At 63.5% G+C, this 56,179-nt stretch carries 54 protein-coding genes (2 of these 54 running past the window's edge); 28 read left to right on the forward strand and 26 right to left on the reverse strand.

Annotated elements, in window-relative coordinates:
* The 5 genes from recJ to PQR08_RS19690 form a co-directional block, all read left to right on the forward strand.
* Window positions 1-357 carry the end of a single-stranded-DNA-specific exonuclease RecJ gene (gene recJ / locus PQR08_RS19670; protein WP_250483807.1) on the forward strand. It extends 1,344 nt beyond the left edge of the window, so only the last 357 of its 1,701 coding nucleotides appear in the window; the start codon falls outside the window, past its left edge; its stop codon occupies window positions 355-357.
* Window positions 358-484: 127 nt separating this feature from the next.
* Window positions 485-1,357, forward strand: a complete 873-nt coding sequence (locus PQR08_RS19675) for a DUF5672 family protein (protein ID WP_250483808.1) — start codon at window positions 485-487, stop codon at window positions 1,355-1,357.
* An 80-nt stretch (window positions 1,358-1,437) separates the two neighbouring features.
* Window positions 1,438-2,542 (forward strand): peptide chain release factor 2 gene (prfB, locus tag PQR08_RS19680; protein ID WP_187608802.1). Its coding sequence is split into 2 segments (ribosomal slippage): window positions 1,438-1,518 and window positions 1,520-2,542, totalling 1,104 coding nucleotides; the frame shifts between segments, so codons are not numbered across the junction.
* 85 nt (window positions 2,543-2,627) lie between these two features.
* A complete protein-coding gene (gene lysS, locus PQR08_RS19685; protein WP_408162156.1) occupies window positions 2,628-4,154 on the forward strand; it encodes a lysine--tRNA ligase in 1,527 nt (508 codons plus the stop codon).
* A gap of 287 nt (window positions 4,155-4,441) precedes the next feature.
* On the forward strand, window positions 4,442-5,224 hold the full coding sequence (locus PQR08_RS19690) for a glycine zipper 2TM domain-containing protein (protein WP_250483810.1): 783 nt from the start codon (window positions 4,442-4,444) through the stop codon (window positions 5,222-5,224).
* 82 nt (window positions 5,225-5,306) lie between these two features.
* Here PQR08_RS19690 and pssA read toward each other — a convergent pair whose 3' ends face one another.
* The 5 genes from pssA to PQR08_RS19715 form a co-directional block, all read right to left on the reverse strand.
* Window positions 5,307-6,173, reverse strand: coding sequence for a CDP-diacylglycerol--serine O-phosphatidyltransferase (gene pssA, locus PQR08_RS19695; RefSeq protein WP_187608799.1), 867 nt, complete (start codon window positions 6,171-6,173; stop codon window positions 5,307-5,309).
* Window positions 6,174-6,186: 13 nt separating this feature from the next.
* Window positions 6,187-6,831, reverse strand: coding sequence for a phosphatidylserine decarboxylase (locus PQR08_RS19700; protein ID WP_035510022.1), 645 nt, complete (start codon window positions 6,829-6,831; stop codon window positions 6,187-6,189).
* A 97-nt stretch (window positions 6,832-6,928) separates the two neighbouring features.
* Complete coding sequence (gene ilvC, locus PQR08_RS19705) at window positions 6,929-7,945, reverse strand: ketol-acid reductoisomerase (RefSeq protein ID WP_086973543.1); 1,017 nt, start codon at window positions 7,943-7,945, stop codon at window positions 6,929-6,931.
* Between the two features lie 70 nt (window positions 7,946-8,015).
* A complete protein-coding gene (gene ilvN / locus PQR08_RS19710) occupies window positions 8,016-8,507 on the reverse strand; it encodes an acetolactate synthase small subunit (RefSeq protein WP_008341906.1) in 492 nt (163 codons plus the stop codon).
* 110 nt (window positions 8,508-8,617) lie between these two features.
* The gene (locus tag PQR08_RS19715; RefSeq protein ID WP_035510017.1) at window positions 8,618-10,381 is read right to left on the reverse strand and encodes an acetolactate synthase 3 catalytic subunit; all 1,764 of its coding nucleotides are present in this window, start codon (window positions 10,379-10,381) and stop codon (window positions 8,618-8,620) included.
* A gap of 408 nt (window positions 10,382-10,789) precedes the next feature.
* On the opposite strand from PQR08_RS19715, the gene PQR08_RS19720 reads away from it, so the two are divergent.
* From PQR08_RS19720 to PQR08_RS19765, 10 genes are all read left to right on the forward strand, one after another.
* Window positions 10,790-11,353 (forward strand): RNA polymerase sigma factor, encoded by a 564-nt coding sequence (locus PQR08_RS19720; protein ID WP_035510010.1) that lies wholly within the window; start codon window positions 10,790-10,792, stop codon window positions 11,351-11,353.
* Window positions 11,350-11,802: a DUF3619 family protein gene (locus PQR08_RS19725; RefSeq protein WP_238293948.1), complete on the forward strand. Its 453-nt coding sequence runs from the start codon at window positions 11,350-11,352 to the stop codon at window positions 11,800-11,802. The genes PQR08_RS19720 and PQR08_RS19725 overlap by 4 nt, the downstream gene beginning before the upstream one ends.
* Before the next feature lie 28 nt (window positions 11,803-11,830).
* Window positions 11,831-12,601: a DUF3106 domain-containing protein gene (locus PQR08_RS19730; RefSeq protein ID WP_250483811.1), complete on the forward strand. Its 771-nt coding sequence runs from the start codon at window positions 11,831-11,833 to the stop codon at window positions 12,599-12,601.
* A 32-nt stretch (window positions 12,602-12,633) separates the two neighbouring features.
* A complete protein-coding gene (locus tag PQR08_RS19735) occupies window positions 12,634-13,119 on the forward strand; it encodes an RDD family protein (RefSeq protein WP_238215080.1) in 486 nt (161 codons plus the stop codon).
* A 67-nt stretch (window positions 13,120-13,186) separates the two neighbouring features.
* Entirely contained in the window at window positions 13,187-14,182 is a 996-nt protein-coding gene (locus tag PQR08_RS19740) for a UDP-2,3-diacylglucosamine diphosphatase (RefSeq protein ID WP_250483812.1), read from the forward strand.
* Between the two features lie 47 nt (window positions 14,183-14,229).
* Complete coding sequence (locus PQR08_RS19745) at window positions 14,230-15,261, forward strand: glycosyltransferase family 4 protein (protein WP_250483813.1); 1,032 nt, start codon at window positions 14,230-14,232, stop codon at window positions 15,259-15,261.
* Window positions 15,258-15,812 carry a diacylglycerol kinase gene (locus PQR08_RS19750; RefSeq protein ID WP_250483814.1) on the forward strand — a complete coding sequence of 185 codons (555 nt, stop codon included), beginning with the start codon at window positions 15,258-15,260 and terminating at the stop codon, window positions 15,810-15,812. The genes PQR08_RS19745 and PQR08_RS19750 overlap by 4 nt, the downstream gene beginning before the upstream one ends.
* Window positions 15,813-15,956: 144 nt before the next feature.
* A complete protein-coding gene (locus PQR08_RS19755) occupies window positions 15,957-16,679 on the forward strand; it encodes a TetR/AcrR family transcriptional regulator (RefSeq protein ID WP_035509992.1) in 723 nt (240 codons plus the stop codon).
* Complete coding sequence (locus PQR08_RS19760) at window positions 16,680-17,264, forward strand: LOG family protein (RefSeq protein WP_238215029.1); 585 nt, start codon at window positions 16,680-16,682, stop codon at window positions 17,262-17,264.
* Between the two features lie 10 nt (window positions 17,265-17,274).
* Complete coding sequence (locus tag PQR08_RS19765; protein ID WP_250483815.1) at window positions 17,275-18,021, forward strand: SDR family oxidoreductase; 747 nt, start codon at window positions 17,275-17,277, stop codon at window positions 18,019-18,021.
* 13 nt (window positions 18,022-18,034) lie between these two features.
* On the opposite strand, the gene PQR08_RS19770 is transcribed toward PQR08_RS19765, so the two are convergent.
* The 7 genes from PQR08_RS19770 to sugE form a co-directional block, all read right to left on the reverse strand.
* Window positions 18,035-18,817, reverse strand: coding sequence for a DUF5672 family protein (locus tag PQR08_RS19770; RefSeq protein ID WP_250483816.1), 783 nt, complete (start codon window positions 18,815-18,817; stop codon window positions 18,035-18,037).
* Window positions 18,818-19,009: 192 nt separating this feature from the next.
* Window positions 19,010-19,588, reverse strand: coding sequence for a DUF924 family protein (locus tag PQR08_RS19775; protein WP_250483840.1), 579 nt, complete (start codon window positions 19,586-19,588; stop codon window positions 19,010-19,012).
* A 2-nt stretch (window positions 19,589-19,590) separates the two neighbouring features.
* A complete protein-coding gene (locus PQR08_RS19780) occupies window positions 19,591-20,322 on the reverse strand; it encodes an alanyl-tRNA editing protein (RefSeq protein ID WP_238293954.1) in 732 nt (243 codons plus the stop codon).
* 95 nt (window positions 20,323-20,417) lie between these two features.
* The gene (locus PQR08_RS19785; RefSeq protein ID WP_035509974.1) at window positions 20,418-20,831 is read right to left on the reverse strand and encodes a group II truncated hemoglobin; all 414 of its coding nucleotides are present in this window, start codon (window positions 20,829-20,831) and stop codon (window positions 20,418-20,420) included.
* A gap of 17 nt (window positions 20,832-20,848) precedes the next feature.
* The gene (locus PQR08_RS19790; RefSeq protein WP_284508965.1) at window positions 20,849-23,338 is read right to left on the reverse strand and encodes an ABC transporter permease; all 2,490 of its coding nucleotides are present in this window, start codon (window positions 23,336-23,338) and stop codon (window positions 20,849-20,851) included.
* A gap of 98 nt (window positions 23,339-23,436) precedes the next feature.
* On the reverse strand, window positions 23,437-24,063 hold the full coding sequence (locus PQR08_RS19795; RefSeq protein WP_187608788.1) for a DUF4126 domain-containing protein: 627 nt from the start codon (window positions 24,061-24,063) through the stop codon (window positions 23,437-23,439).
* A gap of 271 nt (window positions 24,064-24,334) precedes the next feature.
* The gene (gene sugE, locus PQR08_RS19800) at window positions 24,335-24,655 is read right to left on the reverse strand and encodes a quaternary ammonium compound efflux SMR transporter SugE (RefSeq protein WP_250483817.1); all 321 of its coding nucleotides are present in this window, start codon (window positions 24,653-24,655) and stop codon (window positions 24,335-24,337) included.
* A 239-nt stretch (window positions 24,656-24,894) separates the two neighbouring features.
* Here sugE and PQR08_RS19805 point away from each other — a divergent pair, with 239 nt between their 5' ends.
* On the forward strand, window positions 24,895-26,361 hold the full coding sequence (locus tag PQR08_RS19805) for a cytochrome ubiquinol oxidase subunit I (RefSeq protein ID WP_250483818.1): 1,467 nt from the start codon (window positions 24,895-24,897) through the stop codon (window positions 26,359-26,361).
* Between the two features lie 11 nt (window positions 26,362-26,372).
* Window positions 26,373-27,377, forward strand: a complete 1,005-nt coding sequence (gene cydB, locus PQR08_RS19810) for a cytochrome d ubiquinol oxidase subunit II (protein ID WP_035509959.1) — start codon at window positions 26,373-26,375, stop codon at window positions 27,375-27,377.
* Window positions 27,378-28,001: 624 nt separating this feature from the next.
* Here the strand turns inward: cydB and PQR08_RS19815 are convergent.
* Genes PQR08_RS19815 through PQR08_RS19825 form a run of 3 tightly spaced genes read right to left on the reverse strand, consistent with a single transcriptional unit; the run spans window position 28,002 to window position 30,411 of the window.
* Entirely contained in the window at window positions 28,002-28,484 is a 483-nt protein-coding gene (locus tag PQR08_RS19815; protein ID WP_250483819.1) for a hypothetical protein, read from the reverse strand.
* Between the two features lie 39 nt (window positions 28,485-28,523).
* The gene (locus PQR08_RS19820) at window positions 28,524-29,087 is read right to left on the reverse strand and encodes a peroxiredoxin (protein ID WP_035509179.1); all 564 of its coding nucleotides are present in this window, start codon (window positions 29,085-29,087) and stop codon (window positions 28,524-28,526) included.
* Between the two features lie 25 nt (window positions 29,088-29,112).
* Window positions 29,113-30,411, reverse strand: a complete 1,299-nt coding sequence (locus PQR08_RS19825; RefSeq protein ID WP_250483820.1) for an EAL and HDOD domain-containing protein — start codon at window positions 30,409-30,411, stop codon at window positions 29,113-29,115.
* A 460-nt stretch (window positions 30,412-30,871) separates the two neighbouring features.
* Here PQR08_RS19825 and PQR08_RS19830 point away from each other — a divergent pair, with 460 nt between their 5' ends.
* Both PQR08_RS19830 and PQR08_RS19835 read left to right on the forward strand, forming a co-directional pair.
* A complete protein-coding gene (locus PQR08_RS19830; protein WP_284508958.1) occupies window positions 30,872-32,758 on the forward strand; it encodes a putative bifunctional diguanylate cyclase/phosphodiesterase in 1,887 nt (628 codons plus the stop codon).
* Window positions 32,759-32,901: 143 nt separating this feature from the next.
* Window positions 32,902-34,374, forward strand: coding sequence for an HDOD domain-containing protein (locus tag PQR08_RS19835; RefSeq protein ID WP_187605644.1), 1,473 nt, complete (start codon window positions 32,902-32,904; stop codon window positions 34,372-34,374).
* Window positions 34,375-34,409: 35 nt separating this feature from the next.
* On the opposite strand, the gene PQR08_RS19840 is transcribed toward PQR08_RS19835, so the two are convergent.
* Complete coding sequence (locus PQR08_RS19840; RefSeq protein WP_250483821.1) at window positions 34,410-34,742, reverse strand: RNase H1/viroplasmin domain-containing protein; 333 nt, start codon at window positions 34,740-34,742, stop codon at window positions 34,410-34,412.
* Window positions 34,743-35,010: 268 nt separating this feature from the next.
* Window positions 35,011-36,675: a methyl-accepting chemotaxis protein gene (locus PQR08_RS19845; protein ID WP_250483822.1), complete on the reverse strand. Its 1,665-nt coding sequence runs from the start codon at window positions 36,673-36,675 to the stop codon at window positions 35,011-35,013.
* 344 nt (window positions 36,676-37,019) lie between these two features.
* On the opposite strand from PQR08_RS19845, the gene PQR08_RS19850 reads away from it, so the two are divergent.
* Window positions 37,020-38,276 (forward strand): MFS transporter, encoded by a 1,257-nt coding sequence (locus PQR08_RS19850; RefSeq protein WP_250483823.1) that lies wholly within the window; start codon window positions 37,020-37,022, stop codon window positions 38,274-38,276.
* Between the two features lie 76 nt (window positions 38,277-38,352).
* Here the strand turns inward: PQR08_RS19850 and PQR08_RS19855 are convergent, their stop codons facing one another.
* The 5 genes from PQR08_RS19855 to PQR08_RS19875 form a co-directional block, all read right to left on the reverse strand.
* Window positions 38,353-40,245 (reverse strand): propionate--CoA ligase, encoded by a 1,893-nt coding sequence (locus tag PQR08_RS19855; protein ID WP_250483824.1) that lies wholly within the window; start codon window positions 40,243-40,245, stop codon window positions 38,353-38,355.
* A gap of 95 nt (window positions 40,246-40,340) precedes the next feature.
* The gene (locus tag PQR08_RS19860) at window positions 40,341-40,790 is read right to left on the reverse strand and encodes a hypothetical protein (RefSeq protein ID WP_250483825.1); all 450 of its coding nucleotides are present in this window, start codon (window positions 40,788-40,790) and stop codon (window positions 40,341-40,343) included.
* 26 nt (window positions 40,791-40,816) lie between these two features.
* Window positions 40,817-41,065 (reverse strand): hypothetical protein, encoded by a 249-nt coding sequence (locus PQR08_RS19865; RefSeq protein ID WP_250483826.1) that lies wholly within the window; start codon window positions 41,063-41,065, stop codon window positions 40,817-40,819.
* A gap of 118 nt (window positions 41,066-41,183) precedes the next feature.
* Window positions 41,184-41,936, reverse strand: a complete 753-nt coding sequence (locus PQR08_RS19870; RefSeq protein ID WP_250483842.1) for a 5'-methylthioadenosine/adenosylhomocysteine nucleosidase — start codon at window positions 41,934-41,936, stop codon at window positions 41,184-41,186.
* Window positions 41,937-41,938: 2 nt separating this feature from the next.
* Window positions 41,939-44,302: a UvrD-helicase domain-containing protein gene (locus tag PQR08_RS19875; protein ID WP_250483827.1), complete on the reverse strand. Its 2,364-nt coding sequence runs from the start codon at window positions 44,300-44,302 to the stop codon at window positions 41,939-41,941.
* 195 nt (window positions 44,303-44,497) lie between these two features.
* Here PQR08_RS19875 and PQR08_RS19880 point away from each other — a divergent pair, with 195 nt between their 5' ends.
* Both PQR08_RS19880 and galU read left to right on the forward strand, forming a co-directional pair.
* Window positions 44,498-47,365 (forward strand): valine--tRNA ligase, encoded by a 2,868-nt coding sequence (locus PQR08_RS19880; protein ID WP_250483828.1) that lies wholly within the window; start codon window positions 44,498-44,500, stop codon window positions 47,363-47,365.
* A gap of 77 nt (window positions 47,366-47,442) precedes the next feature.
* Complete coding sequence (gene galU, locus PQR08_RS19885; protein ID WP_035509203.1) at window positions 47,443-48,324, forward strand: UTP--glucose-1-phosphate uridylyltransferase GalU; 882 nt, start codon at window positions 47,443-47,445, stop codon at window positions 48,322-48,324.
* Window positions 48,325-48,411: 87 nt separating this feature from the next.
* On the opposite strand, the gene PQR08_RS19890 is transcribed toward galU, so the two are convergent.
* Window positions 48,412-48,639, reverse strand: coding sequence for a sulfurtransferase TusA family protein (locus tag PQR08_RS19890; protein WP_035509205.1), 228 nt, complete (start codon window positions 48,637-48,639; stop codon window positions 48,412-48,414).
* Window positions 48,640-48,899: 260 nt separating this feature from the next.
* Here PQR08_RS19890 and PQR08_RS19895 point away from each other — a divergent pair, with 260 nt between their 5' ends.
* Both PQR08_RS19895 and PQR08_RS19900 read left to right on the forward strand, forming a co-directional pair.
* Window positions 48,900-49,244: a type II toxin-antitoxin system RelE/ParE family toxin gene (locus PQR08_RS19895; RefSeq protein WP_250483843.1), complete on the forward strand. Its 345-nt coding sequence runs from the start codon at window positions 48,900-48,902 to the stop codon at window positions 49,242-49,244.
* Window positions 49,241-49,576 (forward strand): helix-turn-helix domain-containing protein, encoded by a 336-nt coding sequence (locus tag PQR08_RS19900; RefSeq protein ID WP_035509212.1) that lies wholly within the window; start codon window positions 49,241-49,243, stop codon window positions 49,574-49,576. Before PQR08_RS19895 ends, PQR08_RS19900 begins: the two co-directional genes overlap by 4 nt.
* Before the next feature lie 34 nt (window positions 49,577-49,610).
* On the opposite strand, the gene PQR08_RS19905 is transcribed toward PQR08_RS19900, so the two are convergent.
* Genes PQR08_RS19905 through PQR08_RS19915 form a run of 3 tightly spaced genes read right to left on the reverse strand, consistent with a single transcriptional unit; the run spans window position 49,611 to window position 52,496 of the window.
* Window positions 49,611-50,627, reverse strand: coding sequence for a Gfo/Idh/MocA family oxidoreductase (locus PQR08_RS19905; protein ID WP_250483829.1), 1,017 nt, complete (start codon window positions 50,625-50,627; stop codon window positions 49,611-49,613).
* Complete coding sequence (gene iolG, locus PQR08_RS19910; protein ID WP_250483830.1) at window positions 50,624-51,628, reverse strand: inositol 2-dehydrogenase; 1,005 nt, start codon at window positions 51,626-51,628, stop codon at window positions 50,624-50,626. The genes PQR08_RS19905 and iolG overlap by 4 nt, the downstream gene beginning before the upstream one ends.
* The gene (locus tag PQR08_RS19915; protein WP_035509218.1) at window positions 51,618-52,496 is read right to left on the reverse strand and encodes a MurR/RpiR family transcriptional regulator; all 879 of its coding nucleotides are present in this window, start codon (window positions 52,494-52,496) and stop codon (window positions 51,618-51,620) included. The genes iolG and PQR08_RS19915 overlap by 11 nt, the downstream gene beginning before the upstream one ends.
* 202 nt (window positions 52,497-52,698) lie before the next feature.
* Here PQR08_RS19915 and PQR08_RS19920 point away from each other — a divergent pair, with 202 nt between their 5' ends.
* From PQR08_RS19920 to PQR08_RS19935, 4 genes are all read left to right on the forward strand, one after another.
* A complete protein-coding gene (locus tag PQR08_RS19920; protein WP_187605654.1) occupies window positions 52,699-53,751 on the forward strand; it encodes a sugar ABC transporter substrate-binding protein in 1,053 nt (350 codons plus the stop codon).
* 141 nt (window positions 53,752-53,892) lie between these two features.
* Window positions 53,893-55,059, forward strand: a complete 1,167-nt coding sequence (locus tag PQR08_RS19925) for an ABC transporter permease (protein WP_187605655.1) — start codon at window positions 53,893-53,895, stop codon at window positions 55,057-55,059.
* Between the two features lie 13 nt (window positions 55,060-55,072).
* Window positions 55,073-55,861: an ATP-binding cassette domain-containing protein gene (locus PQR08_RS19930; RefSeq protein ID WP_035509225.1), complete on the forward strand. Its 789-nt coding sequence runs from the start codon at window positions 55,073-55,075 to the stop codon at window positions 55,859-55,861.
* A gap of 13 nt (window positions 55,862-55,874) precedes the next feature.
* Window positions 55,875-56,179 carry the start of a bifunctional 5-dehydro-2-deoxygluconokinase/5-dehydro-2-deoxyphosphogluconate aldolase gene (locus PQR08_RS19935; RefSeq protein ID WP_250483831.1) on the forward strand. It continues 1,690 nt past the right edge of the window, so 305 of the gene's 1,995 nt are visible here — the first part of the coding sequence; the start codon lies at window positions 55,875-55,877; its stop codon lies beyond the right edge, outside the window.

Raw genomic sequence — 56,179 nt, forward strand, 5'->3', positions numbered from 1 at the left:
GAAGCGATCGGGCGCGAATGGCTGACGGCCGAAGCGCTTTCGCGCACCGTCGAAACCGATGGCGAACTGGAGGACGCGTACTTCACGCCGCAATTCGTCGACATGCTCGATGCCGCAGTCTGGGGACAGGGCTTTCCCGCGCCCACTTTTTCCGGCGAATTCGAAGTCGCGTCGCAGGCGCTCGTGAAGGAGAAGCATCTGAAGCTGTCGCTGTTGCGCGGGCGGCAGCGTTTCAACGCGATCTGGTTCAATCACGTCGATCCGCTGCCGCCGCGCGCGACCGTCGCGTACCGGCTCGTCAGCGATTCGTGGAACGGCGTCGCGCGGGTGCAACTGATCGTCGAGCACGCGGGCTGAGAAGGCGGGCGGGTTCGGATCGCACGAGGCTTCAAGCGCGAAATTCAGCTTCCTCCTATCGATCGACTTGCCCGATGGCGTTTAGGGTTTTGCCGCGAAAATAAAAGCAGCAGATACCCGGATAAACATGCCAAAAAGCAAAATAAACCTGCGCAATGTCACGCTTTGCGCGGTGGACTGCCTGAACCCCATTCTCGCGTCGAGAGCCCTGGAACACTCGAAAAAGCACTGTCTGTTCGGAGAAACGATATTGCTCACGGACCGGCACATCGACACCAACTCCAGACTCGTTCCAATATCCACGATCAGCACGAGGGAAGATTACAGCGCCTTCATCCTGAGAGAACTCGTCAAATATGTGAGCACGCCCTGGGTGCTGATCGTTCAATGGGACGGCTTTGTTCTGGATGGCGCAGCATGGACCGAAGACTTCTTCGACTATGACTACATTGGTGCGAGCTGGCCTCATCATCGGGATGGCATGACGGTTGGAAACGGCGGGTTTTCCTTGCGTTCAACCCGGCTTTTGCGCGTCCTGGCAACCGATCCACGATTCGAACCTGACCCGGCCTTTGGGGAAGACCACCTCATTTGCCGAACCTTTCGCCCGGTGCTCGAAGCGGAATACGGAATCCGCTTCGCTCCGGACAGCATCGCCGATCGATTTTCCTTCGAATGGGCCAAAACGATAGGCCCGACATTCGGCTTTCACGGAATATTCAACATGCATCGCGTCGCCAACGCCGGCGATATGGAGTTCATTGCAAAAAACGCTCATCCCCGCACAGCCGGTTCGATGGATTTTCTCGTTTTTTGGATCAGGTGCCTGGAGTCGGGCCAGGTCGCCGTGGCGCACGAGATCTACGCGCGCCTGCGGGCGACAGCCAATCCACAGGCAATCGAAGCGGTCCTTACATCCAGCGGCTTGACCCAGTCAAAGGCCGCGGAGCGCGTCGCTTTCTGCGAATCGATGTTTGCTCGCGGCTCGATACCTTCCTGAAGCAACGAACGGCCTCCGCGCGCGGACGCAATGAGGCGTTCGGCTATAATTTCATCTTTTTACGAAGCCGAAGATCGACAATGGAAGCGGAACGTCTCAACGCGATCGAAAGCCTTCTGGCCGACCTGCGCCGCCGCGCGGGCGAGCTACGGGGGTATCTTTGACTACGACGCCAAGTCCGCGCGTCTAGTCGAAGTCAACAAGGAACTCGAAGACCCGAACGTCTGGAACGACTCGAAGAACGCCCAGGCGCTCGGTCGTGAAAAGAAGCTGCTCGACGGCGTGGTCTCGACAATCAGCGCGCTCGACAACGACCTGCGCGACGCCAGCGATCTCTTCGAAATGGCGCACGAGGAAAACGACGAGGACACGCTCGTCGCGTGCGAATCCGACGCCGATGCGCTGCGCGTTCGCGTCGAAGACATGGAATTCCGCCGGATGTTCTCGAACCCGGCCGATCCGAACAACTGCTTCATCGACATTCAGGCGGGCGCGGGCGGCACCGAAGCGTGCGACTGGGCGTCCATGCTGCTGCGCCAGTATCTGCGCTACTGCGAGCGCAAGGGCTTCAAGACCGAAGTCCTCGAAGAATCCGAAGGCGATGTCGCCGGCATCAAGAGCGCGACGATCAAGGTCGAAGGCGAATACGCATACGGCTATCTGCGCACCGAAACGGGCATTCACCGCCTCGTGCGCAAGTCGCCGTTCGATTCGTCTGGCGGCCGGCATACGTCGTTCTCGTCGGTGTTCGTGTATCCGGAAATCGACGATTCGATCGAGATCGAAATCAATCCCGCCGATATCCGCACGGACACGTATCGCGCATCGGGCGCGGGCGGCCAGCACATCAACAAGACCGATTCGGCGGTGCGTCTCACGCACGCACCCACCGGCATCGTCGTGCAGTGCCAGAACGACCGCTCGCAGCACCGCAATCGCGCGGAAGCCATGCAGATGCTCAAGGCGCGTCTCTACGAATTCGAGATGCGCAAGCGCCAGGCCGAACAGGACAAGCTCGAATCGAGCAAGACCGATGTGGGCTGGGGCCATCAGATCCGCTCCTACGTGCTCGACCAGAGCCGCGTGAAGGATCTGCGCACCAACGTCGAAATGAGCAACACGCGCGCCGTGCTCGACGGCGACCTCGACGACTTCATCGGCGCGAGCCTGAAACAGGGCGTTTGATGCCTTGCAGCGGCGTGGCCTTCCGGTCGCGCCGCTTTCGTTTCATCCCGCCGCGCATTCGCCGCATTCAAAGCCAAGAATCATCATGACCGAACCGACTCAACCGGGCGCCGCTCCCGAACTGGAAGAGAACCAGATCATCGCCGAGCGACGCGACAAGCTGCGCTCGCTGCGCGAGCAAGGCGTCGCCTATCCGAACGATTTCCGCCCGACGCATCAGGCCGCGGCGCTCCAGAGCGAGTACGCCGAAACGGATAAAGACGCGCTCGAAGCGAACCCCCTGCCCGTCGCGATCGCCGGGCGCATGATGCTCAAGCGCGTGATGGGCAAGGCCAGCTTCGCGACGGTTCAGGACGGCAGCGGCCAGATCCAGTTCTTCGTGACGCCCGCCGATGTCGGCGCCGAAACCTACGACGCCTTCAAGAAGTGGGATCTGGGCGACATCGTCGCCGCGCAAGGCGTGCTGTTCCGCACGAACAAGGGCGAGCTGTCGGTGCGCTGCACGGAATTGCGTCTGCTCTCGAAGGCGCTGCGCCCGCTGCCGGACAAGTTCCACGGTCTCGCCGATCAGGAAATGCGCTATCGCCAGCGTTATGTCGATCTGATCGTCACGCCGGAGTCGCGCAAGACGTTCATGGCGCGCACGAAGGCCGTCACGTCGATCCGCAATTTCATGTCGCAGGCGAACTTCATGGAAGTCGAAACGCCGATGCTGCACCCGATTCCGGGCGGCGCGGCGGCCAAGCCTTTCACGACGCATCACAACGCGCTCGACATGCAGATGTTCCTGCGCATCGCGCCCGAGCTGTATCTGAAGCGGCTGATCGTCGGCGGCTTCGAGCGCGTGTTCGAGATCAACCGCAATTTCCGGAACGAAGGCGTGTCGCCGCGTCACAACCCGGAATTCACGATGATGGAGTTCTACGCCGCGTACACCGATTACCGCTGGCTGATGGACTTCGCCGAGCAACTGATCCGCCAGGCCGCCGTCGATGCGCTCGGCACCGCGACCATCACGTATCAGGGCCGCGAGCTCGATCTGAGCAAGCCGTTCCATCGCCTGACGATCAATCAGGCGATCCAGAAGTACGCGCCCCAGTACACCGACGCGCAGTTGACGGACGCCGCGTTCCTGCGCACGGAACTGAAGAAGTTCGGCGTCGATACGAACCAGCCCGCTTTCCTCAACGCCGGCGTCGGTTCGCTGCAACTCGCGCTGTTCGAAGAGACGGCGGAATCGCAATTGTGGGAACCGACGTATATCGTCGATTACCCGATCGAGGTGTCGCCGCTCGCGCGCGCATCGGATTCGGTGCCGGGCATCACCGAGCGCTTCGAACTGTTCATCACGGGGCGCGAGATCGCCAACGGCTTCTCGGAGCTGAACGATCCGGAAGATCAGGCTGCGCGGTTCCAGAAGCAGGTCGATCAGAAAGACGCCGGCGACGAAGAAGCGATGTACTTCGACGCCGACTACATTCGCGCGCTCGAATACGGCATGCCGCCGACGGGCGGCTGCGGCATCGGCGTCGATCGTCTGGTGATGCTGCTGACCGACAGCCCGAGCATCCGCGATGTGATTCTGTTTCCGCATCTGCGTCGCGAAGATTGAGTTTTTGGCTCGATCGACAAGCGAGAAAAGCGCGCCCACCGGGGCGCGCTTTTTTTCGCCTGGCAGATTCTGATGTAACCGATGGTAAATATTTCAAGGCCGACGCGGGAGCGGGTGGCGTGTCGGCATGTGCTGCCGGGGCTGGCATCAGACGTGCTTTTTTCGATGCACGTCACATCCGCGAAATTGTTACAAGCCGAAAAAGCGAAAAATTCGGGTTTCCCCCACAATTAGCTGTAACGGCCGGCATCGGAAGCCGCAACTTGCCTCGAATCGGAGGTTCGACAATGGATAACGGAACCAACAAACTCAGTACGTCGCCCTCTTCCGGCGGCGCTCAGCCGCAGCAGCGGCGCCTGCATCCGCTCGTCGCGACGGCAGCGGGCGCGGTCATCGTCGCGAGCCTCGTGGCGACTGCCGCGATGACGGGGCTGTTCCCGAAGGCATCGAGCAATTCGGCGCAGAATCCGCAGACGCAGACGGCACCGGTCGCGCAACAGCCAGTGGTCGATTCCGCCGCGCCGAGTCCGGCGCAGCAGGCCACGGCCGCGCAACAACAGGCGGCACAGCAACAGGCAGCGCAACAACAGGCAGCGCAGCAGCAAGCAGCTCAGCAACAGGCTGCTCAGCAGGCAGCCGCGCAACAAGCGGCCCAGCAGCAGGCGCAACAAGCACCGGCACAGCCGCAACCCGCACAGCCTTCGTATGCGCAGCAACAGCCGCAGCACCACGCGTATTGCTCGACGTGCGGCACCGTCGAGGCAATCTCCGCCGTCAAGCAGGAAGGGCACGGAACGGGGATCGGCGCGGTCGGTGGCGCGGTCGCGGGCGGTGTCGTCGGCAACCAGTTCGGCGGCGGCGGCGGCCGTACCGCGATGACGCTCCTCGGCGCGCTCGGCGGCGGTCTGGCGGGCAACTCCGTCGAAAAGCATCTGCGTAGCGAGACCGATTATTCGGTGCGCGTGCGGATGGAAAACGGCCATACGCGGACTTTCACGTACAAGAACCCGCCGCCGTTCCAGCAAGGCGAGCGCGTGCATATTCAGAACGGGACGCTGGTCGCGGGTTGATCGACGACGCGCGTTGAAAAGCAAAAAGGCGGCACACCTCTCGGTTGCCGCCTTTTTTTCCGTCGTCTCGACTGATTCCGCCCTAATGCTCCCGCTGCGAACTGCGCGCCGGATTCTGCCTGCCGCGTATCGCGAGATATCCCCACCAGATGTAGCCGGAAAAGCCGTACAGCACGAAGAGGCAGAACAGCATGACCGGCGGATCGGATGACACCAGCACGAACGCCACCACGATCAGCAGCACGCCCGCGAACGGCACGCGATAACGCACGTCGAGCGCCTTGCCGCTGTAGAACGGCGCGTTCGACACCATCGTCACGCCCGCGTACACGGTCAGCGCGAACGCGACCCACGGCAGCCACACGAGCTTGAGCGGCACGCGATTATCCGTCGCGAGCCAGACGAAACCGGCGATGAGCGCCGCCGCGGCCGGCGAAGGCAAACCCTGGAAGTACCGCTTGTCGACCACGCCGATGTTCGAATTGAAGCGCGCGAGCCGGAGCGCCGCGCCCGAGCAATACACGAACGCCGCGAGCCAGCCCCAGCGCCCAAGGTCTTTCAAGACCCACTCGTACATCACGAGCGCGGGCGCGACGCCGAACGACACCATGTCCGACAGGCTGTCGAACTGCTCGCCGAACGCACTCTGCGTGTGCGTCATGCGCGCGACGCGCCCGTCCATGCCGTCGAGCACCATCGCGACGAAAATGGCGATGGCCGCGATCTCGAAACGGACGTTCATCGCCTGAACGACAGCGAAGAAGCCGCAGAACAAAGCCGCCGTGGTGAACGCATTAGGCAGCAGATAAATGCCGCGCTTCCTCAGAAATTGCTGCCGCTTCGCTCGACGCGTCTCCACGGCGCCCACGTCCTGAGCGGCCTTGTTGCGGCGGAACGCGCGCGGAGTCGTCGCGTTCGCGCGGTTACGGCGCGGTTTGAATGCCGCCATCGAATCCCCCGCGTTATTCCGCGAACTCGGCGAGGATCGTCGACGAAGCCGAAACCTTCTCGCCGATCGACACGCGCGGGCGGCTGCCTACCGGCAGATACACGTCGACGCGCGAGCCGAAGCGGATGAAGCCGTAGCGCTGTCCGCGCGTGAGCGGCTCGCCGACGTGCACGTAGCACAGGATGCGTCGCGCGATCAGACCCGCGATCTGCACCGACGTGACGGTATGCCCGCTCGCCGTCTGCAGCACGACCGCGTTGCGCTCGTTCTCGGTCGAAGCTTTATCGACGGCCGCGTTCAGATACGCGCCCGGAAAGTACTGAACCTTCGTGATCGCGCCGTCCACCGGCGAGCGCTGCGAGTGCACGTTGAACACGTTCATGAACACGCTGATCTTGAGCGCCTCGCGGCCCACGTACGGATCGTGCGCGGTTTCGACCGCGACGATGCGCCCGTCGGCCGGACACAGCACCGCGTTGGGCTGGGTCGGAATCGGGCGGGCCGGATCGCGGAAGAACTGGACGACGAAAATCACGATCAGCCAGAAGATCCAGGCGAAGCCGAAGCCGCCCATCGCTTGCACGAGGATGGCAACGACAGCCGCGATGGCGATGAACGGCCAGCCTTCGCGGGCAATGATCGGATGAGGATAGTTCATGAACGGGTTCTGTGTTTTATAAAAACCGTAGGATAGCAAAAGCCGCCCGGCGCACTGGGCTGCCGGACGGCTTTCGATAGAGCAAAAAACGTGACGCTTAGTTCTTCGACTGGTCGACGAGCTTGTTCTTCGCGATCCACGGCATCATCGCGCGCAGCTTTTCGCCGACTTGCTCGATCTGATGCTCGGAGGTCAGACGGCGGCGCGATTGCAGCGTCGGCGCGCCGGCGCGGTTCTCGATGATGAAGCTCTTCGCGTATTCGCCGGTCTGGATGTCCTTCAGCACAGCCTTCATCGCCTTCTTCGTCTCTTCCGTGACGATGCGCGGACCCGTCACGTACTCGCCGTATTCGGCGTTGTTCGAGATCGAGTAGTTCATGTTGGCGATGCCGCCTTCATAGATCAGGTCGACGATCAGCTTCAGCTCGTGCAGGCACTCGAAGTACGCCATTTCCGGCGCGTAGCCCGCTTCCACCAGCGTTTCGAAGCCGGCCTTGATCAGGTCGACGGTGCCGCCGCACAGAACCGCTTGCTCGCCGAACAGGTCGGTTTCGGTTTCTTCACGGAAGTTCGTCTCGATGATGCCGGCACGGCCGCCGCCGTTCGCCACTGCGTACGACAACGCGACATCGCGCGCCGAACCCGACTTGTCCTGTGCAACGGCGACCAGGTGCGGCACGCCGCCGCCCTGGCTGTACGTGTTGCGCACGGTGTGGCCCGGCGCTTTCGGCGCGATCATGATGACGTCCAGATCCGCACGCGGGATCACCTGGCCGTAATGGATGTTGAAGCCGTGCGCGAACGCGAGCGCTGCGCCCTGCTTGGCGTTGTCGTGCACTTCGTTCTTGTAGACTTCGGCGATCTGCTCGTCGGGCAGGAGCATCATGACGACGTCGGCGCCCTTCACGGCTTCGGCCACTTCCTTCACCTTGAGGCCCGCGTTCTCGGCCTTGCTCCACGATGCGCCGCCACGGCGCAGACCCACCGTCACGTTCACGCCGCTGTCCTTCAGGTTGAGCGCGTGCGCATGGCCTTGCGAGCCATAACCGATGATGGTGACTTGCTTGCCCTTGATGAGGGAGAGGTCGGCGTCCTTGTCGTAGAAAACTTTCATGGTGGTTCCTTGAGTCCTGATGCGTTGAATGGTTGCGCTACTTTGCTGCAAATGAATGGGTGAGACGCCGTTACACCTTGAGTATCCGCTCGCCCCGGCCGATGCCGGAGCTGCCCGTGCGAACCGTTTCGAGGATCGCGGTGGCGTCGAGCGCCTGAATGAACGCGTCGAGCTTGTCGGACGCGCCGGTCAGTTCCATCGTGTAGGTTTTCTCGGTCACGTCGATGATGCGGCCGCGGAAAATGTCCGCCATGCGCTTCATCTCTTCGCGTTCCTTGCCGACCGCCCTTACCTTGATGAGCATCAGCTCGCGCTCGATGTGGGCGCCCTCTGTCAGGTCGACCACTTTCACCACCTCGATCAGGCGGTTCAGGTGCTTCGTGATCTGTTCGATCACGTCGTCCGAGCCAATCGAGACGATGGTCAGCCGCGACAGCGAACTGTCTTCGGTCGGCGCCACCGTCAGCGTTTCGATGTTATAGCCGCGTGCCGAAAAGAGCCCGACGACGCGCGATAACGCGCCCGGTTCGTTTTCCAGCAAAACGGAGATGATGTGTTTCATGTGCGTGATTCCCGAATATGTCCAGAAGTGGCGTTCGTTCGAAAAACCCGCGCGCAGCGCATGTCCTTTGTGAAGACAGGCGCGCGCGAGCCTCGCGAGACAAAGCCGCGTTATAGATCCTCAGAGCCGAGCAGCATTTCCGTGATGCCTTTGCCTGCCTGCACCATCGGGAATACGTTTTCGGTCGGATCGGTCTGGAAGTCGAGAAATACGGTGCGATCCTTCAAACGCAGCGCTTCCTTCAGCGCCGGTTCGACGTCCGCGGTCTTTTCGACACGAATGCCGACATGGCCATACGCTTCGGCCAGCTTCACGAAGTCCGGCAGCGCGTCCATGTACGAACTGGAGTAGCGCTTCTTGTACTCGATCTGCTGCCACTGGCGCACCATGCCCAGATAGCGGTTGTTCAGCGAAATGATCTTGACGGGCGTGTTGTACTGCTTGCACGTCGAGAGCTCCTGAATGCACATCTGGATGGAGCCTTCACCGGTGATGCAGACCACTTCGTCGTCCGGAAAGGCCATCTTCACGCCCATCGCCGCCGGCAGGCCGAAGCCCATCGTGCCGAGGCCGCCCGAATTGATCCAGCGGCGCGGCTTGTTGAACGGATAGAACTGCGCCGCCCACATCTGGTGCTGGCCGACGTCCGAGCACACGAACGCGTTGCCGTCCGTCAGTTCCCAGAGCTTTTCGACGACATACTGCGGCTTGATGATCTCGCTCTTGCGGTCGTAAGCGAGGCAGTCCTTCGAGCGCCAGCCTTCGATCTCGTCCCACCACGTCTTGAGCGCCTGCGTGTCCGGGCCGTGCTCGGCGTGCTGAAGCTGCTCGATGAGTTCCTTCAGCACTTCCTTCACGTCGCCGACGATGGGGATATCCACCTTCACGCGCTTGGAAATGGACGACGGATCGACGTCGATATGGATGATCTTGCGCGGCGACGACGCGAAGTGCTTCGGATCGCCGATCACGCGGTCGTCGAAACGCGCGCCGATCGCGATCAGCACGTCGCAGTTCTGCATCGCCATGTTGGCTTCGTACGTGCCGTGCATGCCGAGCATGCCGAGGAACTTCTTGTCGGACGCGCGATAGCCGCCGAGGCCCATCAGCGTATTGGTGACGGGATAGCCGAGCAGATCGGCGAACTGGTTCAGCTCGCGCGACGCATCCGCGAGGATGATGCCGCCGCCCGTGTAGATATACGGACGCTTCGCCGACAGGAGCAGTTGCACCGCCTTGCGGATCTGGCCCGAATGGCCTTTCGTGACAGGGTTATACGAACGCAGCGACACGCTCTTGATCGGCTCGTACTTGCACGGCGCCTTCGACACGTCCTTCGGAATGTCGATCAACACCGGGCCGGGACGGCCGGTACGCGCGATGTAGAACGCCTTCTTGACGGTCGCGGCGAGGTCGCGCACGTCCTTCACGAGGAAGTTGTGCTTCACGCACGGACGCGTGATGCCGACGGTGTCGCATTCCTGGAATGCGTCGAGGCCGATGGCCGCGGTGGGCACCTGGCCGCTGATGACGACGAGCGGAATCGAATCCATGTAAGCCGTGGCGATGCCGGTGACGGCATTGGTGACGCCCGGTCCCGAGGTCACGAGGCACACGCCTACGTTGCCTGTCGAGCGCGCGTAGGCGTCGGCGGCATGCACGGCGGCCTGTTCGTGGCGCACGAGGATGTGCTGGATCTGGTCCTGCTTGTACAGCTCGTCGTAGATGTAGAGTACCGAGCCGCCGGGATAGCCCCAGATGAATTCGACGTTCTCGTCAGCGAGCGCGCGCATGAGCACGGTGCCGCCGATGGAGTCAGCTTCGTGAGGGGGTGTGGTATCCGACGTGGAGAATTCCGCGCTAGGCATGTTCATTCATCACCTTTCGAATTTTCGGCAAAAAATTGATCGGGTGCTCTCTGCCGGGCTTGTGGCTCGGGTTCAAGCGGCGCGTCTAGGTTTGACAGGCGAACTTCTTGGGCTCGCCTCAAAGCAGACATTTCACTGATGATGCGAGTCAGAAAATGTAACAGCGCCGCGCGAGGCGGGTCAAGTAAAAAGTTTCCGAATGCGCCGATGGCGGCGCTTGCGCACGGCTTCCGGGGCAAAAGCGGCGTGCAAGCGCAACTTGTCGAATTCATGGCCAATCGTCTGATGCATGTCGCAAGTGGCAACAAAACCTCTCAATTTCTCCGGATGCGGCGAAACTTTGCTAGGATTCGCAGGTTTTCCTAGAACTCCACGATCCTTTCGACGCAAGCTCTTGCGCCGGGTCCCCAACGGATGGCATCAGACAAGGAACTCGCCGACTTCCTGGCGGGCGTCGAAAGACGCGCGTTCAAGCAGACCGTGTATACCGTTCGCGACGACGACGCGGCGCTCGACATCGTGCAGGACGCGATGATCAAGCTGGCGGAGAAATACGGCGACCGTCCATCATCCGAGCTTCCGCTTTTATTCCAGCGTATCCTTCAGAACGCGACGCACGATTATTTCCGTCGCCAGAAGGTGCGTAACACCTGGGTCAGCCTCTTCTCGTCCTTCGGCAACGCCGACGACGACGAATTCGACCCGCTCGAAACCTTCGAATCCGAGGACAGCGCGGTCGGCAGCGAGAGCAGCGAGAACCGTCTGGAGCGCGAACAGGTGCTGAATCTGATCGACGCCGAAATCCAGAAACTGCCGGCACGTCAACGGGAAGCGTTTCTCATGCGTTACTGGGAAGACATGGATGTCGCTGAGACGGCCGCCGCGATGGGGTGCTCCGAGGGCAGCGTGAAGACGCATTGCTCACGCGCCACGCACACTCTCGCACAAGCCCTGAAAGCCAAAGGGATCACGCTATGAGTTCCGCTCTTGAAACGAAGGAAAACGAGTTCGCGCTGAAGGTCGTGCGCGCACTGGACGAAAGCACGTCGAATATTCCGGCTGCCGCCGTCGACCGGCTGCGCGAGGCGCGCCGAGCGGCGATCGCGCGCAAGAAGCCGGAGAAAGTCGCCGTCACGATGACAGCGCCCGCGTTCACGCCGGCGCTGGCCGGCGCGGGCGCCACGCTCACGACCGGCGATGCCGGCGACGATCATCGTCCGAAGGGGCTGCTCGCGCGGCTCGGCGGGCTCGGCCTCGCGTGGCCGCTCGCGGCGCTCATCATCGGGCTGGCGGGCATCGCGTACTGGGAAGATCAGCAGCGCAAGGCGGAACTCGCCGACATCGACGCGGCCATGATGAGCGACAGCCTGCCGATCGACGCCTATCTGGATCACGGTTTCAACGCGTACCTGACGCGCAATCATTAAACACTGAATACAGCGGGGGAATTTTCGGGTGAGTTACAAGCGCGGTCTCGCGATTGTCTTCGGTTGCGCGATTGCGGGTCTGGTTGCGTTCGCCGCGACTTATCCGCGCTTTTATTCCACCGCCGGCGCTCCGTCTTCACCGCTCGCGAATCCGGGCGGCGGCTCGGGCACGAACGCGGATTCGAACGCCTCGACGCTCTCCGCGCTGGGTGCCGAAGGCCCGCTCTCCTGGAGCCGTCTCACCGAAGCGCAGCATGCCGCGCTCGCGCCCTTCGCCACGCAATGGGATACATTTTCCGACGAGCGCAAGCAGAAGTGGCTGAAGATCGCGTCCCGGTTTCATCGGATGTCGCCTGAGGCGCAGAAGCATCTGCATCAGCGCATGGAGGAATGGGTGCGTCTCACGCCCGACCAGCGCAAGGTCGCGCGCGAGAACTATCAGGTTTCCAAATCGGTGCCGCTCGACAAGCGCGAAAAGGCGTGGGACGCCTATCAGAAGCTCTCCGAAGAGCAGAAGAAGAAGCTCGCCGCGAGCGAGCACGTGCGTCGTCCGACGATCGTCTCCGCGCCGCCCACGGGCAAGACCGAAGTGAAGGACATCAACCGTCTCGTCACCGCACGCGAACAAGGGCACGTTCCCGGCCACGCGGAAGGCGGATCGGGCGCGGCGGCCGCACCGGCTGCGCCCATCTCCGGCACGCCGATGCAACCAGCCATTCCGAACGCCGCGAGCATCGTCCCGGCCACGCCGATTCCGGTCTCGCCGCAGCAGGCGCCTTCGATGTACAACGGCTCGTGAGCGCTCAGCCCGCCGCACTCGCCATCGATCCGATGCGCGCGCCCACGCTGCGCCGCCGCCTCGCGACGATGCTCTACGAAAGCGTGATCCTCTTCGGCGTCGTGTTCCTCGCGGGCTATCTCTTCAGCACGCTCACGCAGCAACGCAACGGCCTCACGCATCACAACTGGCTGATGTCGTGGATCGGCATCGTGCTCGCGGCGTACTTCGTGTATTTCTGGACACACGGCGGCCAGACCCTGCCGATGAAAACGTGGCGCCTCAAGGTCGTCGATGCGCAGGGCCAGCCCGTCAAACCCGCACGCGCGTTTGCGCGCTATGTGCTCGCGTGGCTGTGGTTCCTTCCGCCGCTCGCGCTTCATCCTCTCTTCTCCCTCGCCGTGCCGCAGACGCTCGCCGTCTTCGCGGCGTGGGTCGCGCTGTGGGCCGCCGCCGTGTGGCTCGATCCGGCGCGTCAATTTCTCCACGATCGCCTCGCGGGCACGCGCATCGTCACGGCTCAGCGCACTGTTAAGTAATAAGAACTTCTCGTGACTGTCACGGCTCGGTCACAGCCGCATGGCGCAATGCGCATACCGAAACCCGATGCGCGAGCCAATGGCCTTCAACTCGTCAGTTCACCCGGCGATCGACCCGCCCTCTCCGTTCAGCTTCAACAATAGCGAGCTGCGTACCGGTCCCTTCGCACTGCGATCGGAGTCCACCGAATCATCCGAGTCCGCTTCGGCGGGTGCGCCGGGCTTGTCCGACCCGCGCGCCGCCGCGCCCGTGCATCACGATGAGCTCCCCGATTCGGCCGACGAGCCGCATCGGTATCGCACGATCTGGCTCTCGGACATCCATCTCGGTTCAGGCGGCTGCCAGGCGCATTATCTCCTCGATTTCCTGCGGCATCACGAGTCGGAATATCTGTATCTTGTCGGCGACATCATCGACGGATGGCAGTTGCGCAAGGGCTGGTTCTGGCCGCAGGCGCACAACGACGTCGTGCAGAAAATCCTGCGCAAGGCGCGCAAGGGCACGCAGGTCGTCTTCATCCCCGGCAATCACGATGAAGCCGCGCGGCAGTTCTGCGATCTCGCGTTCGGCGACATCCACGTGCGCGGCGAAGCGTTCCACACGACGCTCGCGGGCAAGCGCCTGTGGATCGTGCACGGCGATCTCTTTGACGGCGTGATCCAGCACGCGAAGTGGCTCGCCTATCTCGGCGACACCGCCTACACGATGATCCTGTTGCTCAACCGCTGGTTCAATCGCGTGCGCACGAAGCTCGGCTTCAATTACTGGTCGCTGTCGCAGTACCTGAAGCATCAGGTGAAAAACGCGGTGAACTTCATCTCGCAGTTCGAGCGCGTGATGACCGACGAAGCGCGCCGCCGCGGCTGCGACGGCGTGGTGTGCGGGCACATCCACAAGGCGGAGATCCGCGACATCGACGGCGTTCTGTACTGCAACGACGGCGACTGGGTCGAAAGTCTCTCGGCGCTCGTCGAGACCTACGAAGGTGAACTGAAGATCGTCTACTGGACCGTGATGCGCTCGCCGGAAGCGCGCACGACGCGCGCACGCGCGACCGTCTAGCCATCGCACCAAGCCATAACAAGCAACACCAACTCTGGGCCGAATCGATGAAAATCATGATCGTTACCGATGCATGGGAGCCGCAGGTCAACGGCGTCGTGCGCACACTCACGCAAACGACGAAGGAACTCACCGCGCTCGGTCATCGCGTCGAGTTGCTCACGCCGCTCGAATTCAGAACGATCCCCTGCCCGACCTATCCCGAGATTCGCCTGTCGCTCCTGCCGGGACAACGCGTCGCCCGGCGCATCGACGCATTCGCGCCGGACGCGCTGCATATCGCCACCGAAGGCCCGCTCGGGCTCGCCGCGCGCTCGTATGCGCTGCGTCACAAGCTGCCGTTCACGACCGCCTATCACACGCGCTTCCCTGAGTACGTGAACGCGCGCTTCGGCATTCCGGTCGCGCTGACATATCGCTTCCTGCACTGGTTCCACAAGCACTCGCAGGCGGTGATGGCGCCGACGCCCGTCGTCAAGGCCGATCTCGAGCGCTTCGGCTTCACCAACGTCGTGCTGTGGACGCGCGGCGTCGATCTCGACATCTTTCGTCCGATGGAGTCGAAGGTGCTCAACACCGCGCGGCCGATCTTTCTGTATGTCGGGCGCGTCGCGGTCGAGAAGAACGTCGAGGCATTTCTGAAGCTCGATCTGCCCGGTTCGAAGTGGGTCGCGGGCGAAGGCCCGGCGCTCGCGGAGCTAAAGTCGCGCTACACGAACGTCAACTATCTCGGCGTGCTGTCGCAGCCGGAACTGGCGAAGGTCTACGCGGCAGCCGACGTATTCGTGTTTCCGAGCCGCACCGATACCTTCGGCCTGGTGCTGCTCGAAGCGATGGCCTGCGGCACGCCGGTCGCGGCGTACCCGGTGACGGGCCCGATCGACGTGCTCGGCGAACACGGCCCCGGCGCGCTCCACGACGATCTTCACGAAGCCTGCCTGCAGGCACTGAAGATCGAGCGCGCCGATGCGCGTGCGTGGGCCGAGCGCTTCTCGTGGCGCGCGGCGTCGGAGCAGTTCGCCTCGCATCTGCGGAAATTTGGGCCGCGCAACGCCAGCTCGGACCGGGCGGCCGCATGACGCGACGCGCCGTGGCGCAGGAGAAAGCCGAAGCGAATGCGCGGGCCGGAACCTCCGCGGCGGCCCGCGCGCGCGATCCGTTCGACGACGACATCGACGACATCGACGGTAAGCCTGCTCCACCGGCCGAGCCGCTCGGCCCCGACGATCTGCCCTTCAATCCATACAAGGGCAATCGCGGCTTCACGCGCGCGTGGCACGCGATGAAGAATTCGCTTTACGGCTTTCGCGTCGCGATCCGCGAGGAAAGCGCGTTCCGCCAGGAACTGACGCTCGCCGCGATCCTGTTGCCGTGCAGCCTCTTCGTGCCCGTCTCGCCCGTCGAGCGCGCGGCGCTGATCGTGTCGGTGCTGCTCGTGCTGATCGTCGAATTGCTCAATTCGAGCGTCGAGGCCGCGATCGACCGCATTTCGCTCGAACGTCACGAACTGTCGAAGCGGGCGAAGGATTTCGGCAGTGCGGCGGTGATGGTGGCGCTCGGCGTCTGCGTCATCACGTGGGGCCTGATTCTATGGCCGTTTGCATCCGCGTGGCTCGAGCGTATCTTATAAAAGAGAACACCCGCGCGCGAAGCCAGCATCCGTGCGGCCGAACGACCGGTTTATAATCGTCCGATATTCTCAAAAATAGCAACGGAAGCGGCCGCGCGAACGCTCATCCCGAGCCGACGCGGCCCGATCCCAAGGTCGGACGACATGGAAGCCAAACCACCCCGCCGCACCCGCGAACGGATACTCGAGCTGTCGCTGAAGTTGTTCAACGATATCGGCGAGCCGAACGTCACCACGACGACGATCGCCGAAGAGATGGAAATCAGTCCAGGGAACCTGTACTACCATTTCCGCAACAAAGACGACATCATCAACAGTATCTTCGCGCAGTTCGAGCAACAGATTCAGAAGCGTCTGCGCTTTCCTGACGATCATCGCCCGACGATCGATGAGATGTGGTCGTATCTGCAATACATGGCGGATTTCCTCTGGGCCTACCGCTTCCTGTATCGCGACCTGAACGACCTGCTCGCGCGCAACCGCACGCTCGAGACGCACTTCAAGCAGATCATCACGCACAAGGTGCATTTCGCGAGCCAGTTGTGCGAGGCGCTCGTCGCCGATCAGGAAATGGTCGCAACGCCCGAAGAAATCAAGGTGATCGCAACCAACATCGGCGTGATCGCCACGTACTGGCTCTCGTATCAGTACGTGATGAACCCGCGCAAGTACAACGATCAGGAAGCGATCCGCGCCGAGCTGCATCAGGCGAGCCTGCATATCATCTCGATCATGGCGCCGTATCTGCGCGGACGCTCGCGCCAGTTATTCGACGACCTCGTATCCGGTAAGCTGCCGAAGCGCGAGTACGCGGACTTCCTGCCGCCGCGCGACGATGCAAAGACCGAAACAAAGGATTCCAGATAAATGAAGGCAGTGTGTGTCTATTGCGGCTCCTCGAACGGAGCCCGCCCCGTCTATGCGGAAGCGGCCAAGGCGTTCGGCCGCGCGCTGGTTCAGAACGATCTTTCGCTCGTGTATGGCGGCGGCCGCGTCGGCCTGATGGGCCTCATCGCCGATGAAGTGCTCGCCGCGGGCGGACGTGCGGTCGGCGTGATTCCCGAATTGCTGCTCGCGAAGGAAGTCGGCCATACCGATCTCACCGAACTGCACGTCGTGCCCGACATGCACGAGCGCAAGAAAAAAATGGCCGATCTCTCCGATGCGTTCGTCGCGATGCCCGGCGGCGTCGGCACGTTCGAGGAGTTTTTCGAGGTCTACACGTGGGCGCAGCTCGGCTATCACCAGAAGCCGGTCGGCCTGCTCGACGTGAACGGCTACTTCGATCCGCTCCTCGCGATGCTGCGGCATACCGTCGAGGAAGGTTTCATGCGCGCGCCGTATCTGGACATCATCCAGGTCGCCGCCGAACCCGCCGAGATGATCGACAAGCTCGCGCGCTACATTCCGCCCGCGAACGACAAGTGGTCCGAAAAACGTAACGCCGTCTGAGGAACAGCGCATGTCCAAAGTCATCCTGATTACGGGCGGGAGCCGCGGCATCGGCCGTTCGGCTGCGGTGCTCGCGGGCGCGCGCGGCTGGTCTGTCGGCGTGAACTATGCGTCGAACGCAGCCGCCGCCGATGAAACCGTCGCGGCCGTGCAGGCTGCGGGCGGCAAGGCGATCGCCATCCACGGCGACGTGAGCGACGAAGCCGCGATCATCGCGATGTTCGATGCGACCGAGAAAGCCTTCGGCAAGATCGATGGCGTCGTGAACAACGCGGGCATCGTCGCGCCCGGATCGGCGCTCGCGGACATGGATATCGCGCGCATGAAGCGCATCTTCGACATCAACGTGCTCGGCGCGTATCTCGTTGCGCGCGAGGCGGCGCGCCGCATGTCGAGCTCGCGCGGCGGCAAGGGCGGATCGCTCGTGAACGTGTCGTCGGCGGCGGCGCGGCTGGGCGGTCCCGGCGAGTATGTCGACTACGCGGGGTCCAAGGGCGCCATCGACACGCTGACCATCGGTTTGTCGAAGGAACTCGGGCGCGAGGGCGTGCGCGTGAACGCGATCCGCCCCGGCCTCATCGATACCGACATTCACGCGAGCGGCGGCAAGCCCGACCGCGCGCATGTGCTCGGCGTGCAGACGCCGATCGGGCGCGCCGGCACGGCCGATGAAGTTGGCGAATCGATCGTGTGGCTGCTTTCGGATGCGTCGTCGTATGTGACGGGGGCGATTCTGGATGTGACCGGCGGGCGGTGAGGCGAACGCGGCGCTATCGAGGCTTCGGGTCAAACTCGATGCGGTAGCCGCGCGCTTGCAGCATGGCGATGATCGTCCGCTCGCCGTCGCTCTGGTCGGCGAGTTGCCGGGCGATGCCGTATCGGACGGTGAGCGGGTCGATGCCGGCAAGGCGACGCCACCAGCCATGCATCCCAAATAAATGCTTGGCATTCAGACCTGTATGAAGCGGCCCGGTATCCTCCACGGCGAACTGGAGGCACAGGTCGAGCGGCGCGAACTTCAGTCCCGCCGCCTCGAGTTGTGGGCGCAGAACAGCGGAAAGCTGAACGTCTTCGTTCAAAACACCGTGAAACCAGCTCATGTGTATGGGCTCGACCTCCATCACATCGGGCGGCGGAATTTCCACCCGAATCTGCGGATGATCGATCAATGCGCGTAGCATACGGCGGCTGCGCAGGCTGAACCCCCCGTTGAGCACGGGCCGGACAATCCGGTCGGGCTTGCTCAAGTGCTCGCACCAACTGAACTCCCGCATCCACATAATGCCTTCCGGCATATCGACTCGCGCGAGATGGATCGGCGCGCCGAGATAATCGTAATTCAGGAACTCGTCGCTCCAGTTGCCGATGTCGAGAATCCAGCCGTCTTCCTGTACGACGAGGGCAAACTCGGTGTCGATGAATTTCCAAAGCGCGAACATCATGAACCAGCTGTATTCGTGATAGCTGAGCGGCGCGATGACGCGGTGGCGAATGTGAGGCGGAAGATCGGCGGGGCGCTCAGGGCTGAAGAGCAAGGCGTTCGCTTGAGGCATTTGCCGACTGCATAGCGCAAGCGAATACGCCGCACCCTGAGCATTGCTCAAGCCGGTCACAGAGACCAATGTAATGGTGCTAAAGTCAGGCATGGCGGCGGCGATTGTTGCACAATGTTTCGGTTTCCTGACGTTGATGACTCAGGATTTCCATAAAGTACAATTTTAGAGCACCGCATCAGTCAGTTACAGTCAAAACCCGCCGTGCCTCGCGAGCCACGCTTCTTCATCGGCCGACATCTCACGCCCGAGAATCCGGTTGCGATGCGGAAAGCGTCCGAAGCGTTCGATCACCTCCGCATGCTCGATCGCCGATTCGTGGAAGCTCGAAACGCCCGTCTCGTCTTTTAGTTTTCCGAAGAGACGCAGCGACTCGCGCTGGCTTTCGGGCGTTTCGTCGTGTTCGAACGGCATGTAGGCGAACGCGCGGTGATACGCACTCGGCAGACGCAGATCGTCGCCACGGGCGACCAGCGTCTTCGCCAGCGCAAGCGCGCGGCGATCGCCCGCAAACGCGCGCGGCGTGTTCCGATAGCAATTGCGCGACAGTTGATCGAGCAGAACGATCAGCGCAAGCATGCCGCCTGGTGTGCGCTCCCACTCCTGCAAACCACCCGTCTGGGCCTCTTCGACGAGCGCGCCGAAACGTTCGGTGAGCATCGAATCGAAAGCGCGCTTCTTTTTCCACCAGAGCTTGCGATCCTGGCCGAAATCCGGCGAGCCGGGCTCACCGAACCAGAGATCGAGCACCGCCTGCGCACGCGGGTCCACGCTCACACGAGTTCCAGCACGAGCCGCCGCGTGCGTGCGCTCTTCTTCTCCAGCTTCGCGATGCGCAGCGCGCCGATCTCCCCGGTATTGCGCACATGCGTGCCGCCGCACGGCTGCAAATCCACGTTCTCGATGCGCAGCAGACGCACGCGGCCGAGGCCCATCGGCGGCTTCACGCTCATCGTGCGCACGAGTTCGGGACGCGCGGCCATCTCGTCGTCGGTGATCCATTCGGTATGCACGCCATGCGCGCCGCCAATCAGCGCGTTCAGCTTCGCTTCGACGGCCTCGCGCTCGATCGGCTCGACCGTCGCCAGATCGAGGCGCGCGTAATCGGTCGTGATGCTGCAGCCATCGACCGGAAACGGCAGCACCGCGCAGATCAGATGGCTCGCCGTATGCAGCCGCATCCGCCGATAACGCTGCTCCCAGTCAATCTCCGCGCTCACCTTGCCGCCGACCGCGATTTTCGCGAGCGCGTCTTCCTGACCCGGCGCGGGCACATGCACGGCGTCATCGGGCGTCGCGCCTTCGAACTTCGCCTTGCGTGTCTCGGCGATCGCAATGACCGTGCCGTCCGCGAGCGTCAGCGTGCCCGCATCGCCGGCCTGACCGCCGCCGAGCGGATAGAACACGGTCTGATCGAGGTGGATGCCCTGCTCGTCGATGGCGGTGACGGTCGCGTCGCAACGCGTCAGATAGGCGTCCTCGCGAAAGAGTGCGCGTGTGCTCATGTCTTCGATTCCTTGTCTTGCGGGGGAGTTGAAACCATTCGCAGACGATGATGCACCACGCGCGCCACGCCTGAACCGGTACAAAACGGCGCGAATCAACCGGGACGGTTGCGCATCCAGTCGGCGGTGTCGAAAAACGACGTGAGCAGGCGCTCGCGCAAGGTTTCGTCGACGCCGATGTCCTCCATCGCCCACGCCATGCAGCGCAGCCACTGATCGCGCTCGTCCGATGCAATCGCGAACGGCAGATGCCGCGCCCGCAGACGCGGATGCCCGAAGCGGTCGATATAGTGATCCGGCCCGCCCATCCAGCCGCACAGGAACCAGAAGGTCTTGTTGCGCGAATTGTCGAGCGTCGGCGGATGCAGCGCGCGGATGCCCGCGAATTCCGGCTCCAGATCCATCAGGTCATAGAAACGGTCGACGAGCGCGCGCACGCGCTCCTCGCCGCCGATCAGCTCGAAAGCCGTCGGCTTTTGCACTTCGTCTTGAGGATTTACGTCGGTCATTGCTTTGATTCGGAAAACTAGGCATCGCGCAGGGATTGCAGCGCCGGGCGCGCCAGCACGCGCCGCAGGCTCAGCCAGCCGCCGAGCCCCGCGCACGCGACGCCCGCGACGATGCCCGTCGGCACGAGCCACGGATTGAAATCGATATGAAACTCGAACACGCGCGCCGCGAGCACATAGCCGATCACCTGCGCGCCGATCGCGGCCATCAGCCCCGAAAGCGCGCCGACGGCCACGAACTCGGCCACCTGCACCGAGCGCACCTGCTTGTGCGACGCGCCGAGCGCGCGCAGGAGCGCCGACTCGCGCACGCGTTCGTCGCGCGTGCCGGCGAGCGCCGCGTACAGCACGAGCACGCCCGCAGCGAGCGTGAAGATGAACAGGAACTGCACCGCGCCGATCACCTGCGCGAGCGTGCGATGGATCTGCGCGAGAATCGGCGCGATGTCGATGGCCGTCACGTTCGGATAGCGCGCGACGAGGCCGTCGATCACGCGCTGTTCCTCCGCCGGCAGATGAAAGCTCGTGATGAAGGTCGCGGGAAGATCGGCGAGCGCCTCGGGCGGCATCAGCACGAAGAAGTTGACCTTGAACGAGTTCCAGTCGACCTTGCGCACGCTCGTCACGGGCGCTTCGACCGGCAGGCCGGCGACGTCGAAACGCAGCGTGTCGCCCATCTTCACGCGGATGGTCTTCGCGATGCCCTCTTCGATCGACACCTGCGGCTTGCCGTCCCTGCCGAACCACGCGCCTTGCGTCACGCGGTTGTCGCCGGGCAGCTCGGTTGTGTACGAGAGGTTGAATTCGCGATCGACGAGGCGCTTCGCATCGGCCTTGTCGTAGTTGTCCGGATTCACCGGCTTGCCGTTGATCGCGACGAGGCGCGCGCGGACCATCGGCGAGAGCGTGGCGTCGGGCTGGCCGTGCGTGTGCAGGTAGTCGAGCACGCCCGGGCGCTGGTCGGGCTGAATGTCGATGAGAAACTGGTTCGGCGCGTCGGGCGGCGTCGCGTCGCGCCAGCCCTTGATGAGATCGTTGCGCGTCATGCCGATGAGCAGCAGACACATCAAGCCGATGCCGAGCGCGGTGATCTGCAGCGCGCTCGATCCGCTGCGCCGCTCCAGTGACGCGAGCGCGTAACGCCAGCCGACGCCCGCGCTGCTCTTCTCGCGGCGCACGAAGCGCGCCGCCGCCCAGAGCGCCGCGCGCGCGATCGCGCCGAACACGAGCAGACCGGCCGCGAAACCGCCCGCGACGATGCCGCCCAGCTTCAGCTCGCCCGCCGCGACGATCAGGAGCGCCGCGAAAAGCAGCACGCCGACGCCATACGCGGCATGGGCGACGCGTTGCGCATCGCCGAGCTCGCGGCGGATCACATGCACCGGCGGCACCCGCGTGATCGGCAGGAGCGGCGGCAGCGCGAAGCCGAGCAAAAGCACGAGGCCCATCGCGATGCCTTGCAGCGCCGGCCACACGCTGGGCTGCGGCAACTCGACATCGACGAGCGAACCGAGCCAGTTCAGCAGCACGAGATGGCCGCCGAAACCCAGCACGACGCCGAGCACGCTGCCGATCAGGCCGATCGCGAGGAATTCGTTCAGAAAGAGCGCGCGCAGCGTGCGCTGGCTGACGCCGAGACAGCGCATCGCGGCGCAACCGTCGAGATGCCGCCGCGCGAAACGATGCGCCGCCATCGCGATCGCGACCGCTGCGAGCAGCGCCGTCAGAAGCGAGACGAGCGTGAGAAAGTGGCTCGCGCGATCGATCGTCTGGCGCACCTGCGGCTGGCCGTCGGACAACGATTCCAGGCCGACGCCGCGCAGCTTGCCGCCATCGACCTGCTCGCGCGCGAACTTCGCGAAGCGCTCGACTTGCGGGTCTGAACCGGCGACGAGCAATCGATACGTCACGCGGCTGCCATAGCCGACGAGCCCCGTGCCCGCAATCTCGTCGGCGCGCATCATGAGGCGCGGCGAGAAGTTGACGAACGAAAAGCCGCGATCCAGCTCGCGCGTGATGACGCCCGCGACCGTGAACGTGCGCGTGCCGACCTTGACTGTCCCGCCGACCCGGGTCTTGAGCGCATCGAGCAAGGCGGGATCGACCCAGACGGTGCCGGGCGCGGGAATGCCGTGCGCGGGGGCATCGGGGGCATCGGTGCCGGGCGCGATGCGCAGCGCTCCGCGCAACGGGTAGCCTTGCGTCACGCCCTTGATCGCCGCGAGCCTGGAAAGCGGCTCCGCGGCAGTCGAACTGATCATGCTCGGGAAGATCGTCGTGCCCGCGCTCTCAAGTCCGAGCGACTTCGCTTCTGCCGCAAACATCGGATCGACGGGATGATCCGCGCGCACGACGAAATCGGCGGCGATCATCTGACGCCCGTCGCGAGCGAGCCCCTGACGCATGCGATCCGCGAGAAACCCGACGCTCGACAGCGCCGCCACCGCGAGCACCAGCGCGAGCAGGAGCATCGTGAGTTCGCCCGCGCGCCAGTCGCGCCCGGTCATGCGCCATGCCTGGCGCACCGTCTGCGTGAAGCCGAGTTTGATGGCCGGATGCGAATGCCCTGCCTTGCGTGCAGCCTGATCGTTCGGGAATGCGGTGCTCAATCGTGCTTGCTCCGCAGCCGGTTCATGCGATCCGAGCTCGGCAACATGTGCTTGGCCATGCGCGACACGCCGCCGTGCACGCCTCGCGCGAGCCGCGGCAGCGCCCAGCCTGCGAGCACCAGAAACGCGATCAGGAGCACGAGAAACAGGAACGGCACGAAGAGCGCGAGCGTGATGCCCGCGAGCGCGCCGACGTCCTCGGTCGTCGATGCCGCCCAGTTCGACACGGGCTCCGGCGACAGATTGATGAGCGCGCGCGTGCCTGCCTTCGCGAAATGCGATGCCCCGGCGAGCGTGCCGCCCGCGAGCGCCGCGATCGTGAGCATGGCGGGATCGGCGTGGCCGAGCGAACCGGCCGCGAGCACGGCGCCCGCCGGAATGCGGATGAACGTGTGAACGGCGTCCCACAGGGAATCGACGGCGGGAATCTTGTCGGCGAGAAATTCGACGAGCGCGAGCACCGCCGCGACGCCGATCACCCACGGCGAGCCGAGCACCGCGAGCGTATCCGGCAGATGCACGAGCCCCATGCGCTGGAACATGCCGGCGATGAAAACGGTGAGGTACAGGCGCAACCCGCTCGCCCATGACAGACCCGCTGCGAGCGAAAGTGACTCAAGCATTGCCGCCTCCCTAGTGCTGCCTGCTGCCGGCGTTCGCCGCCACGGGACGATCAGCCGGCTGAAAAATGCGGTCTGCCCGGTAAATATCGAAAGAAGCCGCCTACATCCACGAAGATACAACGAAAAAGCAGGACATAGGAATCGGACGAAAACCGGATGACTCAGACCATTATATCCACGCCGATAAGCGCGGTGCAGCAACGGTTCGAGCGAATGCCGTTCCAGGTGCGCCAGCGCACTGCAGGGTGGCGCGGGCGCAACGGATGAGCGTTCAGTGCCCCGACGAGAGCTTGAGCCCGACCAGCCCCGCGACGATGAGCATCGCGCTCACGATACGCGCCGCCGACAAGGCCTCGCCCATGTACACGATGCCGAACACGAACGCGCCGACCGCGCCGATGCCCGTCCAAACGGCGTAGGCCGTGCCGAGCGGCAATTGGCGCATGGCCATGGCGAGCAGCACGAAACTGCCGATTGCGGTGACGAGCGTAAAAATGGACGGTCCGAGCCGGGTGAAGCCTTCGGACGATTTGAGACCCGCGGCCCACGCGACTTCGAGCAGACCGGCGACGAAGAGAAGAATCCAGGACATCGGGCGACTCCCTTGAAAAATGGGGCCGTCCCCGATGAAACGAGGCGCATGCGGTCGTCCACATGGCCTAAGACCAAAGCCAGATTGTATCAAATTGGTGCATTCGCGGCCCGGCGTATGCGGTATCTCGTCGTGCGGTGCGTGGCCGCGTTCATGAAAACCGTGTATTAAGTAAAACGCGTGCGCGCTGCGCGCGTCCTCGACATAGCCGCTGCAAAAGCCTGAACAAAGGAGCGTTCATGGATGTCGATTCCGTCCTGCTCTCCCGCTTCCAGTTCGCGTGGGTCGTCGCGTTTCATATTCTGCTGCCGGCGTTCACGGTCGGCCTGTCGTGCTACATCGCGACGCTCGAATTCAACTGGTGGATCACGAAACGCGACGTCTACCGGCGGCTCTCGGCGTTCTGGCTGAAGATCTTCGCGGTGTCGTTCGGCATGGGTGTGGTGTCGGGCATCGTGATGCCGTTTCAGTTCGGCACCAACTGGAGCCGCTTTTCGGACGCGACCGCCAACGTCGTCGGCCCGCTGATGGGCTACGAAGTGCTGACGGCATTCTTCCTCGAATCGGCGTTTCTCGGCGTGCTGCTGTTCGGGCGCAAGCTCGTGCCGCAATGGGCGCACGTAATGTCCGCGATTTTCGTCGCCGCCGGCACGGTGATCTCGTCGTTCTGGATACTCGCCGTCAATAGCTGGATGCAGACGCCGCAGGGCCATCGCATGCTGCCCGACGGCCGCTTCGAAGTGGTGAGTTTCTTCGATGTGATCTTCACGCCGTCGTTTCCGTACCGGCTCGGACATACGGTGAGCGCGTTTCTCGTGACGGCGGGCTTCGTCATTCTCGGCATCGGCGCGATGTATCTGCGCCAGGGACGCGCGCTCGAGGAAAGCCGCGTGATGGTGAAGATGTCGCTGATCTTTCTCATCATCATGGTGCCGATCCAGATGGTGATCGGCGACGCGCACGGCCTCAACACGCTCAAACATCAGCCCGCCAAGCTCGCGGCGATGGAAGGTCTGTGGGAATCGGGCACGCGTATCCCGGCCAATCTCTTTTCGATTCCGGATCAGGAAGAAGAACGCAATCGCTTCGAGATCTCGATTCCGGTGCTCGGCAGCCTATATCTGACGCACGATCCGAACGGCTTCGTGCGCGGGCTGAAGGACTTTCCGCGCGAGGACCGGCCGCCCGTGGCCGTCGTGTTCTTCGCGTTTCACATCATGGTGGGCGTCGCGCTGCTGATGTTCGCGCTCGTGCTGTGGGGCATCGTGCAGTTCGCGCGCGGCCGGATCGAGACCAGCTCGCGCTGGCTGCGCGCGGCCACCTGGGCGATGCCGCTCGGCTTCATCGCGGTGATCGCCGGCTGGACGACGACCGAGGCGGGCCGCCAGCCGTGGACCGTGTACGGCATTTTGCGCACGAAGGATTCGGTGACGCCATCGCTCACCGCGGCCGATGTCGGCCTCTCGTGGCTGCTCTACGTGGTCGCTTACGTCGTCATCTTCGGCGCGGGATTCTTCCTGCTGCGGCGGCTCGTGCGCGTCGGGCCGGCGGAAGTCGCGCATGCGCACGAGAAGGACGAACTGGATGCGAAAACACGCGCGGCGCGTCCGCTCTCCGCGGTATCGGCGAGTGCGGGCGGCACGGCGCGGCCCGTCAGCGACGACGATATCGTGCCGCCGGGCCGCGGGCGCAATTTACGTCGATAACGGAGAACGCGATGCTCGATCTCGTGCCACTGTGGGCCGCCATTCTCGCGCTGGCGGTGTTCATGTATGTGCTGCTCGACGGCTTCGATCTCGGCGTCGGCATGATGTTTTTGCTGCGTCGCGACGCCGAATCGCGCAACCTCATGATCAACTCCGTCGCGCCCGTCTGGGACTTCAACGAGACCTGGCTGGTCCTCGGCGGCGGCGGATTGTTCGCGGTGTTTCCGCTTGCGTTCGCGATCATCGTGCCGGCGGTTTATTTCCCGATTCTCTTCATGCTGCTCGGGCTGATTTTTCGCGGCGTCGCGTTCGAGTTCCGCGAGGTGATCGGTGCGCGCAAGTGGCTGTGGGACGGCGCGTTCGGCTGCGGCTCGCTGGTCGCGACGTTTTCGCAGGGCATCGTGCTCGGCATGTTCATTCAGGGCTTTCCGATCGAAGGGCGCGTCTATGTGGGCACGAGCTGGAACTGGGTCGCGCCGTTTCCGCTGCTGGTCGGTGTGGGGCTGATCTTCGGTTATGCGCTGCAAGGCACGACGTGGCTCGTGCTCAAGACCGAAGGCGAGCTGCAGCACTGGAGCCGCAACATGGCGCGCTATGCGCTCTTCGGCGTGATCGTGTTCATTCTGCTCATCAGCATCTGGACTCCGCTCAAGGATGCGCGCATCGCGGCGCGCTGGTTCGGCTTTCCTCAGAGCTTCGTGTTTGCGCCCGTGCCGGTGCTCACCGTGCTGCTCGCGTGGACGCTGTGGTCGAGTCTTGCGAAGGGCCGCGAAGTGATGCCGTTCCTGTGCTCGATCGGGCTCTTCTTTCTCGCTTTCACGGGGCTTGTGATCAGCTTGTGGCCATTCATCGCGCCGCCTTCCGTCACGCTCTGGGATGCGTCCGCCGCGCCGTTATCGCATCAGTTTTTGCTGATCGGCACGATGTTTTTGCTGCCTGTGCTCATGATCTATGTGATCTGGTCGTATTGGGTGTTTCGCGGGAAAGTGCGGGGGGATTTGGGTTACCACGCGTAGGGCCTTTAGGCTTTCGCCGGATCCCGATTTCTTTTTGGTTTATTAGCACTGCCCCTCCCCGGGGCGGGGGTCACTTTCTTTGCTGCTGCAAAGAAAGTAACCAAAGAAAGCAGCTTCTCATCGCCCGCGGTCACACGCACGTTGGCCATGCTTGCCAGCCCGCGGTGGCTCTCGCCTAAGTGTCGCCCTCGAAGGCCCAATCGGGCTTGGCTCGCGCACGGTCTGACAAACCATAACCTTGAGCGCGCTGGCTCAGCACCAAATAGCTTCGGCACAGCGCTACGCGCTGCCGTTGGGTATGCAAGGGAAATTATCGGAGAAGAAGCACACGCAAACCCGATTGACCGAACGGCCGCGAAGCGGGCCGGAGCTATTTGGTGCTGAACCAGTGAGTCAAGCGGCGCGATGTGTCAGACCGTGCGCGAGCCAAGCCCGGTAAGTCCTTCGAGGGCGACACTTAGGCGAGTGCCACCACGGGCTGGCAAGCATGGCCAAACTGCGTGTGACCGTGGGCCTCGACGAGCTGCTTTCTTTGGTTACTTTCTTTGCAGCAGCAAAGAAAGTGACTGCCGCCCCGCACAGGGGCAGTGCTAATAAACCAAAAAGAAACCGGGATCCGGCGAATCAAAGCCTCTGCTGCGTCGCAAGCGACAAAATACGCGCCCACTTGCGCGCCTCCCCGCGATCACGCATCGGCAGATTCCACGCGCCGTGCTTGGCATCCTGCACATCGAGCACGACCTGCCACACACCGCTCCCACCACCCGGCTCCTGCATCCGCGCCCCGCGCAGGTCCGCGAAGATATAACTGCCGCGCTCGTCACCGACGCGCACATCGCAAAGACGCTTGCCCGCCGCGACCCGCACGCCGCCCCAGTCGGTCCTGAGCTCGTGGGTCCAGTCGCCGCTCTCGCCTTTGCGAAGGTTCGGCGCGATCTCGCGGCGGCTCGCGAGCCAGCGCATCACGCCCGCGGCGATCGCGAGCAACACGACGATCGCCACAGCAACGGCCACGCCCAGCCCGAAATGCGCATGAAGCGCGTTGAACGACCATATCGCGCCGTAAATCAGCAACCCTAAGGCGATCAATCCGACGACGATGGGCATGGCGTCTCCCGCGCGCTCAACCGCTAAAACCGAACCGTATCACTGCGCCTTGTGCTTCGCGTTCCAGTCACGCAGCGCCTGCAGCGTGTTCGCGACATGCTGGTCCGGCGACAGGCTCGTGTACTCGTAGATGACCTTGCCGTCGGGCGCGATCACGTAGGACACGCGATTGGCCATCGTGCTTTTCATCGGCATGGAGGCGTCGTAGGAACGGATGATCTTCGAGTCCGCGTCCGCCGCGACCGGGAACTTGCTGCGGCACTCGCTCACGGAGAACTTCTTCAACGTATCGATATTGTCATGCGACACGCCGATGACCGTCGCGCCCTCGGCCTTGTACTGATCGACCGCTTCGGCGAATTCGTGCGCCTCGATCGTGCAGCCCTTGGTGAATGCCGCCGGGTAGAAGTACAGCACGACCGGGCCCTTCCTGAGCGCGTCGGCGAGCGAGTAGTCGTAGACGTTGCCGCCGAGCGATGCCTGCGCGGTGAAGTCGGGCGCGGCATCGCCGGGTTTGAGCGTCGCGCCCGCCGTGAGCGAATGCATCGCCGCCGCGATCACCAGGGCGCCACCCGCCGTAAAGCTGAGAATCCTGCTCTTCATGCCCGCTCCTTTAGATGACCTCGTTCTACGCGTCGTCCGCGCCCTGATCCATGCGATGTCCTGCGAACCACGCCGCCGCGTCGAACTGCAATTTCGCGAGCACGGCGGGCGTGAGCACGTCGAGCGATGGCTGCGCGTGCCGGCTCGCGTCGATGGCGGAACCGTCGCCCCGCTCCGCCGCCCGCGCGATGCCGAGCAGCGCGCCGAGCGGCCCGTCGCCCGCCAGAATCGCGGTGCGGATTTCCGCCGCCAGATGCAGCTTATCGAGAATTTCCGCGGGCTGCATGTCGAGCACGACATGCACGAGCGAGAAGATGCCGGTCATGAACGCGGCATCGGAGAAGGCTTCGTCGGCGGGACGCAGCGTTTCGGCTGCGAGCTCCAGAAAGCGCGCACGCGTGCCGACGAGTTGCAGGAGCGGATCCGAGCGCCACGGCAGACCGCTGCCGTCCGCGTACAAAAGCAACTGCGTCCAGCGCATCAGCTGGCGCGTGCCGGTCGCCGCGATCGCCTCGCGCAGCGACGACACACGCCGCCCGCGCGTCTGCGCACTCGAATTGGCGAGGCGCATCAACTGCACGACGATGTCTGGATTGCGCTTCAACTCCGCTTCCAGTTCGCGCAGGCCCGGCTCGCCGGCGAGCACGGCCATGAGCCGCAGCAGCGAGCCGCGCGCGGGACTGGCGCGACGTGCCGAAAGCACCTGAGGCCGCGCGAAGAAATAGCCCTGGAAGAAGTCGAAGCCGAGCTTTCTCGCCTGCGTGAAATCGTCGGGCGTCTCGACCTTTTCCGCCACCAGCAGCTTGCCGCGCCGTTTCACCGCCGCCGCGAGTTCCGGCAGATGGTCATGATCCGCCGCCAAAAAATCGACCTTGACGATATCCACCGAGGGCAGCGCGGCGAGCAGCGCATCGTCGAGCCGCACGACGTCGTCGAGGGCGAAGCGAAAGCCCGCGTTGCGCAGTTGCGCGCAGCGCTTGAAGAGCGAGTCGTCGAAGGTGATGTTTTCCAGCAGCTCCAGCACGAAGCGCTCGGGCTGCATGATGTGGACGATGTCGTCGAACAGCAGCTCGCGGCTCATGTTCACGTAGCCCGGATGCGGCCCGAGCACGGCCGGCACGCCGATCTCGCCGATCGTGCGCGCGACGACATGCGCGGTCGCCTGCACGTCGTCGTGAACGCGCGCGCGATTGTCGGGGCTGTCGCGAAAGAGCAATTCGTAAGCGACGAGTACACCGTCGCTGTCTAGGATCGGCTGACGCCCGACATAGACGCTCTGTCCGCGCCGCGCGGGCGCCGTGCGCTTCAGGGACGAATCGGGCATGACGAAGACCGCTCAGGGACGCGCCGCGGCGCTGTGAAGCTCTGCATGAAGGCCGGCTCGGAGGTTCGGGCCATGACGCAGGCCGGCAGCATAGTGGATTCGATCATGGGGCGAACGAGTCGAACGGAATTCTGGTGGTCAACAGCGCGCCGAAGACCCGGCATCGATCGCAACTCGCGGGAAACCGTGCTCGCTGGAAACGCGCCACTGTACCCGAATTCGCCTGACGAGATAATATGAAACCTCATATCGACAATTCCTGGACAATCTTGATCCCCAAAGGGAATTGTTGCACCTGCGTGACCCGTTAAAGAAATCCCCTGCAAGGCCGATAACTCGCCTGATAGAGCGTGTCGCGCGCGTCGCGGCACGTCCCGGCCGGAACCCGCGAGACGCGGCGTTTCGCGCGCCGCCGTTCGCCCGACGCGGGCGAGCGCAGCCGCCAGAACCCTACGAGACCATGCAAGCGAACCGGATCAACGTCTCCCGCCGCACACCGTGGCGCATCGCGCTCGATGTGCTCGCGCGCGCATGGGGAAGCGCCGCGCGCGAGCGGCACGACAGCGCGCCCGACTCGCATCCCGAGGCGAGTCCGCCGTCGTTGCCCGGCGATGCCATCGACAACACGGCATCAGCCGCAACCGTCGCGCCCGCTTTGGCCGGCGCGAGCGAAGCCATGCTCGGCGCGGTCGATTTCCTCGCGCAGCTCGACGACGCGCTGCGCTTTCAGTATGTATCGGATGCGAGCATCGAGTTCATCGGCTATCACCGTGACTATCTGCTCATGCTGACGCTGCACGATCTCGTCGCGTCCGAAGAGGCCGACGAGCTGCACGCGCTCGTCGCCCGGGCGCGCGCGAGCGGCAAGCTCGAATCGGCGACGCTGACCGTCGTGAAGTCGCTCACCTATCCGATCTGCGTCGAGTTGCGGCTCGTATCGACGGCCGCGCGCGGCACGCCCGGCTTCGCGCTCGCCGCGTTCGACGTGACGCACTGGCAGGAACGCGAAGCGTCGCTCACGCACACGCTCAACCACGACGCGCTCACCGGCCTCGACAACCTCGTCGCGCTCAAGACGGCCATCAGCGCGGCGCAGGACGAAGCCGAGCTGATGCGCACGCACGCCGGGCTCGTGCTGCTCGACATCGACGATTATCAGCGCATCAACCGCGCGCTCGGCTACGACGCCGGCGACGAACTCCTGCGCGAGACCGCGCGCCGCATCCAGCACACGGCCGGGCACGGCGAACGCGTTGCCCGCGTGGCCGGCGACGAATTCGCCGTGCTCCTGCCGGCGGGCACCACGGCGGAACTCGCCGAAAGTCTCGGCCGACGCCTGCTCACCGCGATCGCGCAGCCGTATCGGCATCGCGGGCAGCACACGCATTTGTCGGCGAGCGTGGGCGTCGCGCTGTATCCGGATCAGAGCGGCAAGAGCGCGAAGAACGGCGCGCAGACGAGTCTCTTGCGTATGGCCGATAACGCGCTCGCGCAGGCGAAGGAATCGGGCGGCAACGCGCTCGTCTTCCACACGATCGACGACAACCCCGCCGACGCCGAGCGCCTGAAGCTCGAAGCGGATCTGTACGAAGCCGTGCGCAACGGCGAGTTCTCGCTCTACTTCCAGCCGATCACGAAGATTCGCACGGGCGCGGTGGTCGGCGTGGAGGCGCTGATGCGCTGGAATCATCCGGTGCACGGGCTCGTGCCGCCGTCGACGTTCATTCCGCTCGCGGAATCGATCGGCCTCATCAACTATCTGGGCAACTGGGTGCTGAAGGCCGCGTGCATGCAGATCACGCAGTGGGATGCAATCGGCATCCGGCTCGATTACGTGTCGGTGAACGTGTCGCCGCAGCAGTTCCGCGACAAGCGCTTCACCGCGGCGGTGAAGGAAGCGCTCGCGCTCACCGGCATCGACGCGCGCCGGCTCGTCTTCGAGATCACCGAGAGCCTCCTGATGCACGATCCGGAAGAAGCGACGCGTCTTCTGGAAGCGCTGACGTCGATCGGCATCCGCTTCGCCGTCGACGATTTCGGCACCGGCTATTCGAGCCTCGCCTATTTACAACGTTTTCCGCTCTCGAAGCTCAAGATCGACCGCAGCTTTGTCGAGAACCTGATTACGTCCCGCAACAACCGCGCGATCGTGAGCGCGGTCGTCGGGCTCGCGCAGTCGCTCGGGCTGGAACTGGTTGCCGAAGGGGTCGAAACGGAGGCGCAGCGCGACTTGCTCGCGGACCTCGGCTGCGATCACATTCAGGGCTGGCTCATCAGCCACGCGTTGCCGTCGGACGAGCTGGCGCGCTCGTTCCAGTCGAATTCGCTGGTGTTGCACGAGTCGTGACGAGCGGGCGATGTTCGCGTTCTGATCGAAGGACGCGCCGTAACTCCCTAATAACGTGTACATTTCGTTGTCAGGGCGGATTGAACTTGCAGGGCCGCCTCGGGTTAGCCGTCGCGTAACGAACAGGCTTTTAACTTTTAGCAATGGCACGCACCAAGGCCGAACTACTGGACAAGCTGTGGGCGCGCATGAGCGAGCGCGGGGACTTCCCCATGCTGTCTCAGGCGCTGCGCACCACTGTGTCCGCGATGAACGACAACGACCTCGACTTCACGTCGCTCGTGCATGTCGTGCTGTCGGACGTCGGCCTCACGCAGAAGGTGCTGCGCCTCGCCAATTCGGCGATGTACATCGCGTTCGGCGGCAACATCACCACCGTCACGCGCGCGCTGATGGTGCTCGGCATGGACGCTGTCGGCCATCTCGTCGTGGGACTGAAGCTCGTCGATCACTTCCATCAGAGCGCGCCGCGCCGTATCGACGCGAAGCTCGAACTGAACCGCACCCTGCTCTCGGGCGCGGTCGCGCGGCAACTCACCGAGCACAAGGATCTGCGCTCCGCCGAGGAAGCGGTTGTCTGCACGCTGATGCGGCAGATCGGCAAGCTGCTCGTCGCGTTCTATCTCGAACACGAGTGGGATCAGTTGCGGCGCAAGGCGGCATCGGAAAACATCCCGGACAGCGACGCGTGCGCCGCGCTTCTGGGCGTCACCTTCGACGAAATCGGTCTCGAAGCCGCGGACCGCTGGCGGCTGCCGGAAACCATCCGCGAAGGCATGCGCGCGACCGATCCGAACGCGCCCGTCGATGAAACCGTGCCGAAGCACGTGCGCTGGCTGCGCGCCATCTCCAACTATTCGACCGAAGTCGCCGACGCGCTCACCGCGCAGAACACCGCCGTGGAAGGCCGCGAATCGGTGCTGTTCGATATCGCCAGCCGCTACAGCGGACCGCTCAAGACCGACGCGGACACCCTCACCGCGATGAGCCTCGCGCTCGCGAACGAGGAAGCGAGCGACGGCGTGATCCGCGAAATCTCCGAGCTGCAGGCGAACGCCGATGCCATGGCGCGCGCGAAGGTATCGGCGGAGGCGCGCATCGGCGCGAGCGTGGAGGACTTGCGCTCGTTGCCGACGAAAAATGCGCTCGCGCCGGCGCTCGCGCTGGCATCGGAATCGATTCTCGGGAGTCTGCATCTGTCGCGCACCGTGGTGTTCGTGCGCCAGGCCAACAACGAGTTCCAGGCGCGTCTCGCGCTCGGTGGCGGCGTCGAGCCGATGCTGCCGCAACTGCACTTTTCCGCGGAGTTCCGGCCCGACGTATTCCATCTCGCGATCACGAATCCGGTCGGCATCTTCATCGAGAACGCACACGATGCGCGTATCGATGCGCGCCTGCCGCGCTGGTACAAGGACACGCTCGGCGAGGCGCAGGCTTTCGTGCTGCTGCCGGTGAAATCGAACGATTCGACCGTCGCGCTCATCTACGGCGACTGGACGTCCCCGCAGCACGTGCGCAAGATCTCGGCGCCCGAGATGAGCGCGCTGAACGAGCTCACGAAGGAGCTGAGCCGTTTTTTCCTTAGCGCGAACTGGAAGGAAGTCGAGCTGATCTGACCGGCTTCCCTCCTGCGCGCATCAGCCTTTCTGCCTCATTCCCGCTTCAGGATCGCCACGGCCTGATCGCCGTATCGCACGATATAGCCGCCGTGCGCGCGCTGCCATTCGAGCGCGTCCGCCTCGTTCGCAAACCAGTTCTTTTCGTAGTCGTTGAACGCGCCCGCATCGAGGCGATAACGGTCGATCTTCGCGCCGGGCTGCCCATCGATATCGAGCTTGCAGGCGTCCCAGCTCGTATAGCCGAGTTCGGCGGCGAGCATCGCAAGGAGATGCTTCAGTTGCAGATCGTCGCGGATCGCGTGCAGGTCGGCGAGACGTTCCGCGCGCGTGACGCTTGCCGCGAGCAGGCGTCGCAAGACGGGCATGGATGCGCTCGTGTCGCCGTCGCGCGCATGGCGAAGCAGACGCCGCGCGTGTTCGCGCAGTAAGTCGCTATTGGAAACGGAAGAAGAGATCGGACAGGATGTTGACCACATGACGTTGTTCCTTTGTTGCGCCGTTCTCGCTGCGGCTATAAAGGTTCGACGTTGCGGTTCGATCCAGAATTGATGTGTTGCGTGGCAAGTGCCCAAGACTTTCGCGAGACCGGGCGCCCTGCCGCGCCCGTCCGCGATTCTATATCGATGTCTTGCGTCAGGCCAACTGGAATTTGCCGACCAGCGACTTCAGCGCCCGCGCCTGATCGTCGAGCGATTGCGCCGCCGCGGCCGCTTCTTCGACGAGCGCGGCGTTCTGCTGCGTGTTCGCGTCCATCTTCGTGACCGCTTCGCCGATCGACTCGATGCCCGTCTTCTGCTCCGCCGATGCCGCCGAAATCTCGCCCATGATGTCGGTGACGCGGCGCACCGCCTTCACGACTTCCTCCATCGTGGCACCGGCTTCCTGCGCGTAGGTCGAGCCGTCCGACACGCGCGACACCGACGTACCGATCAGCCCTTTGATCTCCTTCGCCGCCGACGACGAGCGCTGCGCGAGACTGCGCACCTCGCCCGCGACGACCGCGAAGCCGCGCCCCTGCTCGCCCGCGCGCGCGGCTTCCACCGCCGCATTCAACGCGAGGATGTTGGTCTGAAACGCGATGCCCTCGATCACGCCGATGATGTCGCCGATGCTCTTCGCGCTCGCATCGATGCGCTGCATCGTCTCGACGACGCGGCCGACGACCGCGCCGCCCTTCTCCGCGATCGCCGATGCGTTCGCGGCGAGCGTGCTCGCCTGCTTCGCGTTGTCCGCGTTCTGACGAACCGTCGACGTGAGCTGCTCCATGCTGGCCGCGGTCTTTTCCAGCGCGACTGCCTGCTCTTCGGTACGGCGCGACAGGTCGACGTTGCCCGTGGAAATCTCGCTCGACGCCGATGCGATCGCCTCCGCGCTCGCGGCGATATCGCCGACGGTCGACGAAAGGCCCGCCTGCATTTCCGCGAGCGCGTGCAGCATCGAGGCATCGTCGCGGTGCTTGAGCCTGACCGGATACGCGAGATCGCCCGACGCGATGCGCCGCGCGATGTCCTTCGCATAACCGGGCTCGCCGCCGAGCTGTCCGGCGAGGCGCCGCACGACCCATTCGGAGACGACGATCGCGAGGACGAACAACGCGAGCGTCAGCCCGAGCACCATCACGAACGACGAGTGGAAGATGAACGCGGCGGAATCGATCGTCGCCTTGGCCGCTGCGCCGCGGCGCGCGACGAGATCGTCGACCATCTTTTCGAGCTTGCCCGTTTCGACCAGCAGCGACACGTCCTGCGTGCCGACTTGCCAGTTCATCTGCGAGAGATCGAGCGGCTGCTCTTTCACGAGCTTGACGAAGGTGCGCAGGTTCTCGCTCCACTTCGACAGCGCGGTGGAGAAGCTCTTTTGCTGCGCGAGCGCGTCCTTGTCGGCGTGATCGATATATTGCGCGAGCTGCCCCTGCTCACGGCCGATATCCGCGAGCGACTGCTCGATCTGCGCGCCGAGATCGTCGCGCTCTTTCGCCGTCGATGCGGTCAGCAGCATCTTCTGCGAACGGCTCGCGCGCAGCAGATAGCCGCGCGTTTCCTCGGCCGCGCGGCTTGCGACATAACCTTGCGTGTAGATGGATTCGGTCGCGCCGTTCAGACGGCTGATCTGCGTGAGCGAAATCGCGCCGATGGCGAGCGTCCCCGCGAGCACGAGCCCGAAAGCGAGCCTGAGCGATGCCTTGACGGACAGCGCGCGCTTGGTCGTGCGCTCGCGCGCGTGTTCTTCGGTCGCCGCGGCGTCGGTGCGCGCCACGAAGCCCGCGTCTTTTGCGGCGCGTAGCGAAAGCAGTTTCATCGATCGTTTCCCCGATTTGATCTGCGGACTGAGCCGTCGTGCGGCAAGCCCTGGCCTGGTCTGGTTTCCCCACCGGAGTACGGCAGGTTTGTCGGCTTTCTTGAGCCTTTTTATCGGAAAGCGAACATGCGTTCGCCCGCCGTGCTTGTTATAACCGGCCAAAAATGGTTGCGTAAGACGAAACAACGGGGATGGCAGCGCTTATCCTGTCCGATTCGCGACAAAGCTTGGCAGGACAACGTAACGGGGACATCCTAAACTTGTCAGAAATTCAGCCTGCGCATAAATGCCGCACTGAAATGGACCAAAAACCGGGACTTTTTCGCTTTCATCAGCCATTCACCATGCAAACGAGCATCGACAAGGGCGCTTTGTCGCCTTCCGGCGCATCGGCCGGCGCAACGGCCGCGGGTTCCGCGACCACGGGCACGCAACGCACCGTTTATTCCGTTCTGGGTGCGATCAGCTTCTCGCACCTTCTGAACGACATGATCCAGTCGCTGATTCTGGCGATCTATCCGATGTTCAAGGCCGAGTTCGCGCTCTCGTTCGGACAGATCGGCCTCATCACGCTGGTGTATCAGATCACGGCTTCGCTGCTGCAACCGCTCGTCGGCTTGTACACGGACAAGCACCCGAAGCCTTATTCGCTGCCGGTCGGCATGGGCTTTACGCTGTCGGGTCTCTTGCTGATGTCGATCGCGGGCAACTTCGGCACGCTGTTGATCGCGGCGGCGCTGGTCGGCTGCGGATCGTCGGTGTTTCATCCGGAGTCGTCGCGGGTTGCGCGCATGGCGTCGGGCGGCAGACATGGTCTCGCGCAGTCGCTGTTTCAGGTCGGCGGCAATGCGGGCTCGTCGCTCGGGCCGCTGCTCGCCGCGCTGATCGTCATTCCGCACGGGCAGAAGAGCATCGCGTGGTTCTCGGCGGCGGCGCTCGTCGCGATGTTCGTGCTCGCGAATATCGGCCGCTGGTACAAGCGTCATCCGGCGACGAAGAAGGGCCGCGCGCAGGTCGCGCATGCGACGCTGCCGCGCAACAAGGTCATCATGGCGATGAGCGTGCTCGTGCTGCTCGTGTTCTCCAAGTATTTCTATCTCGCAAGCATCACGAGTTACTTCACGTTCTATCTGATCAGCAAGTTCGGGCTGTCGGTGCAGGCCGCGCAGATCCACCTGTTCGTGTTCCTCGCGGCGGTGGCGGCGGGCACGATCATCGGCGGGCCGGTCGGCGACAAGGTGGGGCGCAAGGTAGTGATCTGGGTGTCGATTCTCGGCGTCGCGCCGTTCACGCTCTTGATGCCTTATGCGAATCTGTTCTGGACGGGCGTGTTGTCGGTGATCATCGGGCTCGTGCTGGCTTCGGCGTTCTCGGCGATTCTCGTCTATGCGCAGGAGCTGATTCCGGGCAAGGTCGGGATGGTCGCGGGCCTGTTCTTCGGCTTCGCGTTCGGGATGGGCGGCGTTGGCGCGGCGGTGCTCGGGCATCTCGCCGATGCCACCAGCATCGATTACGTGTACAAGGTTTGTGCGTTCCTGCCGTTGCTCGGCGTGCTGACGGTGTTGCTGCCGAAGACGCATGAGGCGCACGCGAAAGGCTGATCGCGATAAGTTGTGATGCGTCGCGGCGGGCGCGCCGGTCCTCAAGCGGACCGCGCGCCCGTCGTGTTTTCGGCACTCAGTTTCCCAGGGCTTCCCTCACCTGCATCAGCGCGCCCGGATCCTCGATCGTCGGCAGTTCGCCCGGATCGCGCCCTTCGGCCAGCGCGGCAATCGCTCTTCGCAGCAACTTCCCCGAGCGCGTCTTCGGCAGCATCGTCACGAAATGCACTCTGGCCGGACGCGCGATCGCGCCGAGCTGCGAATCCACCGCGTGACAAAGCTCCGCCTCCATGCCCTCGCGCGCGCCCGGCGCGTTGATGCGATCCGCATCGCGCAGCACGACGAACGCCGCGGCAGCCTGTCCCTTCACCGGGTCCGCGATACCGACGACCGCCACTTCGGCCACAGCCGGATGCGCCGACAACGCCTCCTCGATCTCGCGCGTCCCGAGCCGATGCCCCGCGACATTGATCACGTCATCGGTGCGCCCGAGAATCGACACGTAACCGTCTTCGTCCTGCACGCCCCAGTCGAAGGTCGAATAGACCATCTGGTTCGGCACGCTCTCCCAGTAGGTATCGATGAAACGCTTGTCGTCGCCCCAGACGGTCTGCATGCAGCCCGGCGGCAACGGATACGACAGCGTGACGACGCCCTTCTCGCCCGGCGCGCACTCCTCGCCTGTGGCTTCGTTGCGCAGCTTGAGGTTGAAGCCCATCGACGGCACGCCCGGCGAGCCGAGCTTGGTCGGCAATTCCTCGATGCCGCGCGGAATCGCGATCATCGGCCAGCCCGTTTCCGTCTGCCAGTAATTGTCGATGACGGGCTTCTTCAGCGCGCTCTGGATCCATTGCGCGGTCGGCTCGTCGAGCGGCTCGCCCGCGAGAAACAGCGCGCGCAGACTCGACAGATCGTATTTCTCCATCAACGCCGGGTCCTGCTTCTTGAGCACGCGGATCGCGGTCGGCGCGGTGAACATCAGGTTGATCTTGTACTGCTCGACGAGCCGCCACCAGATGCCGCCGTCGGGACGGATCGGCGTGCCTTCGTACATCACGGTCGTCAAGCCGGCGATCAGCGGCGCATAAATGATGTAGCTGTGCCCGACGACCCAGCCGACATCCGACGCGGTGAACATCGTGTCGCCCGGCGCGCCCTGAAAGATATGCTCCATCGACGCGGCGAGCGCCACCGCGTAACCGCCGACATCGCGCTGCACGCCCTTCGGCCTGCCCGTCGTGCCTGACGTGTAGAGCACGTAGGAAGGCTCGTTGGATTCGAGCCATTCGCAGGGCACGTGGGCATCGAAAAACTGTTCGCGCAGCGGCTCGTAGGAGACGAGATAACTCGCCTGCAAACGCTCGGGCGCGAGCTGCCGGTCGATCAGCAGCACCTGCGGCACCTTGTATTCGGCGCGCGACAGGGCTTCGTCGACGAGCGGCGTGTAGTCGATCACCTTGCCCGCGCGCGCGCCGGCATCGGCGGTGACGATGAGCGCGGGCTCGGCGTCATCGATGCGCGCCGCGAGATTCGGCGCCGCGAAGCCGCCGAACACGACCGAATGAACCGCGCCGATACGCGCGCACGCGAGCATCGCGAAGAGCGCTTCGGGGATCATCGGCAGATAGATGAGCACGCGGTCGCCCTTCTTCACATGCAGCGAACGCATGACGGCGGCCATGCGGTTCACTTCGGCATGCAGCTCGGCGTAGGTGTAGCGGCGCTCGATGCCCGTTTCCGTCGACACATAGACGAGCGCGTCCTGTTGCGCGCGCGACGCCAGATGCCGGTCCACCGCGTTGTGACAAAGATTGGTCTTGCCGCCGACGAACCAGCGCGCGAACGGCGGCTTGCTGCGGTCGAGCACCTGATCGAACGGAGTCTGCCAATGAATGCGTCGGGCCTGTTCGGCCCAGAACGCTTCGGGCTCGTCGATGGACCGTCGATACGCTTCCTGGTAAGTCGGCATGCGCGTCCTCTGCAAAACGGCGTTGGCTGGCCTCACAGAATAGAGCAGCCAACAAACCCGTGCTAGACAGGGCGCGCCCTGATCGATCGGATCGTTCAGATCGCCCGGCTTCGCGTAGCGGGAACGGGCGCGGCCTCGGACGCCGAATGCTTCAGCAGCACCGGCGCAAGCTCGCCCGCGACCCGGATGCTCGACACGACGACCGTGCGCACGCCGCAGCCTTCGGTGAGCGCGCGCAACGCTTCACGCGTGGTGGCGCGCGCCGCGATGCGCGGCTCGATCACGATCAGGCCACGGCAGTACGCGGCGAGGATCGCGCGATGCGTGCGCATCCATGCGGCGCGCAGGCGCGCGTCGTCGGCGGTTTCGTTTTCGTCGTGCTCGGCCACCAGCACGAAGGGCGTCGAGAGCGCCACGAGGCGCCGCATCTGCGTGCTCCACGCGAACGCGTAACCCGGTTTCACGGTGCGCGGACGCAGGCGCACGAGCGGAAAACGGCTCGCGTCGAAAAAGCGCGCGTCGAGCGCGAGCGAGGAAGGCGTCATGGATTTCGAAGTGGAATCGGCGGCGTTCACAGCGGTTTCGGGCTCCAGTAGTTCAGCGCGGCGACGAGCGACGACCAGCGCGAACGCCGCGGCACCACTCGTTTTTTCGGTTGCGTGACGCGCGGCGGACGTTGCGTCGCCTTCTTCGGCGCCTGAGCCGTCGCCTCGTTCCACGCGCGGCGCGTCGTTTCGAGCACCTTGGCGGCGTTCGCCGAGATCGCGCAACGCTCGCCGCGGTCATTCGTCATGCCGATGGCGGTGAAATCGTTGGTCATGTCGTCGGACCTCCCGTTTGCTCGATGACTGCCTCACGTCGTGCGAGTCATTGTATTGAGAATCATTCTCAACTACAAGCGGGAATTTCAGCGAGAGAACGCGGGCGCGGGCGGTGAATCAGGCTGCGTCGCGCAGAAACCGCGACAGGATGCCCGACGAGTAAGTCGCGGCGATCGAGGTGAGGAATTCGGCGAAGGATGCGGGCGCTGCGGCGTCGGCGGTATCGGAAATCGTGCGCACGACCGCGCACGGCACGTCGTGCTCGTAGCAGACTTGCGCGATGGGCGCGCCTTCCATTTCGACCGCGAGCGCGTCCGGCAATGCATCGCGCAACGCGAAGAGCGCCTCGTGGCTCGCGATGAAGCGATCGCCGCTCACGACCAGCCCGCGATGCACGCGCGGCGCGGCGACGGCGAAGCGTTCCGCCAGCGCGCCGCCTTCTGCGGCGATGAACGCGTCGGCGGCTGCGGCGAGCGCATCGGAAAGCGGGCGATCGGCGTCGAAACGCGCGCGGTCGAGCAGCGGCACTTCGTAGCGCGGAAAGAGCGGCGATGCATCGAGATCGTGCTGCATCAAGGCATCCGCGACGACGACATCGCCCACCTGCACATCCGCCCGAACGCCGCCCGCGACGCCCGTGAAGACGATGGCATCGGCGTCGAAGACGTGGATCAGCGCGCTGGCCGTCGCCGCCGCCGCCACCTTGCCGATGCGCGCGAGCGTGACCACGACGGCCCGGCCGTGCGCATCGCCGACATAGTATTCGCGCCGCCCGAGCGTGACCGTGCGAACCTCGCCCGCCGCCTGCATCTGCGCGATCAGGTCGCCCAGTTCCTGCGGCAGCGCCGCCATGATCCCGAGGCGCTTCATGTTCATTCGACGGCCTGAAGCTTCGCGACCGACAGCGCGAGCCACTTCTCGCCGTGGCGCTTGAAGCGCACCTGCGCGCGCGCATCGCCGCCGGAGCCTTCGAGCGCCGTCACGGTGCCTTCGCCGAACTTCGTGTGGAACACGGCCTGGCCGACCTTGAAGCCCGATTCGGCCGCGCGCTGCTGATTGGCGAACGCGGGCAGCGCGGCGCTCACCGCTTCATCGCGCGGATACGACGAACCGCCGCGCTCATGTCCGGGACGCGCGAACCAGTCGCGGCCCCAGCCGGCGTTGTCCGCGCGGCCGCCCCAGCGCGCGCCCGCCTCGACCTTCGGCGTGAGCCACTTGAGCGAGCCTTCCGGCAATTCATCGAAGAAACGCGAGCGGATGTTGTAGCGCGTCTGACCGTGCAGCATGCGGCTCTGCGCGAACGACAAATAGAGCCGTTCCTTCGCCCGCGTGATCGCCACGTACATGAGACGCCGCTCTTCCTCCAGCCCGTCCGATTCCTGCGCGCTGTTCTCGTGCGGGAACAGGCCCTCTTCCAGCCCGGTGATGAACACCGCCGTGAATTCGAGGCCCTTCGCCGCGTGCACGGTCATCAGTTGCACGGCGTCCTGGCCGGCCTGCGCCTGGTTGTCGCCGGCTTCGAGCGATGCGTGCGACAGGAAGCCGGCGAGCGGCGTCATCGTGTCGGGATTCTGCGCGGGATCGGCGATGTTGGGTGCGTCGAGCACTTCGATCTCACCGTCGTCGCTGACGATCTCCGGCACAGCTGTCGCACCGGGACGCAGCGGAATCGAGCGCGCGGGCGTATCGAGCCCGTAACCTTCCTCGCTGACGAATGCCGCCGCCGCGTTCACGAGTTCCTGCAAGTTCTCGAGACGGTCCTGACCTTCGCGCTCGCCTTCGTAGAACGCGGCGAGGCCGCTCGTGCGCACGACGTATTCGACCGTTTCCGGCAGGCTCATCTGCTGCGTCTCGGCGCGCATCTTCGCGATGAGCGTCGCGAACGCGCCGAGGCTCGAACCCGCCTTGCCGGTGACATACGGCACGGCGGCGGCCATCGAACAGTTATAGAGACGCGCGGCGTCGGCGACCTGCTCGATGGAACGCGCACCGATGCCGCGCGTCGGGAAATTGACGACGCGCGCGAACGCGGTGTCGTCGTTCGGGTTGTCGATCAGACGCAGATACGCGAGCGCGTGCTTCACTTCCTGGCGCTCGAAGAAGCGCAGGCCGCCGTACACGCGGTACGGAATGCCCGCGTTCACGAGCGTGTGCTCGATGGTCCGCGACTGCGCATTGCTCCGATAAAGCACCGCGACCTCGCCGCGCGACACGCCCGTATTGATGAGCGCCTTGATCTCCTCGACGATCCAGCCCGCTTCCTGCGAATCCGTCGCGGATTCGTAGACCCGCACCGGCTCGCCGTGGCCCGCGTCCGTGCGCAGATTCTTGCCGAGCCGCCGCGCGTTGTTCGCGATGAGGTAGTTCGCCGTGTCGAGAATATGGCCGTGCGAGCGGTAGTTCTGCTCCAGCTTGATGAGATTGCGCACGCGGAACTCGCGCTCGAAGTCGTGCATGTTGCCCACGTTCGCGCCGCGGAACGCGTAGATCGACTGGTCGTCGTCACCGACCGCGAAGATTGCGTTATGTTCGCCCGCGAGCAGTTTCAGCCATGCGTATTGCAGCTTGTTCGTGTCCTGAAACTCGTCCACAAGAATGTTGCGAAAGCGCGCCTGATAGTGCGCGCGCAGCGGCGGATTATGCGCGAGCAACTCGTAACAGCGCAGCAGCAGCTCCGGAAAATCGACGACGCCTTCGCGCTGGCATTGCTGATCGTAGGCTTCGTAGAGCTCGACGAACTTGCGATTGAACGCGTCGGTGGCATCGACGTCTTTCGGACGCAGGCCCTGCTCCTTCGCGTTGTTGATGAAGTACTGGAGGTTCTTCGCCGGATACTTTTCGTCGTCGACGTTCAGGCCCTTCATCAGACGCTTGATGGCGGAAAGCTGATCGGCCGTATCGAGGATCTGGAAGGTCTGCGGCAGGCCGGCGTCGCGGTAATGCGCGCGCAGCATGCGGTTGCACAGGCCGTGAAAGGTGCCGATCCACATGCCGCGCGTGTCGATCGGCAGGAGCGCGGAAAGGCGCGCCATCATTTCGCGCGCCGCCTTGTTCGTGAAGGTGACGGCCAAAACGGTCGGCGGCGACGCATAGCCCTGCCGGATCAGCCATGCGATGCGCGTGATGAGCACGCGCGTCTTGCCGCTGCCGGCGCCCGCGAGAATGAGCGCGGGCTCGTTCGGCAGCGTCACGGCGGCGAGTTGTTCGGGGTTCAGATTCGCGAGCAGGTCGGGCATGGGAAAGTGCAGCGGCAGGAGAGCGGGCCAGAAATAATTCTGGCGACGGGCCGGTCATTATAAGACCGCGCCGATGGAGTCGCCGGCCGGCCGGAGGTGCGCGCCCACGGGCCGAATTCGTCCGACGTCGCGCGCGCAACCTTATAATTGGGGATTCCCCCGCATTTTTTCACGCATTTTTCGGCAGATTCCACAATGAGCGACAGCACGCTTGCGAAGAGCTTCGAGCCTCAAAACATCGAGTCCCAATGGGGCCCGGAATGGGAAAAACGCGGGCTTTCCGCTCCCACGTTCAAAGAGGGCGCGAAGAATTTCTCCATCCAGTTGCCGCCCCCGAACGTCACCGGCACGCTGCACATGGGGCACGCGTTCAATCAGACCATCATGGACGGTCTCACGCGCTATCACCGCATGCTCGGCGAGAACACGCTGTGGGTGCCGGGCACGGACCACGCGGGCATCGCGACGCAGATCGTCGTGGAGCGCCAGCTCGATGCGCAAGGCGTCTCGCGCCATGACCTCGGCCGCGAGGAATTCCTGAAGCGTGTCTGGGCGTGGAAGCAGCAGTCCGGCTCGACGATCACGAATCAGGTGCGCCGCCTGGGCGCGTCGATCGACTGGTCGCGCGAATACTTCACGATGGACGACAAGATGTCGGCCGCCGTGCGCGACGTGTTCGTCACGTTGTACAAGCAAGGGCTCATCTACCGCGGCAAGCGTCTCGTGAACTGGGACCCGGTGCTCGGCACGGCCGTGTCGGATCTCGAAGTCGTGAGCGAGGAAGAGAACGGCAGCCTGTGGCACATCCAGTATCCGCTGCCGGACGGATCGGGCCATCTCACGGTTGCGACGACGCGCCCCGAAACCATGCTCGGCGACGTCGCCGTGATGGTGCATCCGGAAGACGAGCGGTATCGGCATCTGATCGGCAAGACGGTCGTGCTGCCGCTGTGCGACCGCGAAATCCCGGTCATCGCCGATGAATACGTCGATCGCGAATTCGGCACCGGCGTCGTGAAGGTCACGCCCGCGCACGATTTCAACGACTACGCCGTCGGCCAGCGCCACAAGCTGCCGCAGATCGAGATTCTCACGCTCGACGCGAAGATCAACGACAACGCGCCCGAGAAGTATCGCGGCATGGATCGCTTCGACGCGCGCAAGGAAGTCGTGAAGGATCTCGAAGCGCTCGGCCTGCTCGAATCCGTCAAGCCGCACAAGCTGATGGTGCCGCGCGGCGATCGCACGCAGGTCGTGATCGAGCCGATGCTCACGGACCAGTGGTTCGTCGCGATGACCAAGGCCGCGCCCGAAGGCACGTTCAATCCGGGCAAGTCGATCACGGAAACGTCGCTCGATGTCGTGCGCAGCGGCCAGATCAAGTTCGTGCCGGAGAACTGGACCACCACGTACTATCAATGGCTCGAAAACATCCAGGACTGGTGCATCTCGCGTCAGTTGTGGTGGGGCCATCAGATTCCCGCGTGGTACGGCGAGAACGGCGAGATCTTCGTCGCGAAGACCGAAGAAGAAGCGCGCGCCGATGCCGACGCGCAAGGCTACAACGGCTCGCTCAAGCGCGATGAAGACGTGCTCGACACATGGTTCTCGTCCGCGCTCGTGCCGTTCTCGTCGCTCGGCTGGCCGAACGAGACGAAGGAACTCGACGCATTCCTGCCCTCTTCCGTGCTCGTGACGGGCTTCGACATCATCTTTTTCTGGGTCGCCAGAATGGTGATGATGACCACGCACTTCACCGGAAAGGTGCCGTTCGACACCGTCTATGTGCATGGCCTGGTGCGCGACGCCGAAGGTCAGAAGATGTCGAAGAGCAAGGGCAACACGCTCGACCCGATCGACATCGTGGACGGCATCGATCTCGAAGCGCTCGTCGCGAAGCGCACGACAGGCCTCATGAACCCGAAGGCCGCCGCGCAGATCGAGAAAAAGACGCGCAAGGAGTTCCCCGAAGGCATTCCGTCGTTCGGCACGGACGCCCTGCGCTTCACGATGGCGTCGATGGCTACGCTCGGCCGCAACGTGAACTTCGACCTCGCGCGCTGCGAGGGCTATCGCAACTTCTGCAACAAGCTGTGGAACGCCACGCGCTTCGTGCTGATGAACTGCGAAGGTCACGATTGCGGTTTCGCGAATCCGGGCGCATGCAAGCCGGGCGATTGCGGTCCGGGCGGCTACACGGATTACTCGCAGGCCGATTTCTGGATCGTGTCGCTGCTCCAGCGCGTGGAAGCGGAAGTCGAGAAAGGCTTCGCGGACTATCGGTTCGACAACGTCGCGAGCGCGATCTACAAGTTCGTGTGGGACGAATACTGCGACTGGTATCTCGAACTCGCGAAGGTGCAGATCCAGACGGGCACGCCGGAACAGCAGACCGCGACGCGCCGCACGCTGTTGCGCGTGCTGGAAACGGTGCTGCGCCTCGCGCATCCGATCATTCCGTTCATCACCGAGGCGCTGTGGCAGAAGGTCGCCCCGCTGACGGACGCGTTCCCGTCGGGTGCGAAGGAAGGCGAAGTGTCGATCATGACGCAGCCCTACCCGCGCGCCGCGCAGAAAAAAATCGACGAATCCGCAGAACAGTGGGCCGCCGAACTGAAGACTGTCATCGATGCATGTCGTAATCTGCGTGGCGAAATGAATCTGTCGCCCGCGGTGAAGGTGCCGTTGCTCGCGCACGGCGACGCGGCGCGCCTCTCCGCGTTCGCGCCGTATATCGCCGCCCTCGCGCGTCTTTCCGAAGTGAAGATCATCGACGACGAAGCCGCTCTCGACAAGGAAGCCCACGGCGCGCCGGTCGCGATCGTCGGCACGAGCAAGCTCGTGCTGAAGGTCGAGATCGATGTCGCCGCGGAGCGCGAGCGTCTCACGAAGGAAGTGGACCGTCTGACTGCCGAGATCGCAAAATGTAACGCGAAACTCGGGAATGAAAGCTTTGTTGCAAAAGCGCCGGCGGCTGTCGTTGAACAGGAGCGCAAAAGGCTGGCAGAATACGGAACCACCATCGAGAAACTTCAGGCCCAATTATTGCGTCTGCCGGCTTGAATTGGGGGTTCGAATCATTATCGATCCGTTCCGGTTGTCTCGACGTTTCAATGAATTAAGAGGATCAGGGTCATCACATGCTAAAAGTTACCAAAGCGGTTTTCCCCGTCGCAGGTCTGGGCACGCGGTTCCTACCCGCGACCAAGGCAAGCCCGAAGGAAATGCTGCCAGTCGTGGACAAGCCGCTGATTCAGTACGCGGTCGAAGAAGCGATGGCCGCCGGCATCACCGAAATGATCTTCGTGACCGGCCGCAGCAAGCGCGCCATCGAAGATCACTTCGACAAGTCGTACGAGATCGAAGCGGAACTCGAAGCGCGCGGCAAGGACAAGCTGCTCGAACTCGTGCGCAGCATCAAGCCGAGCCACGTGGACTGCTTCTATGTGCGTCAGGCCGAAGCGCTCGGTCTCGGCCACGCGGTGCTGTGCGCGGAAAAGCTCGTCGGCGACAACCCGTTCGCCGTGATCCTCGCGGACGATTTGCTGTACGGCAAGCCGCCCGTGATGTCGCAGATGATCGAAGTATTCGATCACTATCACAGCTCGGTGATCGGCGTCGAAGAAATCCCGGCGCAGGATTCGAAGTCCTACGGCGTCATCGACGGCAAGGAGTGGGAAGACAACATCTTCAAGCTGTCGGGCATCGTCGAAAAGCCGGAACCGGCTGTGGCGCCGTCGAATCTGGGCGTGGTCGGCCGTTACGTGCTCAAGCCGCGCGTCTTCGATCACATCCGCGCGCTGAAGCCGGGCGCGGGCGGCGAACTGCAACTGACGGACGCGATTCAATCGCTTCTGTCGGACGAGCAGGTCCTCGCGTACAAGTACCACGGCACCCGTTTCGACTGCGGCAGCAAGCTGGGCTATCTCAAGGCCACGGTGGAATTCGCGCTGCGTCACCCAGAAGTGAAGGCGGACTTCGAGGAATATTTGCGCAATCGCGCGCCGATTCTCGAAGGCTGAAACCGCGCTGGCTAGCCGGTTCGCCTGAAAAAAATGCCCGTCACCTGCGTGACGGGCATTTTGTTTTTGGACGCGTGCTCGTCCGCTTCAACGACGGCGCATCAGAAAGATGAACGTCTTGTCCTGCGACGTCGATTCGACGATCTCGTTGCCGGTCTGCTTGGCGAACGCCGCGAAATCGCGCTGCGATCCCGGGTCGGTTGCGAGCACCTTCAGAATCTGACCGCTCGTCATGTCGGCGAGCGCCTTCTTTGCCCGCAGAATCGGCAACGGACAGTTGAGCCCGCGCGCGTCGACTTCCTTGTGAACTTCCATCGCGATTGAACCTTTCTTTGCCTGTGGGGTGAGCGCTCGGTGAAGGTTCGATTTTAGCGCAGAGGTCACAACTCCACCGCCCTCGCGCTTTCATAAGCCTCGCGCATCGCGATGCCGATGCGAGGACTGCCGCAACCGGTTGGGACTTTTCTAGTTCACGCGTCGCAGTGTTGAGCCTAGCTTCCTCAGTCTGAGAGCCGATATCTCGAGCAACAAACGGCTGCGAGATCGGCGTGAAAAAACGTATAAAATTTTATACAATGACCGATGAGAAAGAAATTCGCTGGGTAGGCTCTTGCTACAACGATATCCTCGCATTCCCCTTGTCTGCTCGACGCGAAGCGGGCTTCCAGCTTGGCCGCCTTCAAGTTGGACTGGATCCCGAGGACTGGAAACCGTTCGACGAGGTTGGCTCCGGGGTACGCGAGATTCGAATCCGCGACACGAACGGCATCTATCGCGTGATGTATGTGGCCAAGTTCGAGGAGGCCATCTACGTGTTGCATTGCTTCCAGAAGAAGACGCAAACGACGTCCCAGCGGGACAAGGAAATCGCAGCGATTCGCTATCGCGCGATCACGAACGAAAGGAAAACACGGATATGAGCAAAGTCGACACCCAAGTGCGGCACGTAACGAAGCCCGGCGCAAACATCTTCACCGAACTCGGCTTCGCGGCCGACGAAGCGCGCCGATACCATGACGAGTCGCAAGCACTCGTCGGCCAGACCCTGGCGCTCAAAGCGCAACTCATGGACGAGCTCGCCACGTGGATCGAAGCGCACCACCTCAAGCAAGCCGAAGCAGCCGAGATACTGCATGTGACGCGGCCTCGCGTCTCGGATGTCGTGAACAAGAAAACGGCCAAGTTCACCATCGATACGCTGGTGGAGATGCTGGCTCGGGTGGGCAAACCCGTCCGGCTGGTTGTCGGATAAAGGCCCGCATCGACAAGTGCGGGCCCTGGAATACTCACAACTCCACCGCCCTCCCGCTCTCATAAGCGTCGCGCATCGCGATCCCGATACGCGTCGCCTCCCTCGCATCCTCCAGCGTGAGGCCAGTCGGCGTCCCGTCCCTGAGCAGCGCCACGAACGCCTGCGCCTCGCGCAAAAACGCATCCTCGAAGCGCTCAAAGAACGTCGGCGTGCACGCGTTGCGCATACCGTGCGCATCCGCGATCTCGACGCGGTTCGCCCTCGGATTGCGTCCCACCGACAGCGCGCCCGCCGTGCCGATCACTTCCGTCTGCGTGTCGTGCCCATGCGCCATCGTGCGCGATGCGTACAACACCGCGAGCCGCCCGTCCTCGAACTCGATCGTGCCCACGCCGTTGTCGATATCGCCGCACTCGCGCAAGCCATCGTGAATCGCGATGGTGCCGCTCGCATACACCCGTTTGGCGCGCGGATTGCCGAGCAGCCAGCGCGCAAGATCGATGTCATGCACGCTGCAATCGAGAAAAAGCCCGCCCGATGTCGGCGCGAACCGCACGAAGAAGCCATCCGGATCGTTCTTGTCGCAGGTCTGCGAGCGCACCATGAAGGGCCGGCCGATCGCGCCTTTCGTGACGCCATCGAACGCATCGCGATAACTCGCATCAAAACGTCGCACGAAGCCGATCATCACCTGCAGATGCGGATGACGCGCATGTTCTTCGAGCACGGCATCGCATTCGGCGAGATCGAGCGACAGCGGTTTCTCGCAGAACACGTGCTTGCCCGCGCGCAATGCGGCGATGATCTGCCGCGCATGCAGCGACGTGGGCGTGACGAGCCACACGGCGTCGATGGAAGCGTCCGCGAGCAGTTCGTCGTAATCGGCATAAAGCGAAAGCTCGGGCAGCGACTGCTCGGCCCATGCACGCTCTTCCTTCACCGGACTGCACGCCGCGACGAGTTGCGCGCCCGGCACGTGCCACGCGAGATTTTCCGCATGCCGGCGCCCGAGCCGCCCCAATCCGACGATACCGAAGCGCAGCGATTTCATGCGACCTTCTCCCCGAGCGTGACGATGCGCTTCTCGCGCCACGACAGCGTCGCGGCTTCGGCGAGTTCCAGCGCCTTCAGACCGTCCGCGACCGTGGTACGCACCGGCTTGCCGTTCTCGACCGCATCGAAGAAATGCGCGATTTCCGCCGCGTACGCCGCGCGATAACGTTCGAGGAAGAACGCCTCGGGCTTGTCGCTCGACACGGCCGTCGCCGTGTAGGCGGTGACTTCGGTCGGCCGCACGTTGCCCGCCTGAAGCATGCCGGCGCTGCCGAGCAGTTCGAAGCGCTGATCGTAGCCATACGCCGCGCGCCGCGCCGTGTTGATCTGGCACAGACGGCCACGCTTCGTGCGGATCGTCACCGCGGTCGAATCGATATCGCCCGCATCGGCGATGGCCGGATCGCTCAGGCAACTGCCCGTCGCGTGCAGCGTGTCGGCTTCATCGTCGAGAATCCAGCGGAAGATATCGAAATCGTGGATCAGCATGTCCTTGAAGATGCCGCCCGAATGCTTGATGTACTCGACCGGCGGCGCGCCCGGATCGCGGCTCGTGACGATCAGCATCTCCGGATCGCCGATCTCGCCCGCATCGATGCGCGCCTTCAATGCCGAGAACGTCGGATCGAAGCGACGCTGAAAGCCGATCATGCAGACGACGCCCGCTTTCGCGACCGCATCGGCGCACGCACGCGCGCGCTCGATCGTGAGATCGACGGGCTTCTCGCAGAACACATGCTTCTTCTGCGCCGCCGACGCGAGAATGAGATCCGCATGCGTATCCGTGCTCGAACACACGACGGTCGCGCCGACGGAAGCGTCGCCCATTGCGCCATCGACATCGGCGACCTGTGCTCCATGCAAAGCAGCCAGCGCGGACGCCGCATCACGATTCACATCGACGACGTATTTCAAACGCACGCCCGGCTGCCGGGCGAGATTGGCCGCGTGAATCTTGCCGATGCGCCCTGCCCCAAACACCGCCACATCAATCGTCATAGCCACCTGTCTCCTTGGATTCCTCGACGTTCAACTCCAGCCGGTACGCGAGCGCGATGAACAACGCCTGGCACAGGCAAATGGTGCTCGTGAGCGAACGGAACGCGAACGCGCTGCCCTCCTTCACGAGCAGACTCGCGCTCGCGTGACGCGCGAGCGGCGAAAGCTGGCTATCGGTGATGACGAGGGTTGCCGCGCCATGATGCTGCGCGGCGCGCACGCAATATTGCGTCTCCTTGCCGTAGGGCGCGAAGCTGATCGCGACCACCACGTCCCCCTTCTTCACGCTGCGGACCTGCTCGCGGAACATGCCGCCGAAGCCCGAAATCAGATGCACGCGCTTCTTCGTGTGCTGCAATGCATAGACGATGTAGCTCGCCACCGCGAAAGACCGGCGCACGCCGATCACATAGATGTTCTCCGCCTGCGAGAGCATGTCCACGGCGGCTTCGAACTGCGCGTCGTCGAGGCCGGCTTCGAGTTCGTCGAGACCCGTGCGGCTCGCCGCGATGAACTCGCGCGCCACCGACAGCCCCGACGCCTCGCCCGCCTTCTCGTCGATGAGCTTGCGAATGCGCTGCTGATAGCTCTGCTGCGAGCCGCCCGCGCCCGTATATGCCTGCCTGAACACGGCCTGCAGGTCGGAGAAGCCGGAGAAGCCGAAGCGCTGCGCGAAACGCACGACCGCCGACGCATGCACGCCGCACGCACTCGCGATATCGCTCGTGCGATCCATCATCACACTCTGGCGATGCTGCTCGATGTAGGTCGCGACACTCTTCAACTGGCGCGGCAGCGAGTCGTACGCGTCGGTGATCCGCTGCATGAGTTCGTCGACGCTTTGTACGTCGGTGCTGGCGTCATCCATCACAGGCTCTTTCGATGTTCGTCGTAGAACCGATTATAGGAAGGCGGCAAGCAAATTGGAATGTATTTTCCATTTGCCGCATCAATGAAATTTCTGTTGCAGGTCGCCGAAAACTGACCTACTCTTGGTCCTGAGCATGGCACATCAAACGGTCGGCTCGCGAAAACATCACACCAAACAACAACCGAGATAGGTGGAGACAATGACCATTTGCAACGGTCGGGCCGCGCTGCGCGCGCTGGCGGCTGCTGCTGCGTTGTGCAGCGCAACGTTGATGGCGGCGAGTCCCGCTCAGGCGGCGCCAGACGCGAAGTTCGTGCTGATCAGCCACGCGCCGGATTCCGATTCCTGGTGGAACACCATCAAGAACGCGATCAAGCAGGCTGACGAAGACTTCAACGTGCAGACGGACTACCGCAATCCGCCGAACGGCGATATCGCGGACATGTCGCGTCTGATCGAGCAGGCCGCCGCGCGCAACTACGACGGCGTCATCACCACCATCGCCGACTTCGACGTGCTGAAGAGTTCGATCAACAAGGTCACCGCGAAGAAGATTCCGCTCGTGACGATCAACTCCGGCACGGAAGAACAGAGCGCGCAACTGGGCGCGATCATGCACGTGGGCCAGCCGGAATATGTGGCCGGCAAGGCGGCGGGCGAAAAGGCGAAGGCCGCGGGCGTGAAGTCGTTCCTGTGCGTGAACCACATCGCGACGAACACCGTTTCGTTCGATCGCTGCAAGGGCTTCGCGGACGCGCTCGGCATCGACTACAAGGCCTCGACGATCGATTCGGGACAAGACCCGACCGAGATTCAGTCGAAGGTATCGGCGTATCTGCGCAACCATCCGGACACGGGCGCGATCCTCACGCTCGGACCGACGCCCGCATCCGCGACGCTCAAGGCCGTCACGCAAATGGGCCTGCAAAACAAGATCTATTTCGTGACCTTCGACTTCTCCGACGACATCGCGAAGGGGATCAAGGACGGCACGATCAAGTTCGCGATCGATCAGCAGCCGTATCTGCAAGGCTATATCCCGGTGGCGGTGCTCGCGATCGTGCATAAGGAACACACCACCGATCCGGCGAAGATCCGTCAGATTCTCGAAGCGAATCCGAAGTTCAAGGCGCGCCTCGAAACCTACGGACTGCAACCGTCGTACGGCCCCAAGAACATTCGTTCGGGACCGGGCTTCATCACCAAAGAAAATCTCGACAAGGTCGTGAAGTACGCCGGTCAATATCGTTGATCGCAAGCTGACCTTCTTTGGGCGGCTTCCTTAGCGCCGCCCGCTTTCATCGATGTCCCATGCTTCTGTCGCGTTCCCTTGCGGGACGCGGCGGGGGCACGCACATCCGTACTGCATCGTATCGAGTCTCAAGGAGCCATCATGGGCGTAGCCGGCAAGCATTACCCTCCTCACGTGAACGCTCAGCAGGACGACGCTGAAACACCCGACAAGGCCAAGCCATCGGATGAGCGCGTACGCCAGCAATCGTGGTTCGGTCACTTGCTGAATCGCCCGGAATTCGCGGCGATTTCGGGCACCGTGCTCGTGTTCATCGTGTTCGGGTTCGGCGCGGGTTCGTCCGGCATGTTCAACCTCGACGGCGTGATGAACTGGTCGCAGGTCGCCGCCTATCTCGGCCTGCTCGCGGTCGGCGCGTGCCTTCTGATGATCGCGGGCGAGTTCGACCTGTCCATCGGTTCGATGATCGGCTTCGCCGGCATGATGGTCGCGTTGCCCTCGGTCTACTTCCACTGGCCGCTATCGCTTTCCATTCTCTTCGCGTTCCTGATGTCGATGCTGCTCGGCGCATTGAACGGCTATCTCGTGATGAAGACGCGCCTGCCCTCGTTCATCGTCACGCTCGCGTTCCTGTTCATCCTGCGCGGCCTGACGCTCGCGCTGTCGATCATGTTCGCGGATCGCACCATCATCTCCGGCGTGGGCGATCTCGCGCAGGCCGATCCGATCGCCAATACGCTGTTTCACGGCGTCGCGTTGCACGGCGTGTTCACCTGGCTCGCGCACATGGGCATCGGCAAGCTGCTCGATAGCGGCGAGCCGCTCGTGCCGGGCATTCCGAAGGTCATCATCTGGTGGCTCGTGCTCGCGGCGATCGGCGCGTTCGTGCTCGCCAAGACCCGCTACGGCAACTGGATTCTCGCGGTCGGCGGCGATGCGAACGCCGCGAAGAATGTCGGCGTGCCGGTGAAGCGCGTGAAGATTTCGCTGTTCGTGCTGACCGCATTCTGCTCGTGCCTGTTCGCTGTGCTGCAAGTGTGCGATATCGGTTCGGCGGCAGCGGATCGCGGCCTGCAAAAGGAATTCGAGGCGATCATCGCGGCGGTCATCGGCGGCACGTTGCTGACGGGCGGTTACGGCTCGGTGGTCGGCGCATGTTTCGGCGCGCTGATCTTCGGTGTCGTGCAGATCGGCATCACCTATACGAACGTGAGCTCGGACTGGTTCCGCGTGTTCCTCGGCGTGATGCTGCTGATCGCCGTGCTCTTCAATCACTACGTGCGCCGCCGCGTCTCGCAGGCTCAATAAGAGGAGAACCGACATGAACGACGACAACATCCTCGCACTCGAGAACGTCAGCAAGTTTTTCGGCAAGGTGATCGCGCTCAACGGCGTCACGTTGCGGCTCAAACGCGGCGAAGTGCATTGCCTGCTCGGCGATAACGGCGCGGGCAAGTCCACACTCATCAAGACGCTGGCAGGCGTCCATACGCCCTCCTCCGGCGATTATCTGGTCGATGGCAAGCCGGTCCATTTCGATTCGCCGAAGGAAGCACTCGATCTCGGCATCGCGACCGTGTATCAGGATCTCGCGCTCGTGCCGCTTCTTTCCGTCGCGCGCAATTTCTTCATGGGACGCGAGCCGCAGAAGAAACGCTTCGGCATGTTCAACGTGATGGACCTCGATCTCGCCGCCGAAACCTCGCGCGCCAAGCTCGCGGAAATGGGCATCAACGTGCGCGATCCGCATCAGCCTATCGGCACGATGTCGGGCGGCGAGAAGCAATGTCTCGCGATCGCGCGTGCGATCCACTTCGGCGCACGCGTGCTGATCCTGGACGAACCGACCGCCGCGCTCGGCGTGAAGCAGAGCTTCAACGTGCTGAAGCTGATTCACAAGGCGCGCGAGAAAGGCATCTCGGTGATCTTCATCACGCACAACGTGCATCACGCGTATCCGATCGGCGATTCGTTCACGCTGCTCAATCGCGGCCGCTCGATGGGCACCTATACGAAGGACACCATCAGCAAGAACGAAGTGCTCGACATGATGGCGGGCGGCGCCGAAATGCAGCAGATGATGACCGAACTCGAAGGCGCGACGATCTGAGGACATGGAAGCCATGCCAACACAAAATACTTCTCGCTTCGCGCCGGATCGCACGCGCGATATCGTGTGCCTCGGGCGCCTTGCCGTCGATCTCTATGCGCAGCAGGTCGGCGCGCGTCTCGAAGACGTATCGACGTTCGCGAAATATCTCGGCGGCTCGTCCGCGAACATCGCGTTCGGCTGCGCGCGGCTCGGTCTCGATTCGTCGATGCTCGCGCGCGTCGGCAACGATCACATGGGGCGCTTTCTCACCGAGACGCTCGAACGCGAAGGCTGCGACGTGAGCCATGTGCGCATCGATCGTGAACGGCTCACCGC

It is taken from the genome of Caballeronia jiangsuensis (assembly GCF_046030135.1).
GTDB classification, from domain to species: Bacteria; Pseudomonadota; Gammaproteobacteria; order Burkholderiales; family Burkholderiaceae; genus Caballeronia; species Caballeronia jiangsuensis.

What these genes read in the sequence shown, in the direction of transcription:
- sugE (WP_250483817.1), bottom strand. Translation starts at nt 24,655, where the DNA reads ATGTCCTGGATTCTTCTCTTCGTCGCCGGTCTGCTCGAAGTCGCGTGG.
- PQR08_RS19835 (WP_187605644.1), top strand. Translation starts at nt 32,902, where the DNA reads ATGGCACGCACCAAGGCCGAACTACTGGACAAGCTGTGGGCGCGCATG.
- PQR08_RS19870 (WP_250483842.1), bottom strand. Translation starts at nt 41,936, where the DNA reads ATGAAGCGCCTCGGGATCATGGCGGCGCTGCCGCAGGAACTGGGCGAC.
- lysS (WP_408162156.1), top strand. Translation starts at nt 2,628, where the DNA reads ATGACCGAACCGACTCAACCGGGCGCCGCTCCCGAACTGGAAGAGAAC.
- PQR08_RS19845 (WP_250483822.1), bottom strand. Translation starts at nt 36,675, where the DNA reads ATGAAACTGCTTTCGCTACGCGCCGCAAAAGACGCGGGCTTCGTGGCG.
- PQR08_RS19875 (WP_250483827.1), bottom strand. Translation starts at nt 44,302, where the DNA reads ATGCCCGACCTGCTCGCGAATCTGAACCCCGAACAACTCGCCGCCGTG.
- ilvC (WP_086973543.1), bottom strand. Translation starts at nt 7,945, where the DNA reads ATGAAAGTTTTCTACGACAAGGACGCCGACCTCTCCCTCATCAAGGGC.
- iolG (WP_250483830.1), bottom strand. Translation starts at nt 51,628, where the DNA reads ATGACGATTGATGTGGCGGTGTTTGGGGCAGGGCGCATCGGCAAGATT.
- PQR08_RS19735 (WP_238215080.1), top strand. Translation starts at nt 12,634, where the DNA reads ATGCGCGCGCCCACGCTGCGCCGCCGCCTCGCGACGATGCTCTACGAA.
- ilvN (WP_008341906.1), bottom strand. Translation starts at nt 8,507, where the DNA reads ATGAAACACATCATCTCCGTTTTGCTGGAAAACGAACCGGGCGCGTTA.
- PQR08_RS19770 (WP_250483816.1), bottom strand. Translation starts at nt 18,817, where the DNA reads ATGCCTCAAGCGAACGCCTTGCTCTTCAGCCCTGAGCGCCCCGCCGAT.
- PQR08_RS19790 (WP_284508965.1), bottom strand. Translation starts at nt 23,338, where the DNA reads ATGACCGGGCGCGACTGGCGCGCGGGCGAACTCACGATGCTCCTGCTC.
- PQR08_RS19905 (WP_250483829.1), bottom strand. Translation starts at nt 50,627, where the DNA reads ATGAAATCGCTGCGCTTCGGTATCGTCGGATTGGGGCGGCTCGGGCGC.
- PQR08_RS19725 (WP_238293948.1), top strand. Translation starts at nt 11,350, where the DNA reads ATGAGTTCCGCTCTTGAAACGAAGGAAAACGAGTTCGCGCTGAAGGTC.
- PQR08_RS19765 (WP_250483815.1), top strand. Translation starts at nt 17,275, where the DNA reads ATGTCCAAAGTCATCCTGATTACGGGCGGGAGCCGCGGCATCGGCCGT.
- PQR08_RS19855 (WP_250483824.1), bottom strand. Translation starts at nt 40,245, where the DNA reads ATGCCGACTTACCAGGAAGCGTATCGACGGTCCATCGACGAGCCCGAA.
- PQR08_RS19700 (WP_035510022.1), bottom strand. Translation starts at nt 6,831, where the DNA reads ATGAACTATCCTCATCCGATCATTGCCCGCGAAGGCTGGCCGTTCATC.
- PQR08_RS19690 (WP_250483810.1), top strand. Translation starts at nt 4,442, where the DNA reads ATGGATAACGGAACCAACAAACTCAGTACGTCGCCCTCTTCCGGCGGC.
- PQR08_RS19890 (WP_035509205.1), bottom strand. Translation starts at nt 48,639, where the DNA reads ATGGAAGTTCACAAGGAAGTCGACGCGCGCGGGCTCAACTGTCCGTTG.
- cydB (WP_035509959.1), top strand. Translation starts at nt 26,373, where the DNA reads ATGCTCGATCTCGTGCCACTGTGGGCCGCCATTCTCGCGCTGGCGGTG.
- PQR08_RS19820 (WP_035509179.1), bottom strand. Translation starts at nt 29,087, where the DNA reads ATGAAGAGCAGGATTCTCAGCTTTACGGCGGGTGGCGCCCTGGTGATC.
- PQR08_RS19815 (WP_250483819.1), bottom strand. Translation starts at nt 28,484, where the DNA reads ATGCCCATCGTCGTCGGATTGATCGCCTTAGGGTTGCTGATTTACGGC.
- PQR08_RS19830 (WP_284508958.1), top strand. Translation starts at nt 30,872, where the DNA reads ATGCAAGCGAACCGGATCAACGTCTCCCGCCGCACACCGTGGCGCATC.
- PQR08_RS19930 (WP_035509225.1), top strand. Translation starts at nt 55,073, where the DNA reads ATGAACGACGACAACATCCTCGCACTCGAGAACGTCAGCAAGTTTTTC.
- PQR08_RS19850 (WP_250483823.1), top strand. Translation starts at nt 37,020, where the DNA reads ATGCAAACGAGCATCGACAAGGGCGCTTTGTCGCCTTCCGGCGCATCG.
- PQR08_RS19880 (WP_250483828.1), top strand. Translation starts at nt 44,498, where the DNA reads ATGAGCGACAGCACGCTTGCGAAGAGCTTCGAGCCTCAAAACATCGAG.
- PQR08_RS19805 (WP_250483818.1), top strand. Translation starts at nt 24,895, where the DNA reads ATGGATGTCGATTCCGTCCTGCTCTCCCGCTTCCAGTTCGCGTGGGTC.
- PQR08_RS19740 (WP_250483812.1), top strand. Translation starts at nt 13,187, where the DNA reads ATGCGCGAGCCAATGGCCTTCAACTCGTCAGTTCACCCGGCGATCGAC.
- PQR08_RS19865 (WP_250483826.1), bottom strand. Translation starts at nt 41,065, where the DNA reads ATGACCAACGATTTCACCGCCATCGGCATGACGAATGACCGCGGCGAG.
- PQR08_RS19720 (WP_035510010.1), top strand. Translation starts at nt 10,790, where the DNA reads ATGGCATCAGACAAGGAACTCGCCGACTTCCTGGCGGGCGTCGAAAGA.
- PQR08_RS19920 (WP_187605654.1), top strand. Translation starts at nt 52,699, where the DNA reads ATGACCATTTGCAACGGTCGGGCCGCGCTGCGCGCGCTGGCGGCTGCT.
- PQR08_RS19895 (WP_250483843.1), top strand. Translation starts at nt 48,900, where the DNA reads ATGACCGATGAGAAAGAAATTCGCTGGGTAGGCTCTTGCTACAACGAT.
- PQR08_RS19760 (WP_238215029.1), top strand. Translation starts at nt 16,680, where the DNA reads ATGAAGGCAGTGTGTGTCTATTGCGGCTCCTCGAACGGAGCCCGCCCC.
- PQR08_RS19715 (WP_035510017.1), bottom strand. Translation starts at nt 10,381, where the DNA reads ATGAACATGCCTAGCGCGGAATTCTCCACGTCGGATACCACACCCCCT.
- PQR08_RS19900 (WP_035509212.1), top strand. Translation starts at nt 49,241, where the DNA reads ATGAGCAAAGTCGACACCCAAGTGCGGCACGTAACGAAGCCCGGCGCA.
- PQR08_RS19745 (WP_250483813.1), top strand. Translation starts at nt 14,230, where the DNA reads ATGAAAATCATGATCGTTACCGATGCATGGGAGCCGCAGGTCAACGGC.
- pssA (WP_187608799.1), bottom strand. Translation starts at nt 6,173, where the DNA reads ATGGCGGCATTCAAACCGCGCCGTAACCGCGCGAACGCGACGACTCCG.
- PQR08_RS19755 (WP_035509992.1), top strand. Translation starts at nt 15,957, where the DNA reads ATGGAAGCCAAACCACCCCGCCGCACCCGCGAACGGATACTCGAGCTG.
- PQR08_RS19860 (WP_250483825.1), bottom strand. Translation starts at nt 40,790, where the DNA reads ATGACGCCTTCCTCGCTCGCGCTCGACGCGCGCTTTTTCGACGCGAGC.
- PQR08_RS19780 (WP_238293954.1), bottom strand. Translation starts at nt 20,322, where the DNA reads ATGAGCACACGCGCACTCTTTCGCGAGGACGCCTATCTGACGCGTTGC.
- PQR08_RS19840 (WP_250483821.1), bottom strand. Translation starts at nt 34,742, where the DNA reads ATGCCCGTCTTGCGACGCCTGCTCGCGGCAAGCGTCACGCGCGCGGAA.
- galU (WP_035509203.1), top strand. Translation starts at nt 47,443, where the DNA reads ATGCTAAAAGTTACCAAAGCGGTTTTCCCCGTCGCAGGTCTGGGCACG.
- PQR08_RS19915 (WP_035509218.1), bottom strand. Translation starts at nt 52,496, where the DNA reads ATGGATGACGCCAGCACCGACGTACAAAGCGTCGACGAACTCATGCAG.
- PQR08_RS19675 (WP_250483808.1), top strand. Translation starts at nt 485, where the DNA reads ATGCCAAAAAGCAAAATAAACCTGCGCAATGTCACGCTTTGCGCGGTG.
- PQR08_RS19925 (WP_187605655.1), top strand. Translation starts at nt 53,893, where the DNA reads ATGGGCGTAGCCGGCAAGCATTACCCTCCTCACGTGAACGCTCAGCAG.
- PQR08_RS19825 (WP_250483820.1), bottom strand. Translation starts at nt 30,411, where the DNA reads ATGCCCGATTCGTCCCTGAAGCGCACGGCGCCCGCGCGGCGCGGACAG.
- PQR08_RS19795 (WP_187608788.1), bottom strand. Translation starts at nt 24,063, where the DNA reads ATGCTTGAGTCACTTTCGCTCGCAGCGGGTCTGTCATGGGCGAGCGGG.
- PQR08_RS19785 (WP_035509974.1), bottom strand. Translation starts at nt 20,831, where the DNA reads ATGACCGACGTAAATCCTCAAGACGAAGTGCAAAAGCCGACGGCTTTC.
- PQR08_RS19750 (WP_250483814.1), top strand. Translation starts at nt 15,258, where the DNA reads ATGACGCGACGCGCCGTGGCGCAGGAGAAAGCCGAAGCGAATGCGCGG.